This is a genomic window from Natrinema limicola JCM 13563 (assembly GCF_000337475.1).
In the GTDB taxonomy this organism is placed as follows: Archaea; Halobacteriota; Halobacteria; order Halobacteriales; family Natrialbaceae; genus Natrinema; species Natrinema limicola.
Map to the genome: position 1 here is coordinate 1 of NZ_AOIT01000091.1, position 41207 is coordinate 41207.

General features: G+C 54.5%; 34 protein-coding genes and 7 pseudogenes (1 of these 41 running past the window's edge). 11 read left to right on the forward strand and 30 right to left on the reverse strand.

The features are described 5' to 3' along the window. The 3 genes and pseudogenes from C476_RS17385 to C476_RS18605 all read right to left on the reverse strand — a co-directional run. Positions 1–791, reverse strand: a pseudogene (locus C476_RS17385) (hypothetical protein); the annotation flags it as partial. A 36-nt stretch (positions 792–827) separates the two neighbouring features. Next, entirely contained in the window at positions 828–1283 is a 456-nt protein-coding gene (locus C476_RS17390; RefSeq protein ID WP_394295559.1) for a pilin, read from the reverse strand. Between the two features lie 718 nt (positions 1284–2001). After that, a complete protein-coding gene (locus C476_RS18605; protein ID WP_152418260.1) occupies positions 2002–2256 on the reverse strand; it encodes a HalOD1 output domain-containing protein in 255 nt (84 codons plus the stop codon). 145 nt (positions 2257–2401) lie between these two features. Here C476_RS18605 and C476_RS18175 point away from each other — a divergent pair, with 145 nt between their 5' ends. Further along, a complete protein-coding gene (locus C476_RS18175) occupies positions 2402–2629 on the forward strand; it encodes a DeoR family transcriptional regulator (protein ID WP_008015403.1) in 228 nt (75 codons plus the stop codon). A 1220-nt stretch (positions 2630–3849) separates the two neighbouring features. After that, positions 3850–4119, forward strand: coding sequence for a HalOD1 output domain-containing protein (locus tag C476_RS17395; RefSeq protein ID WP_049912083.1), 270 nt, complete (start codon positions 3850–3852; stop codon positions 4117–4119). Between the two features lie 648 nt (positions 4120–4767). Here C476_RS17395 and C476_RS17400 read toward each other — a convergent pair. Continuing rightward, the gene (locus C476_RS17400; protein ID WP_008015407.1) at positions 4768–5646 is read right to left on the reverse strand and encodes a hypothetical protein; all 879 of its coding nucleotides are present in this window, start codon (positions 5644–5646) and stop codon (positions 4768–4770) included. 516 nt (positions 5647–6162) lie between these two features. Here C476_RS17400 and C476_RS17405 point away from each other — a divergent pair. After that, positions 6163–6719: pseudogene (locus tag C476_RS17405) on the forward strand (hypothetical protein). Between the two features lie 60 nt (positions 6720–6779). Here C476_RS17405 and C476_RS17410 read toward each other — a convergent pair. Then, on the reverse strand, positions 6780–7757 hold the full coding sequence (locus C476_RS17410) for a transcription initiation factor IIB (RefSeq protein ID WP_008015411.1): 978 nt from the start codon (positions 7755–7757) through the stop codon (positions 6780–6782). 375 nt (positions 7758–8132) lie between these two features. On the opposite strand from C476_RS17410, the gene C476_RS17415 reads away from it, so the two are divergent. Then, positions 8133–9020, forward strand: a complete 888-nt coding sequence (locus tag C476_RS17415) for a hypothetical protein (RefSeq protein ID WP_008015413.1) — start codon at positions 8133–8135, stop codon at positions 9018–9020. 460 nt (positions 9021–9480) lie between these two features. Here the strand turns inward: C476_RS17415 and C476_RS17420 are convergent, their stop codons facing one another. Continuing rightward, complete coding sequence (locus C476_RS17420) at positions 9481–10341, reverse strand: hypothetical protein (protein ID WP_008015433.1); 861 nt, start codon at positions 10339–10341, stop codon at positions 9481–9483. A gap of 414 nt (positions 10342–10755) precedes the next feature. Between C476_RS17420 and C476_RS17425 the strand changes: the two are divergent. Continuing rightward, a pseudogene (locus C476_RS17425) lies at positions 10756–11007 on the forward strand (HVO_A0114 family putative DNA-binding protein); the annotation flags it as partial. Positions 11008–11105: 98 nt separating this feature from the next. Further along, the gene (locus tag C476_RS18180) at positions 11106–12182 is read left to right on the forward strand and encodes a M48 family metalloprotease (protein WP_152418262.1); all 1077 of its coding nucleotides are present in this window, start codon (positions 11106–11108) and stop codon (positions 12180–12182) included. A gap of 721 nt (positions 12183–12903) precedes the next feature. Here C476_RS18180 and C476_RS17430 read toward each other — a convergent pair. Then, the gene (locus tag C476_RS17430; protein WP_049912097.1) at positions 12904–13119 is read right to left on the reverse strand and encodes a hypothetical protein; all 216 of its coding nucleotides are present in this window, start codon (positions 13117–13119) and stop codon (positions 12904–12906) included. Positions 13120–13272: 153 nt separating this feature from the next. Between C476_RS17430 and C476_RS17435 the strand changes: the two genes are divergently transcribed. Then, on the forward strand, positions 13273–13686 hold the full coding sequence (locus tag C476_RS17435) for a DUF7344 domain-containing protein (RefSeq protein ID WP_008015442.1): 414 nt from the start codon (positions 13273–13275) through the stop codon (positions 13684–13686). Here C476_RS17435 and C476_RS19725 read toward each other — a convergent pair whose 3' ends face one another. Continuing rightward, the gene (locus C476_RS19725; RefSeq protein ID WP_275039686.1) at positions 13687–13821 is read right to left on the reverse strand and encodes a hypothetical protein; all 135 of its coding nucleotides are present in this window, start codon (positions 13819–13821) and stop codon (positions 13687–13689) included. A 71-nt stretch (positions 13822–13892) separates the two neighbouring features. Between C476_RS19725 and C476_RS17440 the strand changes: the two are divergent. Continuing rightward, positions 13893–14713 (forward strand): annotated as a pseudogene (locus C476_RS17440) (IS5 family transposase). Positions 14714–15469: 756 nt separating this feature from the next. On the opposite strand, the gene C476_RS17445 reads toward C476_RS17440, so the two are convergent. The 4 genes and pseudogenes from C476_RS17445 to C476_RS19900 all read right to left on the reverse strand — a co-directional run. Beyond that, entirely contained in the window at positions 15470–15997 is a 528-nt protein-coding gene (locus C476_RS17445) for a hypothetical protein (RefSeq protein ID WP_008015446.1), read from the reverse strand. A gap of 700 nt (positions 15998–16697) precedes the next feature. After that, a complete protein-coding gene (locus tag C476_RS17450) occupies positions 16698–17840 on the reverse strand; it encodes a tyrosine-type recombinase/integrase (RefSeq protein WP_049912087.1) in 1143 nt (380 codons plus the stop codon). A 1064-nt stretch (positions 17841–18904) separates the two neighbouring features. Continuing rightward, positions 18905–19204, reverse strand: coding sequence for a hypothetical protein (locus C476_RS19605; protein WP_241430523.1), 300 nt, complete (start codon positions 19202–19204; stop codon positions 18905–18907). 129 nt (positions 19205–19333) lie between these two features. Beyond that, positions 19334–19678: pseudogene (locus C476_RS19900) on the reverse strand (SprT-like domain-containing protein); the annotation flags it as partial. A gap of 228 nt (positions 19679–19906) precedes the next feature. Here C476_RS19900 and C476_RS17460 point away from each other — a divergent pair. Then, the gene (locus C476_RS17460; RefSeq protein ID WP_130501502.1) at positions 19907–21058 is read left to right on the forward strand and encodes a homing endonuclease associated repeat-containing protein; all 1152 of its coding nucleotides are present in this window, start codon (positions 19907–19909) and stop codon (positions 21056–21058) included. A gap of 2 nt (positions 21059–21060) precedes the next feature. Here C476_RS17460 and C476_RS17465 read toward each other — a convergent pair whose 3' ends face one another. The 4 genes from C476_RS17465 to C476_RS17480 form a co-directional block, all read right to left on the reverse strand. Continuing rightward, positions 21061–21891: a hypothetical protein gene (locus C476_RS17465; RefSeq protein WP_008015454.1), complete on the reverse strand. Its 831-nt coding sequence runs from the start codon at positions 21889–21891 to the stop codon at positions 21061–21063. After that, positions 21884–23698 carry an SWIM zinc finger family protein gene (locus tag C476_RS17470; protein ID WP_049912090.1) on the reverse strand — a complete coding sequence of 605 codons (1815 nt, stop codon included), beginning with the start codon at positions 23696–23698 and terminating at the stop codon, positions 21884–21886. Before C476_RS17470 ends, C476_RS17465 begins: the two co-directional genes overlap by 8 nt. 84 nt (positions 23699–23782) lie before the next feature. Then, complete coding sequence (locus C476_RS17475) at positions 23783–24340, reverse strand: IS1096 element passenger TnpR family protein (RefSeq protein ID WP_049912091.1); 558 nt, start codon at positions 24338–24340, stop codon at positions 23783–23785. Positions 24341–25227: 887 nt separating this feature from the next. Beyond that, positions 25228–26112, reverse strand: a complete 885-nt coding sequence (locus C476_RS17480; protein WP_008015459.1) for an IS1096 element passenger TnpR family protein — start codon at positions 26110–26112, stop codon at positions 25228–25230. Between the two features lie 211 nt (positions 26113–26323). On the opposite strand from C476_RS17480, the gene C476_RS17485 reads away from it, so the two are divergent. Then, positions 26324–26683 (forward strand): hypothetical protein, encoded by a 360-nt coding sequence (locus C476_RS17485; RefSeq protein ID WP_008015461.1) that lies wholly within the window; start codon positions 26324–26326, stop codon positions 26681–26683. A 92-nt stretch (positions 26684–26775) separates the two neighbouring features. Here C476_RS17485 and C476_RS17490 read toward each other — a convergent pair whose 3' ends face one another. From C476_RS17490 to C476_RS17510, 3 genes are all read right to left on the reverse strand, one after another. Next, positions 26776–27282, reverse strand: a complete 507-nt coding sequence (locus C476_RS17490; RefSeq protein WP_008015464.1) for a hypothetical protein — start codon at positions 27280–27282, stop codon at positions 26776–26778. Further along, entirely contained in the window at positions 27279–27647 is a 369-nt protein-coding gene (locus C476_RS17495) for a UPF0175 family protein (RefSeq protein ID WP_008015466.1), read from the reverse strand. Before C476_RS17495 ends, C476_RS17490 begins: the two co-directional genes overlap by 4 nt. Positions 27648–28424: 777 nt before the next feature. Further along, positions 28425–30428 carry a hypothetical protein gene (locus C476_RS17510; RefSeq protein WP_049912095.1) on the reverse strand — a complete coding sequence of 668 codons (2004 nt, stop codon included), beginning with the start codon at positions 30426–30428 and terminating at the stop codon, positions 28425–28427. A 154-nt stretch (positions 30429–30582) separates the two neighbouring features. Between C476_RS17510 and C476_RS17515 the strand changes: the two are divergent. Next, a pseudogene (locus tag C476_RS17515) lies at positions 30583–31131 on the forward strand (ISH6 family transposase); the annotation flags it as partial. Between the two features lie 61 nt (positions 31132–31192). On the opposite strand, the gene C476_RS17520 reads toward C476_RS17515, so the two are convergent. The 11 genes and pseudogenes from C476_RS17520 to C476_RS17565 form a co-directional block, all read right to left on the reverse strand. Beyond that, on the reverse strand, positions 31193–31669 hold the full coding sequence (locus C476_RS17520) for a S26 family signal peptidase (protein ID WP_008015475.1): 477 nt from the start codon (positions 31667–31669) through the stop codon (positions 31193–31195). Then, on the reverse strand, positions 31666–34098 hold the full coding sequence (locus C476_RS17525) for a GLUG motif-containing protein (protein ID WP_008015477.1): 2433 nt from the start codon (positions 34096–34098) through the stop codon (positions 31666–31668). Before C476_RS17525 ends, C476_RS17520 begins: the two co-directional genes overlap by 4 nt. Further along, on the reverse strand, positions 34095–35285 hold the full coding sequence (locus tag C476_RS17530) for a hypothetical protein (RefSeq protein WP_008015479.1): 1191 nt from the start codon (positions 35283–35285) through the stop codon (positions 34095–34097). Before C476_RS17530 ends, C476_RS17525 begins: the two co-directional genes overlap by 4 nt. 119 nt (positions 35286–35404) lie before the next feature. Further along, on the reverse strand, positions 35405–36319 hold the full coding sequence (locus tag C476_RS17535) for a hypothetical protein (RefSeq protein WP_152418263.1): 915 nt from the start codon (positions 36317–36319) through the stop codon (positions 35405–35407). Between the two features lie 345 nt (positions 36320–36664). Further along, positions 36665–36961 (reverse strand): ribonuclease H-like domain-containing protein, encoded by a 297-nt coding sequence (locus tag C476_RS17540; protein WP_008015483.1) that lies wholly within the window; start codon positions 36959–36961, stop codon positions 36665–36667. Between the two features lie 783 nt (positions 36962–37744). Continuing rightward, positions 37745–38218: a pyridoxamine 5'-phosphate oxidase family protein gene (locus C476_RS17545; protein WP_008015486.1), complete on the reverse strand. Its 474-nt coding sequence runs from the start codon at positions 38216–38218 to the stop codon at positions 37745–37747. 167 nt (positions 38219–38385) lie between these two features. Beyond that, positions 38386–38583, reverse strand: coding sequence for a hypothetical protein (locus C476_RS18620; protein ID WP_130501511.1), 198 nt, complete (start codon positions 38581–38583; stop codon positions 38386–38388). 136 nt (positions 38584–38719) lie between these two features. Continuing rightward, positions 38720–38932 (reverse strand): hypothetical protein, encoded by a 213-nt coding sequence (locus tag C476_RS17550; protein ID WP_152418265.1) that lies wholly within the window; start codon positions 38930–38932, stop codon positions 38720–38722. Positions 38933–39056: 124 nt separating this feature from the next. After that, complete coding sequence (locus tag C476_RS17555; RefSeq protein WP_008015489.1) at positions 39057–39380, reverse strand: hypothetical protein; 324 nt, start codon at positions 39378–39380, stop codon at positions 39057–39059. Continuing rightward, complete coding sequence (locus C476_RS17560) at positions 39380–40474, reverse strand: cytochrome d ubiquinol oxidase subunit II (protein ID WP_008015491.1); 1095 nt, start codon at positions 40472–40474, stop codon at positions 39380–39382. Before C476_RS17560 ends, C476_RS17555 begins: the two co-directional genes overlap by 1 nt. After that, a pseudogene (locus tag C476_RS17565) lies at positions 40467–41207 on the reverse strand (cytochrome ubiquinol oxidase subunit I); it runs 599 nt beyond the window's last position. Before C476_RS17565 ends, C476_RS17560 begins: the two are co-directional and overlap by 8 nt.

Below are 41207 nucleotides of genomic sequence, written 5' to 3' on the forward strand. Positions count from 1 at the left end.
ATCTCTGTCTCCCACGAGCCTTCACAGGATCCGATCGTGCTATTGTAATCAGTGCACGTCCGGGTTTCATGGCGAAGCCGAGCAGTGATTGTGGCCTCGACAGTCAGGTTTTGCGCTCCCGATAGTCTCCTGTACTCGAGAGTGGACCGATGGCCATGATCGGCATCGAGTGTCCAGCTCTCTGTCTGTAAGACAACCGTGTCAACGGCAGTGTCAGCAATCGACCAGTGATGGCGAACCGAGCCGCTCGTGTCATCGTCTGGGACACGGACCCGGTAGTCGGCTATCGCGAGGACCTCGCCGTCTGGCGTGATATACCGCGTCGACGTGTTTCCCGAGTGCAGCACCGTCGACGGCTGGACTGCAACGATGCTCGTGTACGCATCTCGGATGTAGAGCCCATCCTCGAGGCGAGCCCGTTCGGGATGGATAGAGGTTTTTTCGCCACCAGGGTCAAAGTCCTGGAGATCACCGCTGTTCCACCTCTCGACATCGTCGATTGGCTTCTCGAACGGGACATCTGTCGACCCTGCAAGCCGGGTCGCAAACTCCGGTGCAGAGGAAACCGCCTCTTCGAACTCGTCACTCGAGCGGTTTTGCTGATCGAGGTCGTCCGACCACAACAGCGGGAACCGTGTCTCGTTCACGCCGTAATCGGGCCCATCAGCAGGGATCGCTGTATCCGAACTCGGATTCGGCTGGGCAACAGCGACACCGACAGCCAGGAAGACAGCGCCTCCGCTTGCGACGAGAAGCAGGAAGGCAATGTCGATCACACGTGGTGTGGCCATTGAGCTTCAGGCAATCGCAAGCTCTGCTCTGGTGGGTCAGAATGGTTGGACACAATCTGAGAAGCCGAATCCCATCTGACTGCCAACCTTGTCAATCAGTTCGGGTGAGATCAGCGCAAGGACGATGATCACAAACCCGACACACGACATCACGAGTTTCTCTTTGGCCTGATTCTTCTTCTCAGGGTTTCCACCGGCACGCATGTACGAGAGGCCAGCTCGACCGACGTAGAATCCCGTTGCAGGAAGACCGAGACCAGCAACAGCTCCGAAGACGATGCCAATGCCAGTCTCGACACCGGTACCACAGTAGACGTCACCCACATTCGACTGGGCAGCTGCTGATCCGGAAGCGAGGGCGATGAAGGCCAGCCAGACTGCGAGTGAGATCGCTACGGGCACGACTCGTCTGCACGCTTGCCGGATCCTAGTCACCGAATCAGGGCATTCCGGCGACGATTCTGTCGACTGATGTGATGTATCCGTGTTCATTGGTACAGATATCTGTCCGCAATGATTCGAACAGCACCTCGAATCACACACCCACAGTGGGTCGCTCCGATCCAGTCATTGAACTCTATTCCAAGACGACGAAGGACAGTCTCAGCGGAGGGCAACTGTTCGCCCAGTGCATCTTGCGATCTAATGGAGGCCGCAGTTGGTCCGATTTGCGAAAGGTGTGGTACTGCGTTGATTTGTGGGATGATAGTGTCCATAGGAATGCGACCTCTTCTTTATTGTTTTGGGATCCTATTAGCATAGAACTCTTATTAGCCATCCTATATAAAATTTCCTATGGTCCTTACTAATAGTATTTATTCGGTTCGAGACGCCGCTGTCTTCTCGAAAGGAGAACCACTTACGAAGAGCCATATACAATGAATGCAGCTAAATTAGTTGTCAACCAGTCGCAGAACAGTAAAAATGATCAAAGTAAGTGGGAGAATATACACAAGAAGGATAGCAACTGTACCTAGAATCATATTAACTGCACCACTACCTCCAGAACCCGTTTGTATGTAAATAAGGACAACAAACCAGAGAGTTACTAACTGAATGACTGGCGTATCTTCCATATCCTATCAATGATATTGATTTATTCAACAAGGTGTTTTCGATAAGTGCTCAAATCACCTTACGGTCAATGCACCATAGAAGGCTGTAAGCAAGACTCTGGACGGCCCTATGAATTCTCTGACAGCGTCTATCCTCACTGGTGAGATGCTTCTACCGCAATAGTTCCGGTTGCATTGCCCCTGATCGTGTAGCCACAATATTGGAAGATCAGCTTGAGTTCCTGAGTCTCACTCTGTCTGAACAGGCGTTCAACTGCTTCGGGATCTATTGAATCGTACAAGGGCGGGAGTTCTTCTACCTCTTGCTCTGCAAGATTAGATACAGTTTCAACGATTCTGGATACTATCGTCTGCTCTGAATGTGGATCGTATTGGGTTGTAACCACCATCTATTCTCTCACTATGAGTTTCGTGTTCGATGAACATAAAATGTAGCTCTAGAATGTATGTTGTAGCACGTACTTTGAAGACGTTATTTTTGAAGGCATAAAATCTGTATAAGAGTGGGTAGCAGCCATGTAGGATTGTTCCTATATGGTAGACGACGGTGGAAGAAGTGGTCCGTTCACGAAGCAGGTTTCAGACGATGAATTACTCGAGTATGTGAAAGAAGAGGAAGTTGTGACTACCAAAGAGGTCGCCGACCATTTTGACTATCACTTGCAGACTGCCCGGCGACGTCTGAAACAACTCCATCAACAAGGTCGGTTGAACCAGAAAGATGTCGGCAAGCGCTTCGTCTGGTGGCTTCCGCGCGACTAATCCGCCAAAAAGTGATTTTAAACTCCCTCAACGCAGATCAACTGTTTTACTCTTTACACGTCAATTCAACCAACTCTCGCCGCTGACTGTGACGGTTTAGACACCACCATAGCTACGATCGACCGAGTCAAACGTTCGATAGCGGAACATCTGCCGAAGAGGCACTGAACTAGACAATAGTTCTCGAGACATTTCATATCGAGAGTGAGTAGCTATACACTCTCGAGTTCACAGAAGACCGGCCAAAGGCCAGCATGAGGTTCTCGAAGGCCGGATGGCACTCGAAACCAGAGATCGGAGGACGAAACCAGTTGTGGATCTTGTGGAACGTACCGATCTCGGCCGGCGTGGACAAGTGTTCCCTGACTTGTGATCGAGGAAGGGTCAACGATACAGGGGTGTAGGTAGACCCACCTTGTCCGCGCTAACCCGTCATATGCCCCATAGAAGTATCAATTTGTTCCCTAACTGTGAGAACGTCATAGAATAGCTCGCAAGGTGGCTGATTTCAGAACTATTGGTAGTGAATTGAGAACTCGGCCAATTCGACTGCGACTAGGAGACCATCTTGTCAATCAGTCAGTGCCATCATCGCTGTCGGCTGTGACTTCGAATATAAACTTCAGCATCTTGTGAAAACTCCGGCCAGAAGCCGACGTCAGCGCACTCATGAAGCTGATGGTGTGTCACTGGTGAGTGATCTGAGATTACGATGGCTCCAAGTAGTGGTGGAGCAATCCCAGTTGCGGCGAGGAACGGTGTGTCTCGAAACGATTGCATTCCCTCTTGGAAGCCGTCTGGAGCTACACTGTCCTCCCCATCCGTGTCTTTAGGATAGGTATCGTATGTGTCTGTTGTCTAAATGACCAGAAGAGGAATCATTAATAGTGATCGCCAATAACAATCAGTTGCCTCCCACAGTGATTCACGGAGGCACTACCTCCCCCACCCCCATCACCGACACTACTCTTCCTGGGAGAGGTCCAAGCTCGAGCACAAATTAAGAGCGCAGATCGATTTCTATCTCTCGGAATTTCAGATTGAAAATTTTGCTACTGTTGTTCGATATTTCGGCAGAAGCAGCGCTGCTCAAACACAGCTCACAACGCTCTCTCGAAACACAAGTAGTCTAGCCATAGCTTATAATAATTTCTAATGAGAGTACAGAAACTAGCATATTTGGCAATATATATTTGTGCTCTCGAGATCTACCTACTACTATGAAAAAGAATCCTAGGAATGAAGATAATATTTCTTCGAAGATAGTGGATTGTGTTGCTAAGAGAGAACAGACAGACCCACTGAAGCTGCCTCCATTGTACGATTCGGTTGACCCAGATGCACTCGATGATCTCTTTGCGTCGGGGTTCCAGACCGGGACGGATCGATCTGGCCGAGTTGAGTTCCAGTACAATGGCTACACAGTTGTTGTAGAATTCGGTAACGATCCAGAACTCACAGTCAAAGAGCAGTCAGAACTCGCTGAGTAACACACTCAGACCAGAAATCACTTCTCGAGACAGGGTGCCGCTGGAGTTACCGAACGCCACTCCCNGTCAAAGAGCAGTCAGAACTCGCTGAGTAACACACTCAGACCAGAAATCACTTCTCGAGACAGGGTGCCGCTGGAGTTACCGAACGCCACTCCCACCCCTCCACGTTGGACTGTCAGTCCCAGACGACTCGTGCGGAGACGAGTATTCGACACGGTCCGTGTGTCTGAGATGTGCCTCTGACTGAGCGTGAGGGTGGTTTCCCCTGACGCTCCCCACGCCCAAGTCACCGTTTTGATTGAATTCATATCAGACTTTCTTAATTCTCACAATATTACTCAGTGATTCATGGCGTTCTATTGAACAGGATCTCACTATGTCGATCTCACGACGATCCTCTCCTGTGAAAGAGCAATCGTGCAGACCATAACTGACCGGTCATGATCACACCCGTTGTGAGTAGATCCAAAGCCGAATCCCCAGAACGAGCGTTAGAGGAACAAACACAGTCTCTGAAAGGGAGGATCTTCTCTTACACCTGCAGCTATTGGTAGCGGCGACGTCGTCGTGGTCCGACGACGACCAGATCCGTTCGGTGTGCTCGTTAGAGAGATACTCCCTCTCGGGATGGGGTCAACCGCTTTCTCACACCTTTGCCCTGTCGTTCTGGGTCACAACGGGTGTGACACCACCAGTGACCCGTCCATCTCCATCGAGCAACTCGAGGTGGTGATAACGAGACTCAAACAGTCCCTCGGCAGTCTCGAGATCCATCGCAATGATCTCTTTTGGTGTCTGTTTCGCAGAGACACGTCGTTCAGTGACATCGACGTCCGAACTTCCGATCGCGATCATCTCGTTCCACACGCGCTTGAGTGTCTGTGCGTGGGGACGCTTTCCGAGGATTGCAGTGAGCGCATCCCGGACATTGTCTCGTGTCCAGAAAATGCCGCTCCCGTTCGTGCGCTTGGTTGCGAACTCGTCCCAGCGCTTCATCACAAGAAGTGCCCGGAATCGGTTCTTCCGCGGTGTCCCCTGATCGACAAGGTGTGTTTTGACGCGGTGCTGGCGGCAGTTCGCAAGGAAATCCAGTGGACTGCTCGAGGGCTCGATGCCACCTGGCAGTTCCTCTGGATCCTCGCGGTCGAAGGCAGTCTCGCCGGTTTCGGCGATCGACTTGGCCTGCTCAGCGTTTGCGTTCGCGGTCTTCGCGATTTCCTTTGCTTGGTCAGCCGTCTCGTCGGTTTCGTCAATCGACTCGGTGATCTCGTTGAGTTGACTGGCGATCTCCTTGCGGTTACGATCGGCGCGATTCTGTTCCTGCTGGAGGTCGCCGACTATCTGCACCAGTTCTTGGATGATGGCCCACATCTCTTCGCGACTCGGGAGGTCATCATCACCGTCGTTGGCCATCTGATCTGTGCTAATGTACTTCTCGACGGTGTCAAAGCCAAGAGCTGCGGCAACGTCGTGATTAGTGGGCGTTTCTGCGTCAACTGCGTCCGGATCTTTTCCAATTGTCATGGAGGGTCGTTGTAGTCGTAGTCGTGTACTGCTGGTTGTCGGTCAAGTCGCGATGCTACTGGAGGGAGAGACGACTCTCGAAGGAGACGGGACACCGTGCTGGACAGAGCCACGGCTCCTCGAGAGGCAAACTTTTATATCGATCCGGGTCGCAGGAGTAGGTACCTAGCCTGGGGGCGAATTGACGCCCCCGTTCTCCTGCAACCCACACCGACGAGCGGTGGGGATATTCTCCTATCTTCTTGCCTCACTGATAGTCATGGATATCACTTAAAACTAGGAGTCCTCTCTGGCGGCTCTCTCTCCATCTCGAACTCCGGTAATCGCAAGCAGGAACACGCATCAACCGTGATTAAATCAGTGCTAGATCGTCGTCAGCACGCATCGAGAGCCCATCACTATCACTGTCTCTGAGAACGATGGACGAGTTCCACTGAGACTGTCTGAGGCGTCTAGGTCCGTATTCGGGACGATATTGCTATGTGGCCCGAGTAGTCAGTCTATTGTATACAGAAGATATCGACAGCTGAACAGGGAGTGGGTCGTGAAGCCAGATATACGCTGCTCACGGTATTCCTCGTCGGACTTCGACGGCGGGATCCAGGCGCGGTTGTCAATGCCGTCGTCGCAGCGATCGGCACATACCTTCCCACGTTCGTCACGCGTGCGTATGGTGTTAAACTCCAGCCGTGGCAGCGAGCCTACGTGAACACTGCGATGGTTACTCATGCTGTCGGTATGCTCGGTCCCTATGACGACGTCTGGTGGTGGGATCACCTTACACACACGCACATTCCTCGTCGATTCTGGCCGGGATCGTCTATGTAGCCAGCCGCCGGAAGGGGCGCGATCCTGGCCCACGAGTCGTTGCCGCCGTCATTAGTTTCGGGCTTGTCTGGGAAGCCATCGAGTACGCTATTCACGCAACGGCGAAACGCCTGGATCTCGAGCCGATACTCGTCACGTACGGCCGGAAAGACACGTTCTTGGACATTGTCTTCGATCTGGTCGGCGCAACACTCGTGCTTGCGTTCGGTGACCGTGTTCTCGGCGAGCTCGCGGCCAACGAGTAGCCGGTCTGGCAGCAGTCAGTCGGTTCGTAGCAGTGGTATATTTCTTCCTCAGCCTCAGTGTCAGTTGAGACCCATCGCTTCGATCTGTTCTTGATACCGATTCCGGATGGTAACCTCAGTCACCTGCGCAACCTCAGCAACTTCTTTTTGCGTCTTCTTCTCGTTACAGAGGAGTGATGCTGCATAAATGGCTGCTGCTGCAAATCCCGTTGGCGACTTCCCTGAAAGCAGACCCTGTTCAGCAGACTCATCGATAATTTCGATCGCCTTCATCTTCACTTCTTCACTCACCTCGAGGTCAGAACAAAACCGTGGGACGTACTCTTTAGGATCGGCTGGTTTCATCTCGAGGGAAAGTTCCTTAGCGATATAACGATATGTGCGCCCGATTTCTTTCTTCCCCACGCGAGAGACCTCAGTCACTTCTTCAAGACTCCGCGGAATCCCCTCTTGGCGACAGCCAGCGTAGAGACAGCTCGTGGCGACGCCCTCGATAGACCGTCCACGAATCAAATCTTCGCTGAGCGCTTGTCGGTAGATCACCGATGCGACCTCTCGAACAGAACGGGGGACACCGAGTGCCGACGCCATGCGGTCAATTTCAGAAAGCGCAAACTGGAGGTTTCGTTCACCTGCATCCTTGGTCCGAATCCGTTCTTGCCACTTGCGCAGTCGATTCAACTGATTACGCTTCTTTGAGGAGATCGACCTTCCGTGTGCGTCCTTGTTTTTCCAGTCGATCTGGGTGGTCAACCCTTTGTCGTGCATCGTCTGGGTTGTGGGTGCACCAACCCGGCTTTTGTTCTGCCGTTCGGCATGATTGAACGCGCGCCATTCTGGCCCGTGGTCGATATTTTGCTCTTCGATAACGAGGCCGCACTCCTCACAAATGATTTCGTTACTATCATTGCTAGCAACGAGAGCGCCTGAATCGCATTCAGGACACGTCTGCGCTTCACTCTCATTTTCATTTTCATGTTCGTCGGCTTCCGTTACCGACATCTGGTCGCGTTCGCGCTGCTGCGTTGGCCGCACCATGAATGGACATTCTGACTACTCGTATGGAACTCCAATAATGATTTTGACCCATACTCGGCTCATTCAACTAACCATCCGTCTCAACGTCATCTGGAAATCGTCTCTGTAGGCATCAGTCAACTCACCCTGACATCAAGAAGTGGAACCGAACGAGGAGTCGTAAGATCGGTAGGCGACCCGAAGAAACCCTATTGTTTTCGAGTGAGAGAGCCACCGTTGCTGGATCGACTGATCGACGACGCTCAAAAAGACATCAACAACGACCGGTACTCCAAGAGAGGCCCGCTACCGCTACACAGCCGAGGGCTGAGGTTTAGCTAAAGACAGATGAAAACAGGACTGCTTTACCGACCCACCTCAAATACCTAGAGAGAAATGGACCGGCTCGTCTTCTATCATCATCCACAAGCCGAAAATTTCTCACTCAAATTTAGCTCAGCGTCACTGACAGAGATCCGTTCTCGGCGAGAGCAGTCCGATGAGCCGACCAAGCTGATCGGTTATCCCTTTGAAACACCAGTTTATGTACTCTACGAGGGCGATACAGAGATCGAATCTGCCCAAGAGATTGACTTCGACAGGAAGTGGCTGAGTGACCGTATTCGTGATCTCCCTCGTGCTGGGCAAGTTGTCGCATTCCGGTTAGTGGAACTGCTTGAGGCCGCTGTCGATGCCCGAGAAGCAGATGAGTTCCGGCTCTACAAGGAGTTCGAGCCGCAAAAGATCCAACAGGCACTCGATCACGTGTCGTGGGGGTCATCGGTTCATGAAGTCGCCGGCGAAGTGATGTCGAATTTGATCCTCCGGCATTCTCTCCCGAATGCGAATCACCGAACCGGCATTGCGATGCTTCAATTCTGTATTGAGAGTGTCGAACCGGATTTTGAGATGCCACGAACCCACGTCGACGATAATACCTGGCGTGAGTGGGTCGATCCCTACATCGTCGATTCCAAACGGCTCATCACAGTCCGCCGGAATAATCTCCGATTCAAGAAACTCGAAGAGTTGGACGTTGACCTCGTCGAACGGAAAGATGGAATCCAAATCCGACTAACCAAATTCGAGCTGGATATGCACTGGCGAGAGGCCCTCACGGAGTACGCTAGTCTGCACGAAACACACTGTACGGAATTCGCTCAGGCAGTCCTCAAACGTGCTGAACGGGATTATCTACTCGATCAGCCAGGGCCAACGAAACAGGAGTTCATCACGTATCTGGAGGAAGGACTCGTTGAGCGAGACTTCAGGGAAATGTTCTGATCAGTCGCGAAGCTCTGCGACCGACTGACCGACCTCACGAACGTGTTCACTTCGCTCGAGGTCAAGTTCCTCGGCGAGGTAGTCAACTGTCTCTTCGAGACTCATACTGGAAAGAAGTCTGCCGAGCGGTATAAACCTAGTGCTGGAGAGTTATTTTGTGCCGTCTCAAAATGGTCTAGAGTTTCGCGCTGTGGGTGAGTAGACGGTCAGTAGTTCCTATCTCTAACGCTCTCTCAACTACGTGCACTCGGTGCACGCTATTCTAACGCAGTATCACTGTCTGTAGTAGGTGTCGCCGCGACTCTCAGCGGCAAACTCGAGACGGCTTTGCGACGCGACCCAGCGATTGCTCGAACTGTTCGTAGTGGACACTTGTGTCGTCGTGAAGATCGGAATCAGCTGTGAGAGATAGGACCGAAAGCCCATCGCATCGTTAGGTGTACCCATACCGAGGACGAAATCAATCCTTGGGAACTGGTTGAGCAAACCAGTACCCGTACCCGAACGGCACGATGCCGGTAGCGAAGCCGAGGAACACAGCCAGTATGCCGAAAATAGCCCCGACGACACCGATTGCGGCGACAAACGCCCCGATCGCCACTAGAGCAGTCCCGATCGAGACGCCGACGAGTTGAAGCCATTGACGCCGAGCTGCAGCAACGCCGGCAACAGTCCCAGCCGCGACGACGAACGCACTCGTCGGACCGGTCACGAATCGGGTGAGTGAGCCGCTTTCAAAGAGGACAGTCCCGATGAGTGCGATCGAAATTGCGAGTGCAGGGATCGTGATCGCTCGCCGAACAGTCAGGGGTCGGTCACAAATCGGTCCACGGAATCGATATGCTAGAAGTCCAATCGCAACCGCGGTGTACCCGCGGCCGACTGGTGTGAGTACGAATCCGGCGAAGATTTTCCCAAGTTGAGCGAGAACTGCACCCTCGCTCTCCGGCGCGACGACGTAGTACTCCCCATTCTGCTGGTACAGGCCGGATTCAACGGTCAATCCGGTCGCTGTTCCTTCCGCGATTGCTGTCGTGACTTCCGTCGGCGCGTCGTCGACCGGGCGAGCAACGGTTTCGAACACCGTATCCGGGTCGGTCGGCTGCATTCGAATCGTCGCATTCGTCGTTCCGGATTGCGTCGAGACTGTCCACGTGTAGTAGCTCTCGTTGTACCAGATGTACGGCGACTCGATATCGTCGATGACGATGTCGAGCTCCGGGTCAAGACGACCGGTGTAGGAACCAGTCGCTGCAGCTCTCTGAATCGGTCGCTGGTGTTGTGTCGACGTGCCTGCGATTCGTTCGTCAAGATTTGTCACGTTACTCGATGCTCGTGTGACTAGTTCGGGATTCTCCCCGGGTTCGACGGCAGTCGCGGTATACGTAACACTTGCGCCGTCAACGGTGGCGTAAAAGGAGAAACTGAAACCCCCCCCGACGACGAGGAGCAGTAGTACTGCAACAGTACGGGCGGAGGGGAGGGAACGGAGCATCTGTTCGATGTTTGTAAAGACCGTTTGAAACAGTACCGGTGTCGCTCACTTCGATGCGGTCGGCGGCGCCGTAGAGGCCGACGTTGTAGTCGAATCCGAGATGCGACCAGAGCCTGCAGTTCGGGTTGTAGCCGCCGGTGGTGTCCCCTTCGTACTCGTACCATGGGTGGCCGTCGGCGAACGCTGCGAACTGCTCGGGGTCGGCATAGAACCGACTGGTAATACACCGATCCCACACCCATGACCCAAGCACTTCACGTCCGTATCAACTCGTCGTTCGACCGTAGCGATCTCGAAGACACGCTTGCTGCTCTCGATACTGGCGAGAGTGTCGACCCCAAGCCGTCGACGCTCTCCGTCGAGGACCTCGAGACGTTCAGTCGAATCTTTCGGCCGACGAATCTCGAACTCCTCGAGGCAATCGCTGATCATGAGCCAGACAGTATTCGTGAACTCGCGCGAATTGTCGGCCGTCATCCGCCAGAAGTCACTTGCGACGCAACCTACCGATTATCGCTGAGCGGATGAACTAAGTTCACTCACGATCTGGGACCAGATAACCCAGATTTTCGCGGGTGTGTGCCCCCATAATGAAGAAATCAGATTGGCCTCGGGATGAGAGATTGGTTGGGAATATGATTTTTGCAATTACCAACATTGTTATCCTGACAGGGACTTTCGCTGCAGTTATCGCGTTTTTATCTCGATCCCTCATCATTCTTATTTTCGTCAGACCGCTGGATAAGATCCCTCATAGCCTCATTTCTATTGTCCCTGGTGGAATTCCATTGTGGCTGTCGATGGGTGTTCCAATCTTCATCACGCTCACCATATTTATTGGATTGCCGTTACTGAATCGTTGGCTACGTGGATTACTCATTCAACGATTTGAATCTGGGACTCATGATCCACCTGCTGACATCCATCAACGGGTCACAATGCTTTCAAAGAGTGCTAATATGCCACCGCCGTCAGTTGCAGTGGTGGACTCAGAGGTTGCGACCGCCTTTACCACCGGTTTACGACCTAACGAAGCACAGATCACCGTCACCTCTGCGCTCATCGACACATTATCTAAATCTGAACTTAACGGGGTTCTAGCGCACGAACTGAGTCATATTAAGAATCGAGATGTTACAATCATGACTGCGGTGATGATCCCTATCGTTGTCGCTGCTGGACTGTGGACAGTTATGACAAACGACACCAGTCATCAACCTGGGCAAGCATACAGACACAAAAACCAGAACTCATCACACACATTTGATGGGCTTATCTCAGGAATATTTGGACTGCTCGCTGGCATGTTCTGGGTACTAGCCTGCCTTTGTACGGCTCCGTTTGCGCGATACCGCGAGTTCGCTGCAGATCGAGGTGCCGCCGTTATTACAGGAGAACCAGCAACCATCGCGGCAGCATTAGAGACTATCGATAGCCGAAGTCCGCCTACTGTTGATATGAGGTTAGTCGACATGTCACCGATGGCAATCCTTCCAATCACGGATACTACAGATGTCTGGACAGCAGGATGGGATACACCGTCTGATTGGCTCCCTGAAACATTTCGTGATCAATTGTCAATATACTCACGCACTCACCCAGAGACCAAGGAGAGACTTCGCCGACTTCGGGAACTCGAGAAAACGCTCCATGGAACAGATACATGAGGGTCCAATTGATCAGTTAATCTCTCTCCCTGTTAGTTTGATCCGGACGTCACCAGTAGTAAACTGCTAGTCGATTGATCGATTGGTCGCGTCAAATAAAATGGCAGCTATTATTACTATATTTACACTACATTAACTTAAATAGGCTCGTAATTAATTTAATTGAGTGAACACTACTTAGCGTTGGATTTCGTCCATCGCTTATACCAAACGAGAATGTGGGCCGATACGGTAAAGAGCGTTGTAAGCCAAAGATCAGGCAGGATGAGCGGATCATCCATATTTGATTGTCCTATTTCTGTTTTTCCGAGTAAATACACGCCTATACTAAATAATAAGACAATGTCTAATATTCTAGCTACTTTCTTTGGATTCATCATATATAGATTGAATTAACTATTTTAACCTCTTAAAACCCAATCAAGTCTACTCTTTGATCAATTATGTCCTGAGCACCGTCTACACTGTCCTCATATATATCTTCAGCACTATTAATCCCCGTATCAACAAGGAACGACCCGGCGATCGGCAAGTGAGAATCGTTGATTCGAGACGTGCTCGCCGCGACTGACCTGCCGGTCGCGACGGAGCCTGCCAGTGAGATCCTGTTGCCCGATGATCTGAACTATGACTCGAGTCGGTCCTGTGCAGAGAACAAAGCCCGAATCGATCGATATCGGACTGCGGAGTGACCATGCTCGAGCGCGTGTGAGAGAAACAGCTACTCGTCGTTCTCAGCGATCCACTGTAATGCAGCAACGAGGACCTGATTCGCTGTCTCGACGCTGCCCCGTTTCGAGAGGGCGTGTGGCCTGTCGATCGGCCCCTCGAAGACAGTCCACTCGTCGCCGTCGTGGGCTGCCATGAGCCGCTGTTGACGGTCGTGGTCGTCGACAGCGATCATGTCGTCGTCGAAGTCGAGTTCAAGGTCAGCCACGTAGTAGTATTCCGTCACGTCAGTATTTAATCTATCGAGGACAGACGGTTTTGAGTAGGATTGGAGGGTAGACAGTCCATATGAACTACTGACATGTGAAGGAGAACCCACTGATCCGCTAGTCTTTTTGAATATCCCATGCATGATAATGTTATGTCGCCAACCACTCCGAGCCCCGCGCAAGCGTTCGACGAGACAGACGGCGAGATTTTCACGGCGCTGAAAAACGCCCGCCGCCGGTACGTCCTCGATGTGCTCGCCGATCACGGTCAGATTGACAAAGGCGAGTTGGTGACTCGAGTAACGGAATTAGAACACGGGGCACTGATCGACGGCTTAGACCGCTCGACGGACCAGCACAATGTCTATGTCGCGCTCCAGCAGACCCACCTCGACGTGCTCGAGGACACCAACGTGATTCGACGTGAGGGCAACACGATCATGAAAGGCGAGCGCTTCGAGAGAGCCTACCGACACTACCAGACGGCGTTGAAAGTGCGTCAGAACGATGAGAAAGAGTCACTTCTAGCCCGTCTTAAGCGAGTGGTTCAAATCCTGCGAGAATAGCTACTCGGTTTCCTCGAGTCGGGATTCAACAGCGTCTTCGACCCACTCGTTGATCGTCTCGTCGTCGTCAAGCGAGGCTTCGACTTCAGCAATCAGTTCTGACGAGAGTGTATCATCGATCGGAACGCAACTCATACTCGAGATAGTGTCCTACGGCTCTGTTGAAACCCTCTGGGAGTTACATTTCCGTCCGGTAGTCTAATCAGATGGAAGTCCTCCCGAAGTCGCGATTACTCCGGTTCGTTGAGCAAGCGATGCACTTAGCTCGGCGAGCTGTCGCTCGCTACTCATCGAAATTCTCGAAACGGCGGTACACACTTCATCAACACATCGTCCTCCTGTGTCTCAAGGTTCGGAAGAATACGACGTATCGGACGCTCCTTGACGAACTTATCGAGATGCCTCGGATTCGGAGCGCCCTCATCTTGAGGAGATCCCGTCTCTTTCGACGTTGTATAAGGCATTCAACCGCCTTGGCATGGCAGTTTGGCGGGTTCTTCTCAATCTCTCAGTCACGCTTCTCCCGACCAACGGTGTCGTCGGAATCGACGCCTCGGGCTTCGACCGCAGTCACGCCTCAAAACACCACACGAAGCGAACAAAGATGACGATTCAGCAATTGAAAGTCACGCTTCTCGTAGACACGGAATCGAATACGATCATCGACTTACACGTGACGACGACACGAAAACACGACTCGCAAATCGCGCCGTCGCTCATCAAGCGGAATGACACTGATGTAGAGATCCTCCTCGGCGACAAAGGATACGATGACCAGGAGATCCGCACGTTAGCCCGTGAAAATGGTGTTCGTCCGATTATCAAGCACCGCGAATTTTCGTCGCTCCACAAGACGTGGAACGCTCGACTGGACGCCGACCTCTACGGCCAACGTAGTCAGAACGAGACAGTAAACTCTCGCCTGAAACGGAAATATGGCGCATTCGTCCGTTCACGACACTGGTGGAAGCAGTTCCGTGCACTCGTTGTCGCCTGCCTCACTCATAACATCGACAAGGTACTCTGAACGTTAGATATAGAGAGTCTACCGGTCACGTTTCATCGAACGACCACTTTCCCTTAACGCTGTGTATTGAGAGGCCATCGTTGGTGGTTTTGGAGGCGGTCACGCGGTCGTGGACTTGAACGCGGTTGAAATCCTCTCGACCTGCACTCGCATTGTAACAGCCTGTCGTCTCCTCGTCCTCACCCCACGATGGGCTACATACTCCGACGACATAGCGTACCTCTTCGTAGACTTGTTGGAGCTCACTATGTAACGATTCAGAAACTACGGGGGTAGAAGGGGATTCAAATCGGTCCTGCCAATCATCGTGTAGCCAGTTGATTTGAGGCGAGTCGGAGCCGGGTGGATTGCTGAGAGTGACGGTTATAACCGATTCACTGTGCAATTGGTTCCCTTCTCGGTATCTTGCCTCGATCGATTTCTCTTGGACATATCCTGTTGCGGGAGTTAACCACAACCAAGCACCGAGGCCACCCAAAGCGGCAACTCCAAGTGTCCCAATGACAGTGCGGCGGGAGGGCATATTTATATCGTATTTTCTATAGACATTTATGAACCCTGATCGACAACTCTGATGAATATGCAGTTTTAACTAACGGCTATTACAGCGGGAAAGGTGTCGAACCAATAGTATTCTAACAGAGCTAATGTTCACTATAGGATTAGCAGTCAACAATAGTTTCACACTAATGTGTGTGAGGAGAAGGATTCAACCGAATCACCTGCTTCAATGCCCGAACGGTCTGAGTCACTCGCTCAGTCTTTCGTTGTTTTGACGGTTGGATCTTCCTTCTCAACTGAGAGAGACTGATCTTCGTCAAGCGTTACCGTAAATCCGAGTGCTACCTCGTATTCGGGTGTGTCGTTCGAAGGCTGTCCATTATAAATCTTCATAGTATCTTCGAACTGATATGCACCGGACGAAGGACATGAATCATTTTGATACCCGTACACGTCGTACTGCTGGCTGCTGGTCTCTCCCTGATCAAGTTCTATCACCAATCCGATATCTTCGATCTCCACATCCTGGGCCACGTTCCAGCATCCATTCTCGGTACTGGTCGGAATTGGATCCGGCTCGCCTATCCAATCAAGTGGACTCTCGTCTTCGGAGACATCAGGAACGAGTACGAGCCGGTTCTCGTCCGATTGGCTTCCGCTCAAATACGATGTGAACGGGGGTGTGATACCCGAAGAGAGGGATACCGGCGTCTCCAGCGTATTTGTCAAGGCAACCTGAATCCGTGCAGGATGAGTCTCTGTGAAGTGTTCTTCGACACTCACATCAAACGTAAGATCGTTCGTCGTTATCGACTCTTGAGTCTGATTGGAGGAGCCGTTCGATTCGTCGGAATTAGGGGAGCCAACAGTTTGATTGGAGGACTCGTTTGAATCGTCGGAATCAGGGGAACCAACACAGCCAGCGACCGTAAGCGCGATGGACGACCCCACCATGGAGAGGATAGTACGCCGTTTGTATCGAGAGGGCATTATGAGTAAATGCGTATGTTCGGATAATGAATTTTTCTGGGTATGAGATGAATGGGGCTCCCGCACCGATATCTCCTCCACTGTAATCTGGCAAGAGTCTCGTGCTAGATAAAGATGAAGNAATTTTTCTGGGTATGAGATGAATGGGGCTCCCGCACCGATATCTCCTCCACTGTAATCTGGCAAGAGTCTCGTGCTAGATAAAGATGAAGAGCTTGGTACAAGTCGTACTGCTGTCGCATCTGAGCGATATGCGGAGCAACCTAATGATGGTTTCAGTTGCTTCAGCTTGTACTAAATACGATCTCAGACTGAACTCATCCTCCGTATCACATACAGGGTACTATCAGTTTTTGAGGATTTCAACAGAGCCTNCAGCTTGTACTAAATACGATCTCAGACTGAACTCATCCTCCGTATCACATACAGGGTACTATCAGTTTTTGAGGATTTCAACAGAGCCTGTCCTACTGTTTGATGAATCCTTTCGGCGCTAGCCACGCACGTCGTCGATCGTATCGGACACGTCTTTCATACTGATATCGCTGTACGCTTCGTGCGTGGTTTCGATCGAATTGTGACGTAACGCCTCTTGGGCCTTTTCGGAGAGTCCTTCGGCGTACAGGTCGCGGCCTAACGCCCGTCGTGCGCCGTGGAGTGTGAGATAGTCATAGTCGCCGTCGGGGTCGATGTTCGCCTCGTCTGTGAGCCGTTTCAACAGGCGGCGGACGCCCTCTTTCGAGATCGAGGGCGGCGGGACCTCATGCTCACGGTGTAGCCGGTCGAGAACCGCGGTCTTTCCCGCATCATCCCTACTCTCGAGTGCTTCGTTCACCCGTTTTGCGCCGAGTGCATCGGTCAACACGTCTTCTTTCGACCCGTAGTGGCCGGTCGGGAAGACGGGCCACTCGTCGGTCGGTGGCTCGAGGTAGTCGTACCACCGCTCGAGAACGCTGTGGACACTCGCGGGGAACGGCGCTTCCTCGTACTCGCGGGACTTGCCGTACACTTCGATCATCCGCTCCTCGAAATCGATGTCCGACCAGCGGAGGCCGTTACGTTTCTCGTCTTTCGGATCAGCGAACAGTTCGGCCCCACGAGCGCCGGTGCCGTCGAGCATGACCACGATCGCCCGGTCGCGCAGCGCCGCCTTCGGATCGGTGCGGATCGTTCCCTCGAGGGCCATGTCGACGCGCTTGGTGGCGTAGTTGACGAGCTGCGTTCGGTCCTCGTCGGACCAGTACTGTGTTTTCCGTTTGCCGTCGTCTTCGGGGAGTGGGTCCATCGCCGTGTTCGTATTCGCCGGGTTCTGCTCGAGGTGTTGTTCACGAACGCACCACGAGAGAAACGCGCGCACGTAGGCGAAGTAGCTGCCCGCCGTCGACGCCGCGAGGTCCTCGTCGATCTTGACGCGGTCGTAGAGGTGTTCGCTGTAGGCGCGGATATCCTGGTCGGTCAACTCACCGACGCACTCGACGCCGCGGTCGTCCTTACAGTGGTCGGCGAACGACTCGAGTGGCGAGCGCATAGTCGTGACCGAGCCGTCAGCGTTGATCTTGTAGCGCAGGTAGTCGTCGATCGCGTCGTGGACGGTCGTGTCCCCGGAGGAACCCCGTCTGTCCATTGATCCAGACATTCGTATGTGGGGTACAGTGTCGACCCTCGTAAAGTCCCTTGGTTAAACGTGATTTTAACCAAGTGTAATCTGAAACGGCTCTCGCTGGCGATTTCGGGAGTCTACGGTACTCGAGCGTACAATATTGTATCCTATAAATTAAATATCGATATACAAAATACCGTTCAATTTTTCTAGACGTGAATCGTCCGAAAACAAACGTTAAACACGTTCTCACGGTCGAATAGAAAGAAAAATTGAATCGAGTTTCCCCGAGTCGACCTACTCGTCCGTCATCGCGGCCCCGAGTCGCTACTTCGAGATCGGGCTTCCCGTAGGGATCGTTACCGGCATCTATCTAAGCATCCCTCGACACGCCGGGAGGCGGCAACCAGATAGGAAGTCCGCCACGAGCGACTTGCGTCAGGACCTTTCGTCACTCCGACGCGGTCGTTCTTGAGGTTCACGAGTACCACCACGTCGTTAGAGTACCGGACACGCCGTGAGGGAATGCGCCTCAAGTCTGAGCTGCTCGCTGTCGCCGTCCTGATCGGTACGCAAGAGGTGTCGCGTGCGGTTGTGCTCGCGGACACTCCATAGACCGTCTCGAGTCGATCGCACAATCGATCGACAACAGAGAGGGTCTCAGCGAACGGTCCCAGCCCATGGTGGGAACGGTCCGTAAGCGAGGTGTGGGCGTCTGCGAACGCCCAGCCGATGTGAAGAGCGCCCTCTGAGAGCGAATCCTACGAAACCGAGTTGAGGGTCGACAGTGAGAAGCCATGAACCGTTCCGTCTGAGATGATGGTCGAGTTCAAACGCCGCTCTTCACCAAATCCGACGACACGAAATTTCAGCGAGCGGTTGGATCAGGTAGGCAGTGATCACACCATTTACCTGGCATCTCTGGATCCAAATCTGCACACCGATTACGGTTGTTCTCAATGGACAATGTCACGAGACTGCACTCCTCATGATGCCAGACCCCCTCTGAATCGCGGATGAACATACACTACTGTAAGACACGAAGAGTTAGTTAACACCTCTCAACATCCTCAATCGACGTCAACTGATCCGTCAACAGGCTAGAGGTCATTGGGTGTGATGATGTTCCCACTTTCATCACGCGTTTCGATTTCCAACGAGTCACAGTGTTCACAGATAGTGGCACCGTGGACAACCCGGCGGACGGTCTTGCACATCTGTCGGCGGCCGCCAATGAGACCACAGTTCTCGCAGTAGAACCGGTACCGAAGGTCGGCTTCATCGAATGAGGTGTCATCGCGCCATTCAGGAACCTCGTCAAGGACACCGCTGGGGCCTTCGACATGGAGTTGAGCGTCGCAAGTGCCACAAACTTGCGTTCCCTCGATCGCACGGGCCACGGCAGTACTCCAGCGGTGGCGACCGCCGATAAATCCACACCCATCCATGCAGTAGAAGCGATATTTGTAGTCCTCGGGTTGTTTCTCGTAGTGAGTGGTGCACCGCCCAGAGAGAGCTAACGGCTCCACCCATTGCTTGAACGATTCGCCATGACCGGTATCAACACCGGTAGTCTGCTGCTGGTAGGCGTGAACGAGTTCGTGGCGAATCGTCTCCTGTAGGGCTTCGAATCCCGCCCTGTCGTGGGTCTGTGCGGACAGACGAATTGTACAGTTGCCACGTCCGTCCGATGAACAGACCCCGTGCCGTCGCGTCATTCGTGTACTGGTCTCAAAGGTTACACGAGAGAGGTCAATGTGGTCTGGCGTCAATGGCCACTCAGTACCGAAAATAACCTCGTTCGCATACGCCCGTGCCCGCTGAGAAAGGGCGTGCGAATCTCCAAGCTTGCCCGCAGTCACCATACGTTCCATGTTCTGACGTGAGACAAAGAAGTCTCGATCTCTCAGTGGTTCGCAGCCGGTGTAGCACTGATGAGTCAACGTAATCGTCAAGATCGCCGTATTGTGGTGGGATTGGTCCGGGTTCTCGACAACATCAGGATCGCCGACACGCAGGTACTGACAAACTCAGAGATCTACCACACTGTCGAGTATGATAATTGAAACAGGTTTTTGGTATTTTAAACACATGACAGGCACATGGGCCGCACAGAACTCGTCCAGCATCTTCGAGAACTTGCGGAAGAGTTGGGGAGATCACCGACGACAGAAGACATGCACGAACACGGCCGATATTCCGCCCAGGCATATTATCACTATTTCGATGCATGGGACGAAACGCTCGAGGCAGCTGGTCTTGACGCCACAGCGACGACCCGTGCCAACGTAATCGAAGACTTGCAACGAATTCAGGACATCGTCGGAAACCCGTCTTCTTGGGCGGAGGCGATCCGGGAACACGGTCAATATCCACTCTCGCAAGTATACTCAAAGTTCGATGACCTCGAATCCGCGCTCGACGCAGCCGGGATCGAAAGGCAAGAGCCCGATACGATTAGCCAGGCGGACGTAATCAAGGAGATTAGCCGGCTGGCGACAGACGGAACGCCACCGACAGCCGATCAGATGGACGAAGAGGGTGCCTACTCGGCGCGAACCTGTCACGATCTGTTCGGATCGTGGAGCGATGCGCTACGTGCTGCGGGATACAAGCCACCAAGGACGGGTAACGAGTACACCAAGGCAGAACTGCTCGACGAACTCGAACGGCTTGCCAAGGAGTTCGGCCGATCACCGACAACCAGAGAGATGAGAGAGCATGGAAAGTACACAGCTTCGGTGTATTTCCGGCGGTTCGACTCGTGGAACGACGCGATACGTGCCGCGGGATACACGCCCGCTGCATCGAGCCCCGACGCATCCGAACAGCGCATTCCAGCCTCCGAACTGCTGGAGGAAATCGACAGGCTCGCAGATCAGGTCGGCGGACGGCCCACCGCCGAGCAGATGAACGAACACGGCCAGTATTCAGTGCACGCGTACGTCAATCGGTTCGACTCGTGGAACAACGCCATCAAGCGGGCTGGATTCTCCCCGTTTATTGGGACGTCGGAGGACCTCTTCTCCAGAGAAGAACTGATCACCGAACTACGGCGACTCGGTAATGTCGTCGACCGTCCGCCGACGGTCAGACAGATGACCGAACTCGGACGTTATTCACCGTCGCCATACAAACGGCGGTTCGGTTCGTGGGTTGAGGCACTCCGTGCAGCGGGATTCGAACCGACAACCCACCAGCTGCGCCGGTACGATCCCGACAGCGACGAGACGGCAGCAGACATGACACAGTAAGTTCACTGCCAGTTTTCTGGATCAGCAGCGATCGCGGCAAGGTCGGCTGCGTGCCGTTTCGCCTCATCAGGCAACAGCGACCTCGTCTGAACGTGTGTCCCAGCCGGATGGATGTCGGTCCCGACGTGTGATTTGTGATCCTGGTCAGTGTCGGCTTTTTCTTGTTGTTCGGCCTGGAGAGCCTCAATCTCTCTGACCGCTGTTGGGGTAAATCGATGGCCAGTTCCCCCAATATCGCAGACAACGTCGGCGTATTTCTGTTTCACCTTCACTTCGACATATGGCCGTCCTTCCTCGGCAGCGCGCTGACGTGCCTGTTCGCGGTCCGATGACCCTGCCTCGCCCGAGGAGTGCGTACACCGGATCGGGTCGACTTCACTGTTCGGCGTTTCCTGCCGGCGGTCTGTTTCTGGCGGGGTGCGTACCTCGATGCTGGGGCTGTTGTACTTCCGGGCACAGGCTGGACAGACCCTTTCGTCGAGATCGTCGTTGTACTGCGTCGCACTGCTGGCCTTGCCACACCAAGCACAATCGTCGTTCGAGTCAACCGTCGTCCACGAGACGTCACGATACGGTACTTGTCGCTTCAGCGAGACGATAACATCGTACCGTCTAGAGCGCATTTGCTCGATCGTGTCCTTGCAGTTGCTACACCACTTCGCGTCTGGACCACTAACGTCGCCGGGGACACCAAGAGTCCCCCACTCCGGATGTGTCAAGGCTAATTCGTCGAAGGTTCTCGTTTCGATAATCTCTGTCGAGCCGAGATGATGACAGGCATGTCGGCCGAGCAGATGCCATCGGTCTGTCGGTGTCAACCCCATTTCAGCCATCCGAACTCACCTCGCTATCGACCGGGGACTGAAACGCTTCCAGCAGGTCGTCCAGCATTGGTCGCAGCTTGTACTTCCGGTAGTGTTCGTCACGCATCGTCTCGACGTACTCGCGCCACTCATCGAGTTCGTCGGCTTCCCGGGCTGCTTCGCCCGCGTATCTGAGCCAGCGGACAGCTGTCTCGTAGCTGTCGTGTTTCCCCTGCTCGACGATCGGTTCGGCGTTCGATTTACACGTCCGGATTACCCATTGGGGACGATGCTCCCTGACTTCTTCGACGACAGTTTTGACCACCCGAGATCTGCCGGAGCGCTCAGCAACTTCGACGGCGTCATCGTACAGGCCTTCCTTGAGGAATACTTCAGCTGCGTGTCCCGACGCTGGAGTCTGCTCGCGAAGTGACTCCAAGAGTTCACTCCGAACGGACTCCCACTCGTCGCCTGCGAGTTCCTCCACAGCCTGATACGTACTCGGCGATGGACTCTCTTCGAAGGCAACAATCGCAGCCCGGAGCGCGAGATCCTCCTCGCCTAGGCTCGCGGCCCGATCCCGGAGCCACTCTGCTAACCTGTCTTTCCGTAAGCCGTCAACAGTTAGTCCGTGTTCGGCAACGTCCAGTGCAGCCATCGGGTTGTCAGTGTCACGCAGTGTTTTTGCAATATCCAGCAGCGACCGCGGCGTCGAGAGGTTCTCGGTCGCGCAGTCGACAGATGCCTGTATCTCTCCCTCTCGTGCCAGCATTTCGGTATAGTTCTGGGTCTTGCCTGCTGCCCTGGCCAGATTGAGATACTCATCAGTACGTCCCTGCCGTTCGAGAGCGAAGAGACGTACCGTGGTCAGACCGGCGACGAACTCCGGTTCGTCGACGTCGAGTTCCCCGTCAGTGAGAGAGCCGTCAAGGGCCCGCTGGAGCAGATCGTCGTCCCACCCTTCCCGTGCTGCGTCGGCGGCGACAGCAAGCGTCGGTCTACCGGTAAAGCGTCGTATCTCCTCGTCCCACTTGGTGAGGCGCTGTTCCCACTGTTCACGCTCACTCTCACTCAACTCGACCACGAGCATCGCTTCTGCGAATGTTTCACCCAATGTTCCCAGTGTCTCGTAGAGTTCGGTGACGTCGTACGGGAGCAGTCCAGACCAACGGTTGGTCGCGAGCACGTCCGAGACCGCCTCGAGAATCTCCACTGCTATCTCTCCATCGCCGGCGTCCAGTGCCTGCTGTGCCTGATCAATCAATTCGTCCAGCTCTGACGACATCCGCTCCGCCTCTGCATAGGCATCTTTGTGTCCTCGCTGACCCGGCTTTGGCAGTGCGTGCTTCGCCCGCTTGCGGATAGAATCGATATTCACTGATACGGTGGTGTCAGAAGCAGCCGCGTCCGTGGGCGTGAGGCGGAGTTCAATCCACTCGGCAATCCCCGGGCGGTCCTCGGAGAGTTCGACGAGTAACTCCTCGAGACGTTCACGACTCGCCCCCTCAAGCAACTCCGAGACAGGTGAGCTGTCGGTGACACGCTCAGGGTCGCGGAGACATATCAGAAGAACCGCCACACGGTGTTTGCAGATACCGCCATGGTCGTACGGACAGGTACACCCTGTGCGCGCAACGCCAGCATCGTCGAACTCGATCGTGACCGTGTAAGGCTGGTACTGGCTCCCCTCGACATCGGCACGGACTGTCTCCCCACGGCGAACCATCTCACCGACTGCGCTGCGGTCGTAGTAGGCCTGGCCGCGGTCGTAAGAGCTGGACCTGGCAAGGTCTCTGATTGTTGCTTCTGTGATGGGTGGCCATCGCTCGTTACTCATGCTCTTGATGCGTGGATAGTATTTGTTCTTGGAAATGTGTCTTGTTGATCGCACTCGGCGATGGAACAACATCGCGTGACATCGTCACCGATCTCGCCTGGGATACTGCGGCGGTGCCTCACCCTGTTTCTCGACGACAACCGGATCGTCATCGGGCGAGCCCTCCCAGATCTCTTCAATTTTGATGTGGTGCTCCCAACCGTCACCAAGGTCGAACTCGTAGAACAGCGTCTGTGACTGATCGAGCTCGAGTTCATCGATAGTGGTTCTGGCAGCGTTGCCTTCTTTTGGTGGGTGTTTCCGGAGTTCCCGGAATCGCTCTCTGGCTTCCTCGGGCTCGCTGTCGGGGATCGCGTGCTCGAGAAACCGGTCGATCTCGTCGTCGTCCATCGGTCGCCAGCTCTCGTCCCCACTGTACAACTGTGGATGGACGTAGCTCCGAGTGGCGATCCCGTGTTCGTCACGCGTGAGAAACTCATATGCGTGGCTATCGTAGCGGTCGAACGCGTCGAAAACCCCCTCATGAAGATCTGCTAAAGTACTGGATCCGCTGATCTCGATCTCCCGGTAGACTTCGGTCTCGGGCTCGAACTCCAGCGGTGGGTTCGGCAACAGCAAAACTCTGAACCTGTAGATTGTCATACGCTCTCTTTGTACTCCCACATGTAGGCATTTACTCATCTGTTCTTCGCACCGCATCTCGCTTTTCACAGTAGGTTGTAACATCGCGTAATGTCAAGGAGAGAGCCCAGAACCCACGTCACAGCACTATGTGTGAGCGACCAGAGGATCAACGGGAGCGGCCATGATCGTGTTACAATCTATCGGGATGAGCGTAGATTTTTAGCCATCCCCCAATATATTAAAATGTTAACATAGATATGAACTATGGTATTGTAATTGGATTGAGTATCGTTGCTCCGTTCCTAGTTATTTTAGGACGGTCAGCACTAGGAATAACACCTTCAGAATATCAACTACCCGGTTGGCTTGGAGTCATGGTCTTCACGCAGTTCCACGCCTTTGTATCACTACCATCACCCATGACGACAATACTAATCTCAATTGGTCTCGGTATGATCGTGCTTTTCGTCTATGACCTAGTTTTTCTTTTAAATTCCGGTAATGGAGGGTGATTCCAACTGTTTTAGCTAATCTCCCTCCAACTCCGACGATGGGTTAACGGAAGTAGATCCGGACACACTTGCGACCCAGTATACATATAAATCTTGACTACCTTCAAAAATACATCCCCTCTACGCACAAGACGTCCTAATTAGGCTGTTGCACCCATTCTTTTTTCGACATACGGATCCAATCTTAGTAGTTATCTGTAATTACATTTTTGAAGTATAATTATATTCGATATATCTATAACACGTATCCAAGTACACCACAAGTTCAAGGTCTCAAATTCTATAAAAATTGTGTTTCGCGCGCACACGAGCGAGTACGTGAAAGTCGAGCATGAAAGCTCTCGAGCATGAGCAGAATCAGATTCCGTACCTAATTCTCACGCCGAAATGTTTTTAAAGATGATCATACCCCTTGCGTTCGAGTTCTGCTTCCAGTTCGACATGCATCGCTTCGACAGTCTCGTCGTCGAAATGCTGTCCCGTCACTGCACCAGAGATCTCCGCGATTTCAGCGTGCCACTCACGCGCTGCATCCGCAAGGGCTGCTAGAAGTTCTTCCTCAGTCTTGTCTACTCCATCAACTTCCTCAACGATCTGCCATCCCGGCTGAAAGTTTTCGATGACGTACCCTGTATCCTCAAACTGAATTGCGAACCGCTCACAGACTGCCCCAAACCCAGTTTCGAGACTAAGTAGTGGAATGACGTGGACGACACGATCGCGCTCTTCCAGCCCACGAAGATCCGCAACAGGGACAGCGGTTTCGGGGAGAACTGAATAGAGCGGTTCAGGAAGGGGAGGATCGCTCTCACCAGTTTCCGGCGGATCGTGCTGGTCATTGATTGGATCGCCTTTCTCTTTCACAATGGCCGGCTCTTTGTCACTCGGCTCGTCGCTGAGGACCTCTTTCAAAATGGCGTAGAACCGCCATTCATCGCCGTAGTCATACAAATAGCAGATGCGATCGTACTGTTCGAGCCCGAGTTGGCGGGTCATCTCGCCGATCGTCACGTCTCCAGCGTTCTCGATCCGCTCGGTACGCAACAGTGGATCGCCACTGAGTGACTCCTCGTATTCCTGCGGACACTGGTATTTAACAGCACTGTCCCAGTAGCCCTCATCCTCTCCAACGAACCAGAGATGCCCCTGATCAAGTCCGACTGCGGGGTTGATCGACGACTGCAACTCGGTGATCGTTCTGTCTGCGCCGACGACGATATCCCGCCACAGCGAGGTAGGATCCGGATCGAATTTGATGCGAAAGCGATAGGCAGTCATCCTTGGAACTCTGTTCCTGTGTGGAAACTGGTGAGATCATCGATACGCTGTTCTAAGTCTGCGATTTCGTCACGGATCGTGTGCCAACTGGCAGTGGAAGACATATGACGTGGTTGTACAGTATCCGGACTAAACCTTGCTCACGGAACCATCGGTACAGATACTATTTATGAATAGACATTCTGATGCACGGTCTCTGTCAACTACAGATATGGCTGAAACATATACACTCTGTGTTCAGATCGAGTCACACGAGTACTATGGCGAGTTCTATCTCGTAGGCGAGGGATATGGAACCCCAGCAGAGGTGCTGGACAACATCGCTGCCGATCATCTCTTGCGAATCTCGAACGCGTCGCGTATCGAAGAATACCTACTTGATGTGCTGAAACAAGGAGAGAACGCAAGTGAGGGCGAGTATGACTCGACAGACGCTGACATCGAATGCTGGATTCACGTCGACGTCTCCTACCAGAGATACGCCTTCGGTGTAGGCGATAGAGTTGTCGAGTTAACCGGCGAACCGACCAAAAGCGAAATCGCCTCGACTGTCACGCAACTCCAGTCATAAACCGATCAATCGCTCACGGATCGAAGTGGAAAATGTAGAGATAGTTATCCTTCCCAGCGGGCATCAGGCGTTTCAAACTCAGAGCAAGCCCGTCATCGATATTCCGAGATCGTACGATACGGGACATAGTACCCAATTTCATCGATCCACGTCGACAGCCACTCGTCAGCAGTCGTTTCATCGATCTTCCCAGCATCGATTGCAGCCAACAGAACCCCAACCGACCCGACAACGGTTACGCCCTGTTCTTTCGCAAACGATCGGGCATCCCCGTCGTCGGTTAGCAGTCGACCGTCGTGTGCGTCAGCGAGGGCGAACGCCTGTGCTTCACCGGGATCGAGATGGCCACTGACGACTGCCTCTCTGTTTGCGACCGTGTCCGAAATCGTTGCGACTGGAATCTCGTCTTCGAGTGTATCGAGTGCTGACTGGAGATACGGATGGTTATCAACGCCGTTTTCGAGTTCCTCGCGAACGACTGGAACCGCGCAGATACCAGACAGTCCTGCAACCACCCACAGCTGGTCGATATACGCAAAATTCGAGAGGACAGTCGTGTTCAGGACGCTCGGATTCGCTGGAATATCGTCATCTGTCATTTCGCACGTGACTCCTCGTCGTCCGAGTCCTCACCACCGAATTCGAGTTCGCTCGCTGCCTCTACCTCATAGGCCGCATCTTCCTCATCAGCTAGCCCAAGCCGGAGTTCGACGCCGTGCTCACGGAGGATATCACGCATTGTCCAGCGGTCGACATCAGCGAGTCTCGCAGCATCACCGAGCGTGATCCGCTCGCGTTCATAGAGGGCGACCGCAGCTGCAATACGCTCGTTTTCATGGTCCTCGAAATATTCACGCACGAACTCTCGCAGCGCATCGCTCTTGCCACCAAATACACCAGCCTCGACAGCACCCTCAATGAGGAGGTCGAGGTCGTCTGGATACGACCCGGTGATTCGTGCCATCGTTCTATTTCAGACTACGTCTTCATACTATTTATGAACTGCGCCAGAATGCTGTATGCATTGAGAAGGACGGTCTCAACTTCTGTTCTCGGCGGCGACCACAACGTCAGGATCTCAAATTCTACAAACCACTAGAATCACACGAGCGCGCTCACGTTGTGTTTTGCGCGTACGCGAGCGAGTACGCTAACGAGCAAAGTCGTCAAGTTCGCCCAGCGGGATGGGTTCGGAGAGTTCGCCTCCAATACAGCCGACAACAGAGTCTACGAGGACGAACAGATCCTCAATCTGTTCGCCTCGGCATGTCTCACGCAGGGAAACACCAACATTCGGTAAGAGACGTACTCAGAGAAGACGATCTATCGGGATGAGCGAAAGTCTTGACGGTCATCCAATGATGGTCTCAGGAGTGAAGATAACAGCAGCGATGAGATACAGCAATACGAGGATTGCTGATAGACGTAATGCGCCGGCTGTCTGTCGCCGATTCTCTGGAAGGGACTCGGCAATACAAGCCAACGTCGACCCGACCATCATAATAAGCAACCAGTTGCTTGAGTCAGCGTTGCCCTCAATCCAAGAGTATACGTAAAGCCCCAAGAAGATAAGCGATCCAGCGAACTGAACTAACGCCGTAAGGCGGCCAGACGGCTTACTAAACACGACTTCGTTGATACTGGAGGGCATCAAGAGGGTATTCTCACCCGAAATTAAAATAGTATGTGTGTTAACACGTTCTCGAGCGGTACTTCCGTTCGTGCGATCGATGAGATCGGCCTATCCTCGCCGTCGGAGCACGAGCGCCGTCAGTAGTCCCGCAATCGACGCGAGTCCAGCCCCGATCCCGAAGCCGGGTGTGCCATCCGCGTTCTCGTCGTCTTTAGCAGCGTCTTCGGTCTCAGTCTCGAGGAATTTACTCATCGCGTCAGTATCGGGTCGTGGGAAGTCGTCTTCCCACTCGCCGGCCTGGTGGACGGTCGTCTCGGGCCCGACCACGCTCAACTGCTCGAGATCTGCCTTCGTTGCCGAGGCGGTGTCAATCCCGTCCATGTCGCCGACGTAGACGTACATCGATGTCGTCTCGTTGTGCTGTTCGGTCGCGACACCACTGACGGACAGACTCTCACTGACTGTGTCGGTAATCTCGCTCATGTTTTCGAACTGTGCTCCGGCTTCGACGCGCACCGTGCCGTCCTTGAGCCCGGCGTCGATTCGAGTGACCTTGAGTTCGGATTCGTTCAGCGCTGACACGAACTCTTCTGTTTTCGGGGACATCGTCGTCGACGACTGACTGTTTTGGATCGACTGTGCCCAACTCTTAATCGTCTGTCCAGCCAGCTCTTTTGCCTCGAGTTTAAATTCGCCGTCCATCGAGAGTTCGTCACCGTCGGTTTCGGCTGTTAGATCGAACGTGACATCGTTCGGCGGTTCGACATCGCGGGACTCGAGTTCGTCGATGTAGGCGTTCCAGTTTTTGGTATCGCCCGTCATCGTCGCATTGAACGACAGATCACCGGACGATGCTTGTTCGACCGACCCGTCCCAGGTAAACGTCGACTCGAGGTTCGCCGCCTGCTGAGCCTCGATGGATTTTCGCGCATTCTCGAGTTGCTCTTGAGGAAGCTGACCAGTCGTATTGGTTGCTTCCATCAGATCAAACATCGAAAGGGTCAGTTCGTCGTAGTTCGCGATCGCAATATCCCATTTGGCGTCAACCGAGCCCTCGTTCACGTCCATCATGAACGAGATCGTCTCAAGATTAACCTCAGTGACACTGGTCGCGATCTCCCGTGCTTCCGAGCGGGTCAAATCGGCTGACTCATCGGACACCAGTTGGTCGGTCAGCTGCTCTTCGATACCGCTGTCGATGCCGGTGTACGTAACGGTGTACGCAATCTCGAGCTGGGACTGGCCGCTCGATTGGTTCTGGAAATCGTAGTTCGTGATCTCGATCTCGCTAGTTCCGTTGAGACTCGTAGCGAGCATCCCATACTGGTCCTGAAGCGCTTGTTTAGCCTGATCTCGTGTTTCCCACTGACTCGCCGTCCACTGGGACAGGTTCCGTTCTTGGGTAACGTCGACCGTGTAGCCGCTCTTCGTCTCCGTCACGGCCGCATCGACGTACATGTTCGACCCGCTACCCATGGTGTCCGTCTCGGCGGACACTTCACCGTTCGTCTCGAACCGATCCGCAGTCGTAAAGATTTCGCCGCTCGTACTAACTGTCCCGGTACTCGTATTCTCGCCGTTGAACGACCCAGACATCCCCGCATTGAACTCGTTAGCGTCCTCAGAGACCTCACCAGAGACGTCGACAGTGAGATCTTTGAGATCGTCCGGCTGCTGCATGACCATCGATCCGTTTCCGGAGAGGCCCTGCTGGTTGAGGACCGTCGAGAAATTCGCTGATTCTATATCCTCGTTTGGGTTCTCGACGTCGTCAACGACAAGCATGTGAACCAAACCTTCACTGACATCCATACCCACGTCGATCTTATCGAGGTCCTCGGAGTCATTCTCATAGTGGAGGACGGCGCTTCCGTTGTCGCCGAGATAGATATCATCGGCCGGCTCAGACTGTGAGTCGACCTGTGTGATCGAGTCGTCCGATTCGAACTCCGGGGAGGGTTCAGTCGCTTGGGCAGTCGTCGTCGCACCGCCGAAGACGACCGGGAGTCCGATCGTTGCAACGCCAACAACTGCGACCATGCACACGGCCAGAAACGCCCTGAAGCCGTCCGTCGATCGCAGTTTCGCTAGCGATTTCAATACTGATGACATGTGAATGGACGTTCAACCGCGTGGGTATAAAAGTTAAGATATGGTGACATTCACACCCCCTGAAAGGCGCGGCTTGCTATGGTGGGTGGATACGGGTTCCCATTCCGTTCCACGAGGGACTGCTGGCAGTGCCACACTATCGGTGCACATCACCACTGTCGTCAGTGACGCCGAGAAGGCGCTCGTCGATGCGTTCGAGAGTGATGACCGATCTCCGCCAACTCGACCCCGTTCACGTTGGTCGAACGCTCGGGTACAAGCTCTGGAAAGCGATCGTCTCTGGCGTTACGGATGATTTGTTCCATCTGAAGGACTCTGTCGCACTCCATGCCCCGAGGAACGAGCGTTTGGCGATCCGCGAGCGGATCGACCAAACGCTCGAGAATCACGGGAAGGTTGCCTGGAGGTTAGAGCGTTAAGACTCCCCGGAAGCTACGGTGTACCTCCGGGAATGGGCAGAAGCAACCGTGACGTTCGCGGAACTCGCGCTTGATAAACAGCAGGTTCGTGGTCGAACGAGCCGGTGTAAGAATCAATGGATTGGTGGTCAGAAGTGGAGTTAGAGTCGCTTCTCTGGTTAAACCTGGTGAAGTATGCCGATTCCGAGCAGTTCGCGGCGTTCGCCGACGAACTGCTCGAGCGGTCAGCCAAAACAGCCACCACAATGGAGGTGTCAGTTGACGCTACCAGGGGCGAACTCTAGACGAGCTTGAAACGGGACCAAATATCTGGGCGTATTGACCGGTGAAGATTCGATCTAGTCCCTATGGGATTACACCCACAGCCGAAGAGTGTGAGAGTGGGGATCGCCAGTAGGTCCCCTCGATCCAGTCAGGATCGACAGGTCTCGAGAGACCACTCTCTTGGTCGTATGACGAGGCGGCGTCGCCCTTCGTGATGTAGCCTTCGTTTGGGGCCGGACAGTGAACCGCCGTTTCACAGGTGAGAGACTCGTCCTCGAGATCCTCGACCCAGTTCTCGCCTTCCTCAACGTCGGCTACGATCCGGTGGACCACGAGTCGCTCCGAGTCGTCGCCGTTGACCCGGTAGACGATTACCTCGCCATCCTTGAGATCGTCGTAAGTGCCCCAGTCGAGAACGACGATGCTCGAGTCAGCTTCGATCGTCGGCTCCATACTCTCAGTCGGGACCTCGTGGACGGTAACGACCAGCGAGAGACCGTACAGTCCCGCGAGGGCAATGAGGAAGGCACCGACGAGTGCGACGGTGGCACGTTTCATCTGTCAGCCCCTCCGGACACGTGTACCGTTGCACTTTCGGTCGTCTCGGCTGTCGCTTTGATGTCTTCGTCGGCGTGCTTGAGAACGAGTTTGAAGTCGATCTTTGTCTTGCGTTCGACGGCCCGATACGGTTCGAACTGTCTGTAGGCCGTCCCGTCGTCGGTACCCCCGTCGATCGCCTTGTGATTCTCGAGTGTGAGTGATACGTCCTCGCCAACGAGGCTGGTGAGTGAGACTGTGGCCACATCGTGCGGTGGGTTCCCGGGAAGGTCGCTGATCGGTTCGTTTTCGAAGATGGCGTCGAACCCGATTGGATCTCCTGATTCCTCGAGTTGTTCGTAATCGTCCGTGACGTCCGACGGCCCCGAAAATCTCGTGTTCACTAATTCCGGATAGTCGTCGGGATTTTCGACCGTCGTCCAGACGTCGATGAAGTCGAGCGCATCCATGTTAGTCTCGGCGTCGGCACCCTGCATTTCGTCAGTTGTGAGACCCTCGATGATCTCGTCGTCGGTCGCGTCCCCGATTCCGTCGTTCTGCCCCGTCGATTCGGTGTCCCAGTAGGAATCTTCGAGGATGCCGTCATCCCGTGTTACACCAAGAAGGCTGCCGTCCTCGTTTTGGCCGGCTAATCCTCCAACGGTGTTGTCGCCCATTACGCCGCCCGTCGAATAGACTCGACGGATCTCCCCTTCTTGATTGCCGCCGATGATTCCTAAAAAGCTTTCCTCGGCCAGATTGATACCGACGAAGCCGCCGATCCGCTCTCCACCATTGACGTCACCTCTGGCGTACGCGTCTTCCACGAGCCCGCCGTTTGCGCCGACAAGACCCCCAACTTCGTCGCCTCCTTCCACGGACCCTGTCGCAAACGACTTCTTGATCACACCGCGATCGTCGCCGCCGAGGCCGAGCAGGCCGGTTCCTGCGGCCAGATTCGCACCGACGAGTCCGCCGATGAGTCTTTTGCCAGAAACTCCACACTCAGCTGATGATTCTGTAATGACTCCTCCATCGCCGTTCGCGCCGACGAGGCCGCCGACGACGGACTCGTCTGGATCGAGGCCTTCAACCGTGACGCCGGTAGTTACATGTGAGTCACTGATGGTGCCGACGGTGCCATCCCCTTCATAGTTCAGTCCGACCAGCCCGCCGACGACGGACTCACCAACGATGGCCGCGTCACCGGTTACATACGAATTGGAGATTGTCCCGACTCCCGCCGCACCCGAGTTGTAGCCGACGAGCCCGCCGGCGGCGGAGTACTCGTCGTCGGGATGCACAGCGTTGGCCGTCACGTCTCCCTTCGCGTGCGAGCCCGATACGTCACCCTCGCTGAAACCGACGAGACCGCCGACGGTGTGGTCTGCGATCGCCTTACCGGTCGCATACGAATTGATCACTTGGCCGCTTTCGAAGTTGTGTCCAACAAGTCCGCCTACGTCGTTGGGTCCCTCGACTGTGCCAGTCGAGTGCGAATCAATCACATCACCACTATTGTAGCCAACCAGTCCGCCCACGAACTCCTCGCCTTCATTGTCGTCGAACTTTTTCGCTCCGACATCGACCGCTGCACTCGAGTTTTCAACCGGCCGAAAGTCGTGGTTGTAGCCGACCAGTCCGCCGACAGAATATTGGCCTGTTACTGACCCCCTGGCATGGGCTCCAATCCCCTCCGCACCGTCCATATTACCGACACCGGTCGCTCCGACCAGCGCGCCAACTTCTCCGAGCCCGGTTATGTCGACATGCGTAACGAAGACGTTCTCGAGCACACCGTCGATAACTCCGAACACACCAACATAATCCTCGTTGCTCCGATTGATCGTTATCCCACAGATTTCGTACCCGTTTCCGTTGAACGCGCCCGTAAACGGATTGCTCTCGTTACCGATCGGATTGAACCCAGCGCCGCCGTTCCACTGATGAGTTTCCGAGGCATCGATATTGGTCGCGAGTTCGTAGTGGGCGTCGAGTTCCTCGGCTACCGCCTGCAGTTCCTGGTCAGTTGTGATCTTGTAGGGGTTTGCTTCTGTCCCCTCTCCCGCTAGATCATTTGCGGGCACGATATTACCAGGAGTATCGTGTGGCTCGCTCCATCCCGCGTGGTCCTCCCTATTGGCGACATGCGGATTCGCCTCGAGCGTCAGCTCGAACCCGTCCGTGAGCGTCGACGGCAGGTTTTCGTACTCGAGGTCGACTTCAGAATCTCCGGACACCGAGACATCGCTTACGCGCCCACATGCCGTGTCGATCATCACGTCATTGGCGGTCAACCCGAGATCAGTCAGTGCGAAGGCTGGCTCGCCGGCTCCCAGAAGACGATCGTATCCGACTATCGATCCCGCGACGCCACCCAGGAGACCGAGTAGGGCGGTCCGTCTCGAGATTGCGCCATTGTCAGTCCGTCTTCGGCTGTCGTCAGTCATAGCTGGTCGTGAGGTTCATTGGTTGCTTCGCCTTCGAGGACGAGTCGGCCCCCGACGGCAACCCCGGGGTCAGGAGCAGGCTCTGGGCTCGATGACTGTCGCGTCCGGCTGCTGGTTGTCACCGTAACGTCGTCTTTCTCTACAGTGATCGAGAAGTCGATGAGTTCGGCCACAACAACCCCATAGGTCGTCGACTCGACGCGGATCTCCACCTCAAGTTCGGTCGTCTGTATTCGATCGCTAGGCTCAAAGGACGCAAACGTTGGCGAAATTTCCGAGTGGCTGGCAAGCGAAATCGGCTTCGTGCTAACGACGCCCGAAACCGTATCTGCTGGCGACTTGGCGGCATCGATCGACTGCGTCGCCAGCACCTCGAGGTCGTCGGCAAACTCAGGTCGGGCGAGTACGGTGACGGTGAACTCGTCACTGCGGCCGGCGACGTCATCATCGAAGCCGTCGTAGCTGATGTTGATTGGGCAGTCATCACCGCCGATCGTCATCGCGTCGATCGCACCCTCGTCTACATCGATGGTAAAGCTGTCGCGCAACGCGTCGACGTCGAGAACAACGTCGACGAGCCGCGTCACCGTCACCGTCATTGTGTGCGTTCGCGAGGCCGTGACGTCATAGGTCTCTGATGTGACGGTTACCTTGAGGTCGACGTCGGTCTCGGTCAGTTCGTCGTCTGGGGCGAACTCGGCATAGTCGTCCGAGACGGCCCCGTGTGTCGCGAAGTCGAGATTGTTGGAGTCGATGGTCTCGGCTGCAAGCGAGGCGGTGACGACGTCTCCGGGCGTCGCGCCTGCGTCGAGGCTGCCCGTCGCCAGCGCCTCGAACTCGTCGGCGAACGCAGGCCGAACCGCGACGGTCACGTCGAACTCTCCGGGACGGTCCTCGAGGTCGTCGCCGAACAGGTCGCCGTAGAAGCCGCTGTAGGCGATCTCGAGGCTGATCGCCTCTCCGGGGATGACGACTGGGTCAGGTCCGTCGGCGCGCATCCCGGCGACAGCAGCGGCAGGCGCGTCGACGGTCAGCGAAAGTGAGGCCTCATCCTTGAACAGCAAGTAGCCGGCTCCAAAACCAGCGAGTGTGCCCCCGCCGAGGAGCGACAGAAGTAGGGCCCGACGTGAGAAGTCCTCCTCTAGGGTGGCATCAGCAGCGTCATCTGTTGTTTCGTCGTTTGTCATTGTCGTTCAGTCAACAGGTTACAGTGGTCGAAAGCGATATGGCGGTGTCACGATGTGGATCACCTATCCGTTCGCTTGCCGGTTATGCGACTCGAACGAAGAAGTATCAGATTCGGTGATTACGTTCCATCTGTAACCTCGTTTTCTGCCGTTGCCTCAAGAACGATATTCCCGCCGACACTGACGTCAATCTGATCTTCGGTGACGATTTCGACATTCACGTACAGGTCTTCGGTGGCGTATCCCCACACGTCCTCGCTGTCTATGAGGCCGGTGGTGCTATCGGTGGGATCTAGATACCCACTCTCGAGGGAGGTCGTGTCGCCATCAGGTAGTGGTACCTCGGTGTCTCGACTTAGCGTATCTGAGAGAACGACGACAGTGAATGTGAGTTGGGTCGTTTTAGACGCGCCCATTGTTTTGCTACTAGGCTCAAAGTCACTCAAACTGATGTCGGGATGATCAGCGATGGGGATTGCACTTCCATCGAAATTAGTTATCGAATTATCATCAAAACCAGATAATTCTTCACTTATTGTTGAAGGCGAATCAGGAACCTCTGGATTATTATTATTATCTGTTGGCATATCAATCAAATCTCCTTCATTGTGGAACATCCGATATCTAGAAATATCAAGTCCGGTAATGTCTTTGTCACTGATATCACCATCAGATGGGGCAGTGGTATTGGAATCAGCTGGAGACTCCAAATATATCGCCGTGTAGAACTCGTTTGTACCATCAGTAAACTCAGCACTCGGGAAGTTGGAGTAGCTGAATTGGATCTCGGTTGCCGTGCCGATGTTTAGCTCAGTAAGATTCCCACCAGTAGTCGTAATGTCGACGTTGTTCCCACCGAGGTCGAGACCTTCCTGTGCAAACGCTGGCTCGTCGTCGGCCAGGAACGTCCGGTACCCAAGCACGCCGCCACCGGCGACACCGGCTAGACCGACCAACGCCGTGCGACGGTCCAGCGTTAGACCACTCTCTGAAGTACCATCCCCTTCGCCTTCGAGATTATCTCCTCCCATCACTACAAGACAATGTATCTTGAAGAAACATATATGGTTTGTATTCGTCTTTAGCTAAGACTGATAGTAATATTCAAAGATGAAAATATAACTGAAGATATTGGAAAGGCCAATTCCAGCCGGTAAGACGCTGTTCATCGTGAAAACAGGTGATAAGAAACGCTGAGAATTGGTGCCTTCGGCGTTTTGGCGAGGTGTGCGAGCGAAATTCGATCGAAGATCACGGCTAGATAGTATAGTATTACTGTGAGTATTAGCTAAAGACGGATGATATGGTTTGTATTTACCCGAAATCTCAACAGTTGGCACAGCGTGAGCCCGTGAGATCATCTCATCGTTGCTGACGACTCAGCGAAGTTCTTCGTAGGCGTTTGTGTCCCTGCTGGTGACAGAGTAGTTTGCAAACACGTTGAACCCTTTGGAAGCTATGGTCGACAGATCGACGAGGGTCTCGAGCACGTCGAGCGCGGAGAGGTAGTTATCGACACCGAGCCGAGAAAGACGCTTCGACAAGAACTCGAGGTCGAAGTCCTTGCCGTGGTAGGTGACGAGGGCGTCGGCATCGGCATTGTCGATTGCCAGATGTGTGCGGGCAATCATGGCCACTTCGTCGTCGCCGCCGCGGTGGAACGTCTGATAGGACACGTCGGCTGCCGGCGTGTTGCGGTCGTAGGTTGCGCTGGTTGGCTGATCAGAGTGCGTAAACGACCGCCACCGAAATGAAAGTCAGAATGGCTGTTAGGTGTGGATGAAAGTGGAGGCGAAAGTGAAGACGGTCGGTTTGGAAGTCCCAGGTTGGCCGTTTCATCGGCCATACGAGACATCAGCGCGCGGATCAATTAGTGTTTGGGAGTGCCACAACGAATGAAACTACGTAGCGGCTTCTGGGAGTGCGTCTAAGCGAAGTTCCTCGTGGCTGGCATCTTCTGCATGTGATGGCCTCTGGATCAACAACCCCAATACATCGATTTGGTCGCTCGGATGGAAAGCAAACAGATCGACAGACCTCTACTATTTGGTATCAGATTTATTTAGTTGCAAGATCAACATTGTGGAGGAGGGTGTGGACCATTCGGCCACAGCACCCACCAATCGGTTAGACATTTCACACCCTCCACACCTTCAGAGCAAAGTGTCAGAGGCTGCTACTCCCGAGGCCCACACGCTCTGCAATGACCATCATTACCTGCTACCGTTCCGACGGTTCACGCAGTCACTGCCACCTCTTCCCCACACGCCACCAACAGAAGTGCCGTGATCCCTCCGCCGACTGACTGCCAGTAGTCCCCGTTGTTCCGAACGACGGATCCAAGTTTGAGAGAAGAAGGGGAGACGCAATCGCCACTGTGATACCACTGAAACGAAGCGGCAGATTACGATTCCCAGTGACTACGGACTGTTGCTCTTAACCGCTCCTACGAACGCCTGTCACTCAAGTCGGGACGCGCTCTCGTTGCTGTCGCCGTCTGTATTTGTGCGACCAGTGAGTGTCTCAATATCGTATTCGTACCATTCCACCTCGCTATCACTATCTTCTCGGCGAGACGCGGTCTCGATATTCGAAGCTTGGGTGAAGAAAATGGCCGCGGCCCAGTTCGCAACAGCATCATTTGACAGTGACTGCAGTGATCCCGTCGCAACGACACTCTGCCACGTACCATCAGAGCCGTATTCGTAGGCAGTCAATGTAACCGTCTCACTGGTCTCGAGGAACTGCTGTTTCTGACTTTCTGACTCGGTTACAAACTGAAGGATGCAGCGCTCTGACTCGAGATCGTAGCCATACGAGACCGGGATTCCATAGCCATCGTTGTCTTTTGCGAGAGAAAGAACTCCATGGCCTTGACTAGCAAAGAATTTCTCAGCCATCCTCGAAGAGATCGCATCTCCAATATCGCCCATATTGATTGTTTGATACTATTGTATTAACATTTCCGATTGACACTTATTGGCTGTCATAGACGGCATTCAGCGGATAGCCGGTCCGACTGATTTGCTCGGATGGGTCACGAAACGTATTGACGAGTTCAACAGCAACCCGATAAAGTCCGGATTCACACCAGAGCCAACTACATCTCATGCCACTTGCGATAGAAACCGATGCTGAACAGCAACAGGAGTACCCCGATTCCCAGATTTCGGAAGAGCGACCCGTAATCCCCGCTGAGATACACTTGTAATATGCCGACGCCGACGAGTATCGCGATGACGAGGATTGATAACACGAGCATCCACGTCGCATCGTCGACCGTATCAGTGCTATTCACGGCTGGATCCACCCCGTCAACGGTAACTGCGGGCGACAGCGGTTGCTTACGATGTCTCTTCTCGAGTCGTCCGCTGGGGTGGTGTGTCTAGTTGGCATATGCAGAGTACCGAGGCCGGGGATAAGGAGTGTGGACGTCAGTGCGTCGTCGCCTCGGGCGAGAGGCCGATTCCCGCCAGCAGGAGACCGGCGGCGACAATCAACCCGAGGCCGAGTGCCGTGACAATATCGCCGAGTCTGAACATCCAGACGGCTGCAATGATGCTCGCGAGGACCATCGCGACGCCGCTTACGAACAGGGAACTGTTGTACGGCTTGTGTCCATTGTTCTGTGACATGGGTTGGCTCACATGTGGTACAACGGCCCAAACGCGCTAAAGTGGTGACCTGTTGGACAGTATTGTCCGCTCTAGAGGGTACTTCGCGGTTCGAGGTAATAATTGCGAACGGGAGTCTCGAGCCAGACATGGGTTGTTACGGTAGCTCTCCGGTCAGCTGTACCCAGCCCTTGATCAGTTGGTTCACGTTATAGAAGATGACGCCGACGGTGAGAAGCGACGTCGCGAGATAGATGAGAAAGCCAACCGGGCCACCGACCGTGGTCCCGAGGAGGCTGCCGGTAATGCCGACGGCGGTGAGTTCGAACCACGTAACCAGTATTCGCGAGCCGAGTTGCGGGGGTGACTGTTCACGATCGGATCGGCGGCGTTCAACACCGGTACCGGTGCGTTCCTCGTCACGAATCGAGTCGTTCTCAACGGTGCTCGTTCCGTTGCCGTCCGTCTTGTCACGCTTCATCAGTACGATTCCTCCACGTCGATCGGTCCACTGAACGCCGAGTACAGCACGCCGAAGTAGATGAAGATCAGTGGCAAGAGCAGCCCTGCACCGATCGACATGAGATTGAGCGGGACCGTCGAGACGATCGCTGCATCGACGGTCAAGCCAACTGCAGGGTCGATGGTCGGATACATCAGCCCGGCGACGATACTCACGAGACTGAACACGAGCCCGGCAGCAGCGACGAACGCCACGTAGTACCAATCACGGCTCGTCGCCACGGCGTACACGCCGGCGAGAACGAGCGTCAACACGACGAGTGCCACCACGAGCGGCGAGACGAGTGCCGACCGAAGATCCGGGACTCCGACGGCGATGTACGCAAGCGTCAGGACGACTAACACGAGATAGGCACCGAGAGCGCGATAGCCGTCCGCCTGGAGGTCGGCACGGAGCTCGCCCCGCATCTTCAGCCGGAGGAAGGCAACACCGTCAACGACAGTGAGCGCAACGACGGCCAGGCCAACGACGAGACTGGGAAGGGTAATGATGGTCGTCGCGCCGACCAACCAGTTGGCGGTGAACATGCCGAGGAAAAACGGCGCTGCGACGCTGCCGACGATGAACGCGCGGCCCCACCAGNTGGTCGTCGCGCCGACCAACCAGTTGGCGGTGAACATGCCGAGGAAAAACGGCGCTGCGACGCTGCCGACGATGAACGCGCGGCCCCACCAGCGTTGCCAGTCCTCGTCGTGGCGCTGTTCGTACATCTCTGGGGCGAGTCCGCGGATGATGAGTGCGCCGAGGATCGCGAACATCAGCAGGTAATGACGGCTAAACAGGTTGCCGTAGACGGCTGGGAACGACGCAAAGAGCGCACCACCGAAGACGACCAGCCACACCTCGTTGCCGTCCCAGAACGGACCGATCGCTGCCAGTAACTGCTCACGTTCGTGACTGTCTGTACGGGTCGCAAACAGTAATCCGACGCCGAAGTCGAACCCGTCGAGAAACAGGAACATCGCGAAGATGAAAAACACCAGTCCGAACCAGATATCCGCGAGCGGCAAGTCGAACAACGGACCGTTCGCGAGCCAGCCACCGTCAGTCATCAGCGCCCACCTCGTCCGTCGGCGTTTCCGGACGCTCAGTCACCGTGAGGTCAGCCGGTGCTGGCGGGCCGCTACGGACAATTCGGGAGATGACATAGAGATACAACACGAGCAACGCTAGATAGACGACGACGAAGCCGGTCAATGTCGCTGTCGCCTCTGCGCCGGTGAGGTCCGACGAAACGCCGGCGCTTGTCTTCATGACATCTTGAATGATCCACGGCTGGCGGCCGACTTCGGTGACGACCCAGCCGAGATGGACAGCGAGGATGCCAAGCGGTGTCGACGCCATCAGCGCCAGGTGCAGCAGGTCATCCTCGAGGAGTTGGCCACGAATCCAGCGGTAGCCGCCCCAGACGGCCAGGAGGATGAACCAGAACCCGAGGCCAACCATCGCCCGGAACGACCAGAAGACGAGGGCGACGGGTGGCTGTGGGCCTTCGAACTCCTCGAGGCCGCGGATCGTCGCCTGTGGATCGCCGCCGCTGGCGAGCCACGATGCGCCACCTGGGATCCCGATGCCGAAGATGTCCTTCGCCCGGGGATCGAGGAGATTCTCCATACTCGTCGGGAACGCAATGATGTACTCGGGGACGTACGACTCGGTCTCCCAGATAGCTTCCATTGCGGCGAACTTCTGTGGCTGCGTTTCGAACACGTGTCGTGCGTAGAGGTCACCGTGGAGGACCTGCAGCGGCGCAGTGATGATGAGGGCGATGAGCCCGAACTTGAG

Bases quoted from the DNA above. Each gene is read 5' to 3' on its own strand.
- C476_RS17390 (WP_394295559.1), bottom strand. From the start codon at position 1,283: ATGAACACGGATACATCACATCAGTCGACAGAATCGTCGCCGGAATGC.
- C476_RS18605 (WP_152418260.1), bottom strand. From the start codon at position 2,256: ATGGTGGTTACAACCCAATACGATCCACATTCAGAGCAGACGATAGTA.
- C476_RS18175 (WP_008015403.1), top strand. From the start codon at position 2,402: ATGGTAGACGACGGTGGAAGAAGTGGTCCGTTCACGAAGCAGGTTTCA.
- C476_RS17395 (WP_049912083.1), top strand. From the start codon at position 3,850: ATGAAAAAGAATCCTAGGAATGAAGATAATATTTCTTCGAAGATAGTG.
- C476_RS17400 (WP_008015407.1), bottom strand. From the start codon at position 5,646: ATGACAATTGGAAAAGATCCGGACGCAGTTGACGCAGAAACGCCCACT.
- C476_RS17410 (WP_008015411.1), bottom strand. From the start codon at position 7,757: ATGGTGCGGCCAACGCAGCAGCGCGAACGCGACCAGATGTCGGTAACG.
- C476_RS17415 (WP_008015413.1), top strand. From the start codon at position 8,133: ATGGACCGGCTCGTCTTCTATCATCATCCACAAGCCGAAAATTTCTCA.
- C476_RS18180 (WP_152418262.1), top strand. From the start codon at position 11,106: ATGAAGAAATCAGATTGGCCTCGGGATGAGAGATTGGTTGGGAATATG.
- C476_RS17435 (WP_008015442.1), top strand. From the start codon at position 13,273: ATGTCGCCAACCACTCCGAGCCCCGCGCAAGCGTTCGACGAGACAGAC.
- C476_RS19725 (WP_275039686.1), bottom strand. From the start codon at position 13,821: ATGAGTTGCGTTCCGATCGATGATACACTCTCGTCAGAACTGATTGCT.
- C476_RS17450 (WP_049912087.1), bottom strand. From the start codon at position 17,840: ATGTCTGGATCAATGGACAGACGGGGTTCCTCCGGGGACACGACCGTC.
- C476_RS17460 (WP_130501502.1), top strand. From the start codon at position 19,907: ATGGGCCGCACAGAACTCGTCCAGCATCTTCGAGAACTTGCGGAAGAG.
- C476_RS17465 (WP_008015454.1), bottom strand. From the start codon at position 21,891: ATGGCTGAAATGGGGTTGACACCGACAGACCGATGGCATCTGCTCGGC.
- C476_RS17470 (WP_049912090.1), bottom strand. From the start codon at position 23,698: ATGAGTAACGAGCGATGGCCACCCATCACAGAAGCAACAATCAGAGAC.
- C476_RS17475 (WP_049912091.1), bottom strand. From the start codon at position 24,340: ATGACAATCTACAGGTTCAGAGTTTTGCTGTTGCCGAACCCACCGCTG.
- C476_RS17480 (WP_008015459.1), bottom strand. From the start codon at position 26,112: ATGACTGCCTATCGCTTTCGCATCAAATTCGATCCGGATCCTACCTCG.
- C476_RS17485 (WP_008015461.1), top strand. From the start codon at position 26,324: ATGGCTGAAACATATACACTCTGTGTTCAGATCGAGTCACACGAGTAC.
- C476_RS17490 (WP_008015464.1), bottom strand. From the start codon at position 27,282: ATGACAGATGACGATATTCCAGCGAATCCGAGCGTCCTGAACACGACT.
- C476_RS17495 (WP_008015466.1), bottom strand. From the start codon at position 27,647: ATGGCACGAATCACCGGGTCGTATCCAGACGACCTCGACCTCCTCATT.
- C476_RS17510 (WP_049912095.1), bottom strand. From the start codon at position 30,428: ATGTCATCAGTATTGAAATCGCTAGCGAAACTGCGATCGACGGACGGC.
- C476_RS17520 (WP_008015475.1), bottom strand. From the start codon at position 31,669: ATGAAACGTGCCACCGTCGCACTCGTCGGTGCCTTCCTCATTGCCCTC.
- C476_RS17525 (WP_008015477.1), bottom strand. From the start codon at position 34,098: ATGACTGACGACAGCCGAAGACGGACTGACAATGGCGCAATCTCGAGA.
- C476_RS17530 (WP_008015479.1), bottom strand. From the start codon at position 35,285: ATGACAAACGACGAAACAACAGATGACGCTGCTGATGCCACCCTAGAG.
- C476_RS17545 (WP_008015486.1), bottom strand. From the start codon at position 38,218: ATGGGCGATATTGGAGATGCGATCTCTTCGAGGATGGCTGAGAAATTC.
- C476_RS17555 (WP_008015489.1), bottom strand. From the start codon at position 39,380: ATGAAGCGTGACAAGACGGACGGCAACGGAACGAGCACCGTTGAGAAC.